Source organism: Pseudomonas arvensis (genome assembly GCF_056688935.1).
In genome coordinates, this window is the sequence record NZ_CP162038.1 from 5,862,498 (window position 1) to 5,918,201 (window position 55,704).

Below are 55,704 nucleotides of genomic sequence, written 5' to 3' on the forward strand. Positions count from 1 at the left end.
GGGCAACTCTTTCTCAATGACCTGTTGCAGAAGTTTTTGAGCTGACGCTCTAAGGAAGTCACATGGATTTGGTACTCGACCTGCTCGCCACCGTATCCCGCTGGAGCCGCAGCAACCTGTCGGAAATCTCCCTGGCCCTTGTGGGCTGTTTGCTGGTGCTGTTCGGCGCCGACATCAAGGGCTGGGTCGAAGCACGCCTGGGCAGCATCGCCGGCGCCTTGCGCGTGCCGCTGATGGCACTGGTGTGCATGATCGGCAGCGGTGCGGCGTTGATCTATGCCACACCGTGGATTGTGCGGGGGTTGAGCCAGTTCAATAACTACAGCCTGGCGCCGGTGCTGGTGGTGGTGCTGGTGTTGATTGGGGTAGTCGCAGACCGCCGCTGACCTCAAACCCAACACAGAACCAAATGTGGGAGGGGGCAAGCCCCCTCCCACATTTTTACTGCATTTCAATTCGAAAGCGGGTCAGGCCAGCTTCTCGAACTTCAAATCCCAAACCCCATGCCCCAACCGCTCACCGCGACGTTCGAACTTGGTGATCGGCCGCTCAGCCGGGCGTGGCACGCATTTGCCGTCTTGCGCCAGGTTGCGGTAGCCAGGGGCAACGTCCATCACTTCCAGCATGTATTCGGCATAGGGCTCCCAGTCGGTGGCCATGTGCAGGATGCCGCCAACTTTAAGCTTGCTGCGCACCAGTTCCGCAAAGGACGCCTGGACGATGCGGCGCTTGTGGTGACGGGATTTGTGCCATGGGTCCGGAAAGAACAGCATCAGGCGGTCGAGGCTGTTGTCGGCAATGCAGCGGTTGAGCACTTCAATCGCGTCGCAGTCGTAGACGCGCAGGTTGGTCAGGCCTTGGGTCAGCACGCCGTTAAGCAGTGCGCCGACACCTGGGCGGTGCACTTCCACGCCGATGAAGTCCTGGTCCGGCGCAGCGGCGGCCATTTCCAGCAGGGAATGGCCCATGCCGAAACCGATCTCCAGGGAACGCGGCGCCGAGCGGCCGAACACTTGGTCGTAGTCCACCGGCGCATCGGCCAGGGGCAATACGAACAGCGGCGTGCCTTGCTCCAGGCCCTTTTGCTGGCCTTCGGTCATGCGACCGGCGCGCATCACAAAGCTCTTGATGCGGCGGTGCTTGGACTCGTCGCCAGCTTCTTCCACGGTGTTCGGCGTTTCGTTTGATTCAGTCATCAATGGCTCTTACTTGATCAGACCATCCAGCGGCGAAGAGGCGCTGGCGTAGAGTTTTTTCGGCATGCGCCCGGCGAGGTAGGCCAGGCGGCCTGCGACGATGGCGTGTTGCATGGCTTCGGCCATCATGATCGGTTGCTGGGCGTGGGCGATGGCCGAGTTCATCAGCACCGCGTCGCAGCCCAGCTCCATGGCGATGGTCGCGTCGGAGGCGGTGCCTACGCCGGCATCCACCAGCACCGGGATCTTGGCTTCTTCAAGGATGATCTGCAGGTTGTACGGATTGCAGATACCCAGGCCGGAGCCGATCAGACCGGCCAGCGGCATCACTGCGATGCAGCCGATTTCCGCCAATTGACGGGCGATGATGGGGTCATCACTGGTGTAGACCATCACGTCGAAGCCTTCCTTGACCAGCGTTTCAGCGGCCTTGAGGGTTTCGATCACGTTGGGGAACAAGGTTTTCTGGTCGGCCAGCACTTCCAGCTTCACCAGGTTGTGGCCGTCGAGCAGCTCACGGGCCAGGCGGCAGGTGCGCACGGCTTCGATGGCGTCATAGCAACCGGCGGTGTTCGGCAAGAAGGTGTAGCGATCCGGCGACAGCACTTCGAGCAGGTTCGGCTCGCCCTCGATCTGGCCGAGGTTGGTGCGGCGCACGGCGAAGGTCACGATCTCGGCACCCGAGGCTTCGATGGCCAGGCGGGTTTCTTCCATGTCGCGGTACTTGCCGGTGCCGACCAGCAGGCGGGACTGGTAGGTACGACCGGCCAGGACGAAAGGCTTGTCGCTACGAACGATGCTCATGGGAAATCCTCGTAATGGGGTGAGGTTCTGCAGAATTCGGGCAGGCGACTAGCCGCCGCCGATGGCGTGGACCACTTCGACCTGGTCACCGTCGCTGAGCGCGGTGCCTTCATGCTGGCTGCGCGGGACGATATCCAGGTTAAGCTCCACTGCAACACGACGCCCGGTCAGTTCCAGGCGGGTCAGCAGGGCCGCAACGGTTGCGCCGTCGGGCAGTTCAAAGGATTCGCCGTTCAACTGAATGCGCATGCCACGGGCCGCCATCGTTTTTAGGGGCCAGCATTCTAGCTTGATTGGTGTTGCTGGCCCAAGTCCCTTGGTCAGACGACCTGCAAGCGCCAGGCAAACAGGCCGAGGAAGAACCAGCCGAGCAGGAATGCCAGGCCACCGAACGGCGTGATGATGCCGAGCTTGCTGATGCCCGTGGTAGTCAACACATACAGGCTGCCGGAGAACAGCAAGATACCGATGACAAACGAGATACCGGCCCACGTCACCAGGCGGCCGGGAAGATGGGCCGCCAGCAATGCCACGCCAAACAGTGCGAGGGTGTGCACCAGTTGGTAGGTCACGCCGGTATGGAAGATCGCCAGGTATTCGGCGCTCAGACGGTTTTTCAGGCCATGTGCGGCAAAGGCGCCGAGGGCGACACCGGTGAAGCCGAAAAACGCGGCCAGCATCAGAAAGCTTCGCAGCATGGGGAACTCCAGTCAGACTCATCGGGCAGGGTCTGTATAATGGCCCGCTCAACGGGTTCGGCCAAGCCATCTCTATGCTGCGTCTCCTCTTCAAACGCTTTCTCAACGTCGTGAAATGGTTTGCCATCGGCAGTGTCTTGCTGGTGCTGCTGTTTCGTGTCGTCCCGCCGCCGTTCACTGCGCTGATGGTGGAGCGCAAGGTCGAATCCTGGTTCGACGGCGAACCCATTGACCTGCAGCGCACCTGGGTGCCGTGGGACGAGATATCCGATGAGCTCAAAGTGGCGGTGATGGCCGGTGAAGACCAGCGCTTCCCGCAGCATTGGGGCTTTGATTTCGGCGCGATCCAGGCGGCGATCCTGCACAACGAGCGCGGCGGCTCGATTCGCGGGGCCAGTACGTTGAGCCAGCAGGTGTCGAAAAATCTGTTCCTGTGGGCTGGTCGCAGTTATTTGCGCAAAGGGCTGGAAGCCTGGTTTACCGGGTTGATCGAGGTGCTGTGGCCCAAGGAGCGGATCCTTGAGGTGTACCTCAACAGCGTGGAATGGGATGAAGGGGTGTTCGGCGCGCAAGCGGCGGCGCGGCATCACTTTGGTGTGAGTGCCAAGGGGCTTTCACGGCAGCAGGCCAGTTACCTGGCGGCGGTGCTGCCAAACCCACGGGTGTGGAGTGCCAGCCATCCGACCGCGTATGTGGCGCGGCGGGCGGCTTGGATTCGGCAGCAGATGAGTCAACTCGGTGGCGATGGCTACCTGCTTGAGCTGAACAACTCCCGCAAAGCGCCCTGGTCTGACTGACACTACACAAAACAAATATGGGAGGGGGCTTGCCCCCGATAGCGGTGGATCAGTCAGCTTATCTGTAGCTGACCCACTGCAATCGGGGGCAAGCCCCCTCCCACATTTTGACCGCGTTACCCTTTAGGCGGCGATCGACAACTTCAGCTTGTTCATCGCGCTTTTCTCAAGCTGACGAATCCGCTCGGCCGACACGTTGTACTTCTGCGCCAGGTCATGCAGCGTGGCTTTTTCTTCCGCCAGCCAGCGCTGGTAGAGGATGTCACGGCTGCGGTCGTCCAACACTTCCAGCGCTTCGTGCAGGTTGTGGTTGGAGTTGTCGCTCCAATCGGCGTCCTCCAGTTGACGCGCCGGGTCGTACCGGTGGTCTTCCAGGTAGTTGGCCGGCGATTGGAAGGCGCTGTCGTCGTCCGCTTCAGCGGCCGGGTCGAAGGCCATGTCATGGCCGGTCAGACGACTTTCCATCTCGCGCACTTCACGGGGCTCCACGCCGAGGCTTTCGGCCACGCGGTGGACTTCCTCGTTGTTCAGCCACGCCAGGCGTTTCTTCTGGCTGCGCAGGTTGAAGAACAGTTTGCGCTGGGCCTTGGTGGTCGCGACTTTCACGATGCGCCAGTTGCGCAGGATGAACTCGTGAATCTCCGCCTTGATCCAGTGCACGGCAAACGACACCAGGCGCACGCCCATCTCAGGGTTGAAACGCTTGACCGCCTTCATCAGGCCAACGTTGCCTTCCTGGATCAGGTCAGCCTGGGCCAGGCCGTAGCCGCTATAACTACGGGCGATATGTACGACAAAACGCAGGTGGGCGAGCACCATCTGCCGAGCCGCCCCCAAATCCTGCTCATAATAGAGACTCTCGGCCAGTTCACGCTCCTGCTCGGGTGTCAGCAATGGAATGCTGTTGACCGTATGCACATAGGCTTCCAGGTTCGCACCGGGGACCAAGGCATAAGCAGGTTGCAAAGAAGTGGTCATACGAAACCTCCGACTTACATAACTCGTGCAGTTCAGCACTGCGAAAATTGACCGGGAACCGTAGGACAAGTTCCCTAAACCACTGATACGGTCAATACAAACGAAACCACATTAATCTGACATTAACTACTTCGGTGCCAGCTCACGTAAATGCCGTGCGACCGCAATCCACGCACCGATATAACCCAACAAGACCGCGCCAAGCAAGAGGCTCAGACCATCGGCTACCGGCACGCCGGCCAGGGCAAAATCGCTGCCGTACAACCCGGCAAGCCCGATTACCGCGTCGTTCAGCCAGTCCAGGCCAAATGCCAACACGCCCCAGGACAAAATCCCCGCACCCAGACCATAAAGCGCACCCATGTACAGAAAAGGCCGACGCACATAGCTGTCCGTGCCGCCGACCAGTTTAATCACTTCTATCTCGGTGCGACGGTTTTCAATATGAAGACGAATGGTATTACCTATCACCAAAAGTAATGCAGACACCAACAGCACCGTCAGGCCGAACACAAAACGGTCGCCCAGCTTGAGGATGGCGGCCAGGCGCTCAACCCAGACTAGATCAAGTTGCGCCTGTTGCACCTTGGGCATCTCTGCGAGTTTTTGACGCAGGGCTTCCAGGGCGGTCTTGTCCACTTCGTTCGGCGTCACCAGCACCACGCCTGGCAGCGGGTTCTGCGGCAGCTCCTTGAGCGCCTCACCCAGGCCGGAATGTTGCTGGAACTCCTCAAGCGCCTGGTCGCGACTGACGTACTCGGCATCCGCCACGCCTGGGATGTTCTTGATGTCGTCACGCAGCGCTTCGCCTTGCTGGGTACTGGCATCCAGGTTCAGGTACAGCGAAATCTGCGCCGCACGCTGCCAGGAACCGCCCAGACGCTCGACATTATTGAGCAGCAGGGACAAACCCATCGGCAGGCTCAAGGCCACAGCCATTACCAGACAGGTGAAAAAACTGCCGATCGGCTGCTTGCCCAGGCGACGCAGGCTGTCCAGCAGGCTGGCACGATGGCTTTCGATCCAGGCGCGCAGCAGCGTGCTGAAGTCCGGACCGTCGTCATCGTCGTGTTTTTTCTTTTTCGGTTGCGGGTCGGCCGGTTTCGGCGCCACGCGCTCGGAAACCTTGGGGCTGCGGGTGGCACTCATACGCCGGCCTCCCCATCACCGATCAGACGACCGCGTTGCAGGGTCAGCATGCGGTGGCGCATGCGGGCGATCAGCGCCAGGTCGTGGCTGGCGATCAATACGCTGGTGCCCAGGCGGTTGATGTCCTCGAACACCCCCATGATCTCGGCCGCCAGACGCGGGTCGAGGTTACCGGTAGGTTCGTCCGCCAGCAGCAAGGCCGGGCGATGGACGATGGCGCGGGCAATGCCGACGCGCTGTTGCTGGCCGGTGGAGAGGTCGCCAGGGTAGAGGTCGGTCTTGTCCGACAGCGCCACGCGCTCCAGGGCCGAGTCCACGCGCTTGACGATCTCGGCCTTGGAAAGCCCGAGAATCTGCAATGGCAGGGCAATGTTGTTGAATACCGTGCGATCGAACAGCAACTGGTGGTTCTGGAACACCACGCCGATCTGCCGGCGCAGGTACGGAATCTGCGCATTGCTGATGGTGGCCAGGTCCTGGCCGGCCAGCAGCAACTTGCCGGTGGTCGGGCGCTCCATGGCCAGCAGCAGGCGCAACAAGGTACTTTTACCGGCGCCGGAATGCCCGGTTACAAACAAGAACTCGCCGCGCCGCACTCGAAAGCTCAGCTCATGCAAGCCCACATGCCCGTTGGCATAGCGTTTACCGACCTGTTCGAATCGAATCATGAACGCTCCCGCTCGGCAAACAGTGCCTCTACAAAGGGTTCGGCTTCAAAGGTGCGCAGGTCATCGATGCCTTCACCGACGCCGATATAACGAATCGGCAACCCGAACTGTTTGGCCAGGGCGAAGATCACGCCACCTTTGGCTGTGCCGTCGAGCTTAGTCAATGCCAGGCCGGTCAGTTGCACCGTCTGGTTGAATTGCTTGGCCTGGCTGATGGCGTTCTGGCCGGTACCGGCGTCCAGCACCAGCAGCACTTCGTGGGGCGCGTCGGCATCAAGCTTGCCGATCACGCGGCGCACTTTCTTCAGCTCTTCCATCAAGTTGTCTTTGGTGTGCAGGCGACCGGCGGTATCAGCGATCAGCACATCAATGTTACGGGCCTTGGCGGCTTGCACGGCGTCGAAGATCACCGAAGCGGAGTCGGCCCCGGTGTGCTGGGCGATCACCGGGATCTTGTTGCGCTCGCCCCAGACCTGCAATTGCTCAACGGCGGCGGCGCGGAAGGTGTCACCGGCGGCGAGCATGACTTTCTTGCCCTCCAGTTGCAGCTTCTTGGCCAGCTTGCCGATGGTGGTGGTCTTGCCGGCGCCATTGACGCCCACCACCAGGATCACGAACGGCTTGTTCGGGGTGATCACCAGCGGGGCTTCCACGGGTTTGAGCATCGCGGCCAGTTCGGCCTGCAAGGATTTGTAGAGTGCGTCGGCATCGGTCAACTGCTTGCGCGCGACCTTCTGGGTCAGGCTCTGGATAATCACGGCGGTGGCTTCGACGCCCACGTCGGCGGTCAGCAGGCGGGTTTCGATGTCTTCCAGCAGTTCGTCATCAATGACCTTCTTGCCCAGGAACAGGCTGGCCATGCCTTCGCCGATGCTGGCGCTGGTCTTGCTCAGACCTTGCTTGAGGCGGGCGAAGAAGCCGGTCTTGGTGGTTTCTGCAGAGGGAGCGAGCGGTTCTGGCTCGACAACCTCGATAGCCTCGACAACCTGGACGGGCGCAGCGACCACAACAGCAACAGGCGCAGGGACTTCGACAACGGGCGGCGCCTGGACCACTACCTCAACCGGCTCAACCACCGCAGGAATCGGCGGGGCCACGTGTTCAGCCTGGACGTCTTCGACCAACGCCACGGGCTCTTCGGCCACCGGCAACTCAGGCCATGGCTTGTGCTCGGGCTCAGGTTCCGGCTCAGCCTCAACCACCGGCTGCAACACCGGCTCAGCCATCGGCAACACCACCGGCGCCGGCGCTTCGGCAACCGGTTCGGCTTCTACTATAGGGTCGGGGATCGGCTCAGCTTGAACCTGTGGCTGTTCAACAGCGGTTTCCTGCGGCTTTTTGCGCAGCCATCCGAACAGGCCTTTCTTCTCGCCAGCCGCAGCTGGGGTCTTCTTGTCGTCGTTGGAACCAAACATGGAGACGGCTATCTCAAGGTAGCGACGCGCCAGAGGGGCGCGCCGGTAAATAAAATTCGATGCGTAACAGACTGTTTTTTAGCCAGCTCGTTCATGCGCAACATTTTGTAAGGCCAAAATAGGGCCTCAACAAGACTGCCGCAGTGGCCGTCCGTATATTCGACCAGTATCCTAGCACCTCCTCGCCCGCCGACGCTAAGACCAAGCGGGCAGCCCAACAGGTTTAAAAACGAATGAATGCTCTAGCCCGCCGCGCCGCAGGCCTGCTGTTCAGCACAGTTTGTCTGCCTCTTTCAGCTTTGGCTGCCGACCCACAACCCACCCACGAATTCACCCTGGACAACGGTCTCAAGGTCGTCGTGCGCGAAGATCATCGCGCCCCGGTGGTGGTTTCCCAGGTTTGGTACAAGGTGGGTTCGAGCTACGAAACCCCGGGCCAGACCGGTTTGTCCCACGCCCTGGAACACATGATGTTCAAGGGCAGCGCCAAAATCGGCCCCGGCGAAGCCTCGCTGATCCTGCGCGACCTGGGCGCCGAAGAAAACGCGTTCACCAGCGATGACTACACCGCGTACTACCAAGTCCTGGCCCGCGACCGCCTGGGCGTGGCCTTCGAACTCGAAGCCGATCGCATGGCCAGCCTGCGCCTGCCGGCCGACGAGTTCAGCCGCGAAATCGAGGTCATCAAAGAAGAACGCCGCCTGCGCACCGACGACAACCCGATGTCCAAGGCCTTCGAGCGCTTCAAGGCCATGGCTTTCCCGGCCAGCGGCTACCACACGCCGACCATCGGCTGGATGGCCGACCTGGACCGCATGAAGGTCGAGGAACTGCGCCACTGGTACCAGTCCTGGTACGTGCCGAACAACGCCACCCTGGTGGTCGTCGGCGACGTGACCCCGGACGAGGTGAAAACCCTGGCCCAGCGCTACTTCGGCCCGATCCCCAAGCGCGACGTACCGCCCGCCAAGATCCCGATGGAGTTGGCCGAACCCGGCGAACGCCTGCTGACGATGCACGTGCAGACCCAACTGCCGAGTGTGATGCTCGGATTCAACGTGCCGGGCCTGGCGACTGCCGAAGACAAACGTTCGGTACAAGCCCTGCGCCTGATCTCGGCCCTGTTGGATGGCGGCTACAGCGCACGCATCTCGGAGCAGTTGGAACGCGGTGAAGAGCTGGTGTCGGCCGCCTCCACCAACTACGACGCCTACACCCGTGGCGATACGCTGTTCATGCTGTCGGCCACACCGAACCAGCAGAAGAAAAAGACCATTGCCCAAGCCGAAGCCGGCCTGTGGCGGTTGCTGGACGAGTTGAAGGCCAAGCCGCCAACCGCCGAAGAGCTGGAGCGAATCCGCGCCCAGGTCATCGCCGGCCTCGTCTACCAGCGTGACTCCATCACCAGCCAGGCCACGGCCATCGGCTCCCTGGAGACCGTTGGCCTGTCCTGGAAACTCATGGACAGCGAACTCGCCGACCTGCAAAGCGTGACCCCGGAAGACATCCAAAAGGCCGCGCGCACCTATTTCACCCGCGAACGTCTGAGCGTCGCCCATGTTCTGCCTGAGGAGACTGCTCATGAGTGATCGCAAAAGCCTGATCCTGCCCGGCCTGATCGCCGTCACCCTGATCGCGGCAAGCGCCGTGTATTTCCTGCGCCCGAGTGAATCGGTAGCCAGCCCCGCGCTGGAAAAAGCTCAATCGGCCAACACGCTGCAATCCCTGGCAGAACTGGACGGCAAGGCGCCGACCAACCGCAAGCTCGACGTGCAAACCTGGACCACCGCCGAAGGCGCCAAGGTGCTGTTTGTTGAAGCCCATGAGCTGCCGATGTTCGACATGCGCATCCTGTTCGCCGCCGGCAGCAGCCAGGACGGCGATGTGCAGGGCCTGGCGCTGATGACCAACGCCATGCTCAACGAAGGTATTCCTGGCAAGGATGTCAGCCAGATCGCCAGTGGTTTTGAAGGCCTGGGTGCCGACTTCGGCAACGGCGCCTACCGCGACATGGCGCTGGTGTCCCTGCGTAGCTTGAGCGCCAGCGATAAACGCGACGCCGCTCTGGCGCTGTTTGACGAAGTGATCGGCAAACCGACCTTCCCGGCCGACTCCCTGGCCCGCATCAAGAATCAGATCCTCGCCGGCTTCGAATACCAGAAGCAGAATCCCGGCAAACTGGCGAGCCTGGAGCTGTTCAAGCGCTTGTACGGCGATCACCCTTACGCACACCCAAGCGAAGGCACACCAGAAGGCGTGCCGAAAATCACCCTGGCGCAGTTGCAGGCGTTCCATGCCAAGGCTTACGCCGCCGGTAATGCGGTGATTGCAGTGGTCGGTGACCTGACCCGCGCCGAAGCCGAAGCCATGACGGCGAAAGTGTCCGCATCGCTGCCTAAAGGCCCGGCCCTGGCGAAGATTGCCCAGCCGACCGAACCCAAGGCCGGCCTGAGCCGTATCGAGTTTCCGTCCAAGCAGACCCACTTGCTGTTCGCCCAACTCGGTATCGACCGCGCCGACCCGGACTACGCGGCCTTGTCCCTGGGTAACCAGATCCTCGGCGGCGGCGGCTTCGGTACCCGCTTGATGAGCGAAGTCCGTGAAAAGCGTGGCCTGACCTACGGTGTCTACTCCGGTTTCTCGCCGATGCAGGTACGCGGTCCGTTCATGATCAACCTGCAGACCCGCGCCGAAATGAGTGGCGGCACCCTGCGCCTGGTTGAAGACGTAGTCGCCGATTACCTCAAGACCGGCCCGACGCAAAAAGAGCTGGATGACGCCAAGCGCGAGCTGGCCGGCAGCTTCCCGCTGTCTACCGCGAGCAACGCCGATATCGTTGGGCAGCTGGGCGCCATGGGTTTCTACAACCTGCCGCTGAGCTATCTGGAAGATTTCATGAAACAATCCCAGGCCCTGACCGTAGAGCAGGTCAAGGCTGCAATGAATAAACACTTGAGCGCCGACAAGATGGTCATCGTGACCGCCGGCCCGACGATTGCGCAAAAGCCACTACCGCCCCCCACTGATAAACCCGCCGAGCAGCCGCTCGGGGTTCCGGAGCATTAATGGCCAGTTCATCTCGCCCGAAAAAACCTGTCCACAACGTACACAACGGTGTGGGCCAACTGCGCATCATTGGCGGTGAATGGGGCAGCCGCAAGCTGAGCTTCCCCGATGTCGTGGGCCTGCGCCCAACCCCGGATCGCGTGCGTGAAACCCTGTTCAACTGGCTCGCGCCGTACATCGCGGGCGCCAAGGTGCTGGACCCGTTCGCCGGTAGTGGCGCACTGTTCCTGGAGGCGTTGTCCCGTGGCGCATCCCAGGCACAGGCGCTGGATGCCAGCAATGTCGCGGTCTCCAGCCTCAAGGAACACCTGGGCACGCTGCGTTGCACCAATGGCCAGGTACAAACGGCCGACGCTCTGCGCTACCTGGAAACCCAGGCGGCCAGCGAGTACGACGTTGTGTTCCTCGACCCGCCGTTCAACCAGAACCTGCTGCCCACCGTGTGCGCACTGCTGGAAGAACGCCAATGGCTGGCGCCGGATGCGTGGATCTACACTGAAAGCGAGACCGCGCCGTCCACCCTGGGTTTACCGGGCGCGTGGCGTCTGCACCGGGAGCAGAAATCCGGGCGGGTGTATTACGCTTTGTGGCACCGGGTGGTAGAACACGCCGAGTAGTCTCAGTGCGGGCTTCTGTGGTGGGCCCGCTCACCCCATGCCACAGAGATCTGCATGACCCCTTCTTCTGAAAGATTCACCCCCGCCTTCGGCCTCGGCAACCCCCACCTGCAAACACTGTGGGGGCCATTGTGGCGTCCCACTACCCATATCGAGCGCCAACGCGAACGCCTGTGGCTGGAAGACGGCGATTTTCTCGACCTCGACTGGCATGGGCCCCATGACGCGCAAGCCCCCTTGGTGCTGGTGCTGCACGGGCTGACCGGCTCATCCAACTCGCCTTACGTGGCCGGACTGCAAAAAGTCCTCGCCGCACAAGGCTGGGCCAGTGTGGCGCTGAACTGGCGAGGCTGCTCAGGGGAACCAAATCTGTTGGCCCGCAGCTATCACTCGGGCGCCAGCGAAGACCTGGCCGCAGCAATTGCGCACTTGCGCGCCAAGCGGCCATTGGCGCCGTTGTATGCCGTGGGTTATTCCCTTGGCGGCAATGTATTGCTCAAGCACCTGGGTGAAACCGGCGAAGCGTCGGGGCTGCAAGGCGCGGCGGCGGTGTCGGTGCCGTTTCGCCTGGACCAGTGCGCAGACCGCATCGGGCTGGGGTTTTCGCGGGTGTATCAGAAGCACTTCATGCGCGAGATGTTGGCGTATATCCGCGTCAAACAGCGTCAGTTTTTGCAGGATGGTCGAGAGGACGGGCTAAAAACCCTTGAAGCACTCGGATCCCTGGAGAAGATGCGTACATTCTGGGACTTCGATGGCCGGGTAACCGCGCCGTTGCACGGTTTTCTCAGTGCAGAGGATTATTACCGAAAGGCATCGAGTCGATATTACCTGGGCGACATTCGCACACCGACCCTGATTATCCATGCCGCCGACGACCCGTTCGTCTTCGCCCACAGCTTGCCCGAGGCCAGCGAGCTGTCGGCGTGCACCGAATTTGAGCTGACGGCCAAAGGTGGGCACGTGGGCTTCGTCGATGGCTCACTGAAACGCCCCAGCTACTACCTGGAGCGCCGCATCCCACAATGGCTTAGGGCACATGTGGGAGGTGGCTTACACGGCAGGGAACTCAGTCGCCCGTAGCAATCGCCCGCGCCGGATCAGTAATCCACTCACTCCACGACCCCGCATACAGCTTGCCCAACGGATAACCCGCCAGGCTCAGGGCGAACAGGTTATGGCAGGCCGTCACCCCGGAACCGCAATACGCCACCAGTTCTTCCGGTGCACGCCCGTCCAGTTGGGCAGCGAAGCGCTGCTTGAGCTGTTCAGCCGGAAGGAAGCGGCCATCGGCGCCCAGGTTTTCGTTGAAGGCCGCACATTGCGCGCCAGGGATGTGCCCGGCGATCGGGTCGATCGGCTCCACTTCGCCGCGAAAACGTGCTTGAGCGCGGGCGTCGATCAGGGTCAGACCCGACTGGGCCAAGCGTTTTTGCAGGTGTTCGGCGTCCACCAGCAGGCGGTTGTCCGGCGTACCGGCGAACGTCCCAGGCTCAACTAGCGGCGCGTCCAGGCTCAGCGGCAAACCGGCGGAGTGCCAGGCCTTGAGGCCACCATCCAGGATAAACACGCCATCGCGCTTGCCCAACCAGGCCAACAGCCACCAGGCGCGGGCGGCATAGGCGCCGGGGCCGTCGTCATACAGCACAATATTGGTATCTGCGCTGATGCCCCAGGCCCGCAATTGCTGAACCAAAGTGTCCGCCGCCGGCAATGGGTGACGACCGGTCACGCCCCTGATTACCGGGCCGCTGAGATGGCGTTCCAGGTCGGCATATTGCGCGCCTTCGATGTGCCCTTCGGCGTAGCTGCACAGACCGTAATCCGGGTCTTCCAAGGCAAAACGGCAATCCAGGATCACCACCCCGCCGGCCTTCTGGCGCTCGGCCAATTGCTGGGGACTGATCAGTTGGGCAAGCGGCATGACGAACTCCTACGAATGCATGTGGGAAAGGTCTACTTCACTTCTTCCAGTGCCTGGTTCAACGGCACGTAAAACTCTTTGAACAGCGCATCCACCGCCTCTTTCGCCTGGGGCGTGACAAAACCCGCCTCCAGCACCAGCACCTGATACACCCCACGCTTGATCGCTTCGGCGCTCAATTGGGCGGAGTTTTCATTGGTGGTGCATAAGAACCGCACCCAGGAAGTGAGGATGATCCAGGCATTGAGGGTAAGGGCTTCGGTTTGCACCGGGTCCATGTTGAGGATGCCCGCGTCGACAAACCCCTGGTAGATCGCATTGCCTTGGATCAGGCAACGCTGGGAAAAACGCCGATAGCCGGTGGCCAGTTCAGGGTCGCTCTCCAGCAGATGCTCAAGGTCGCGATGCAGGAAGCGATAGCGCCACATCCCGGCCAGCAAGGCCTGCAGGTAGAAACGCTTATCCTGGACCGTCGCGGCGCGCCCCTGTGGTGGGCGCAGAAAGCTGTCGACCAGCGCTTCGTATTCACGAAACAGCACGGCGATGATCGCCTGCTTGTTGGGGAAGTGGTAGTACAGGTTCCCCGGCGAAATTTCCATATGGGCGGCGATATGGTTGGTGCTGATACTGCGCTCGCCCTGCTGGTTAAAAAGCTCCAGGCTGGTTTGCACAATGCGCTCGCTGGTCTTTACTCGTGGGGCCATAGGGGGAATCAGCTTCTATACACGTGATGGGGCATCTTACGACCTATCCTTGCCAGGATAAATCTGCATGTTGCCGCAATGTTATTTGACAATTTAGAGCAATGACTCTAAAAATCCAGGCAGACCAATAACAATCGGTGCTGCGCCATGTCTGCCAACGTTGCCTACCTGCAGGACTCCCAGGTGCTGGATCAACTCCAGGACCTGTTCGACACTCAACGCCGCGCCTACGCCGCCAACCCCATGCCGCCAGCCGCGCGACGCCAGCAATGGCTCAAGGCCCTGCGCGACCTGCTCAGCGACGAGCGCCAGGCGCTGATCAACGCGATCAGCCAGGATTTCAGCCACCGCAGCGCCGACGAAACCCTGTTCGCCGAATTGATGCCCAGCCTGCACGGCATTCACTACGCCAGCAAACACCTCAAGGGCTGGATGAAACCTTCGCGCCGTGCTGTAGGCATTGCCTTTCAACCGGCGTCAGCCAAGGTCATTTACCAGCCGCTGGGCGTGGTCGGCGTGATCGTGCCGTGGAACTACCCGCTGTACCTGGCCATAGGGCCGTTGGTGGGCGCGTTGGCGGCGGGCAATCGGGTGATGCTCAAGCTCAGCGAGTCCACTCCCGCCACTGGCGCGCTACTCAAAACCCTGCTGGCGAAGATCTTCCCCGAGGACCTGGTGTGCGTGGTGCTGGGTGAAGCCGACGTGGGCATGGCGTTTTCCAAGCTGCGCTTCGACCATCTGCTGTTCACCGGCGCCACCAGCATTGGCAAACACGTGATGCGCGCGGCGGCGGAACACCTTACGCCGGTCACCCTGGAGCTGGGCGGCAAGTCGCCCGCCATCGTTTCCGCCGATGTGCCGCTCAAGGACGCCGCCGAACGCATCGCTTTCGGCAAAGCCTTGAATGCCGGGCAAACCTGCGTCGCGCCGGATTACGTGCTGGTGCCGGAAGACCGCGTCGAAGGTTTCGTCGAGGCTTACAGCAACGCCGTTCGCGGGTTTTATCCGACCCTGACCGACAACCCGGACTACACCGCCATCATCAACGAGCGGCAATTGGCCCGGCTCAATGCCTACATCAAGGACGCCACCGACAAAGGCGCCACTCTGGTTCCGTTGTATAAGCAAGGCCAGGCGCGCCGCATGGCCCACAGCCTGCTGCTGAATGTCAGCGATGACATGACCGTGATGCAGGACGAGATCTTCGGCCCCGTGCTGCCGATCGTGCCCTATCGCGGTATCGACCAAGCGTTTGCCTACATCAACCAACGCCCTCGCCCACTCGCCCTGTATTACTTCGGCTACAACAAGGGCGAACAGAACCGCGTGCTGCACGAGACCCATTCCGGCGGCGTGTGCCTGAACGACACCCTGTTGCACGTGGCCCAGGACGACATGCCGTTTGGCGGCATCGGCCCGTCGGGCATGGGCCATTACCACGGCCATGAGGGGTTCCTGACCTTCAGCAAAGCCAAGGGGGTGCTGGTGAAACAGCGCCTGAACGCTGCCAAGTTGATCTACCCGCCTTACGGCAAAACCATCCAGAAGTTGATCCAGACGTTGTTCGTTCGCTGATACCGCCACCTACGGGATAACAATAACAATGAACCCTAGCCTGACTGATTCACCCGAACTGTCGCGGCGCGGCGTGTTGAAAATCGGCCTGTGCGCCAGCGCCTTCCTGGCCACCGCCGGGCTTGGCGCCAGCCTCAGCGGCTGCTCCAGCAGCACACCGGCCAGCGGCTTTGCCCTGTTGCGCAGCAGTGATCTGCCGTTTCTGCGCGCGGTCATTCCGGTCTTGCTGGAGGGTGTAGCCAGCGCCCAGGAAGTCGCCAACGGCGTCGAAGACACCCTGAAAAAGCTCGACTTCAGCCTGCAGCATCTGTCGCCGGAGATGTTCAAGCTCACCCAGCAACTGTTCGACGTATTGGGCATGGGCGTTACCCGTGGGCCGTTGACCGGTATCTGGGGCAGTTGGGAGAACGCCAGCGCGGAGCAAATCCGCAACTTCCTGCACCGCTGGGAAAACAGCTACCTGAACCTGCTGCGCATGGGCCAGGGTTCGCTGCTCAAGCTGGTGATCATGGCCTGGTACTTCCAGCCGGCGTCCTGGGCCCATTGCGGCTATCCCGGCCCGCCGAAGATCTGATCTGCATCCCTCCACAATAAAAACAAGAGACGACCCTGATGCCCGTACCCGATCTGTTCCGCGAAGGCCTGGCCCGTGGCTGGAAAACCCACAACGGCGCCGCCCTCGACAATGACCTGACGCTGGAAGCCGACGTCGCCATCATCGGCAGCGGCGCCGGGGGCGGCACCACGGCAGAGATGCTCAGCGCCGCCGGCTACAAGGTGCTGCTGATCGAGGAAGGCCCGCTCAAGACCAGCAGCGATTTCAAGCTGCTGGAGGACGAGGCCTACGCCAGCCTGTACCAGGAAGGCATCGGCCGCATGAGCAAGGACGGCGCGATCACCATCCTGCAGGGGCGGGCAGTCGGCGGCACCACGTTGATCAACTGGACATCGAGCTTTCGCACCCCGGACGCCACCCTCGCCCACTGGGCCAGCGAATACGCGGTCAAGGGCCACAGCAGCGCCGAGATGGCGCCATGGTTCGAGAAAATGGAACAGCGCTTGGGCATCGCGCCTTGGGCTATCCCGCCAAACGCCAACAACGACGTAATCCGCAAAGGCTGTGAAAAGCTCGGTTATAGCTGGCATGTGATCCCGCGCAATGTGCGCGGCTGTTTCAACCTGGGCTATTGCGGCATGGGTTGCCCGGTCAATGCCAAGCAATCGATGCTGGTGACCACCATACCGTCCACCCTGGAGAAAGGTGGCGAGTTGCTCTACCTGGCCCGTGCCGAACGCCTCAACTACAGCGGCGATACCATCAGCAGCCTGGAATGCGTGGCCATGGATGAGCGCTGCGTATCGCCGACCGGCCGCAGGATCACGGTCAAGGCCAGGCATTACGTGCTATCGGGCGGCGGTATCAACAGCCCGGCACTGCTGATGCGCTCGGATGCACCCGACCCTCACTCGCGCCTGGGCAAGCGCACGTTCTTGCATCTGGTGAATTTCTCCGCTGGGCTGTTCGACGAGGTGATCAACCCGTTCTACGGCGCGCCGCAATCAATCTATTCCGACCACTTCCAATGGCAGGACGGCACCACCGGCAAAATGTCCTACAAGCTGGAAGCACCGCCCTTACACCCTGGATTGGCCAGCACCCTGTTTGGCGGTTACGGCACCGGGAACGCGCTGGACATGAGCCAATTACCCAATACTCACGCGATGCTCGCCCTCTTGCGCGACGGATTTCACCCCGACAGCCCCGGCGGCACGGTAGATCTGCGCGGTGACGGCACCCCCGTCCTCGACTATCAGGTTTCGCCCTACGCCTGGGACGGCCTGCGCCGCGCCTTTCACAGCATGGCCGAGATTCAATTCGCAGCGGGCGCCAAGTCGGTCAAGCCGCTGCATCACGATGCACGCTACGTGAATACCTTGGCCCAAGCCCGTGACCTGATTGACGGTTTGAACCTGGAACTGCATCGCACAACCCTGGGCAGCGCCCATGTAATGGGCGGTTGCGCCATGGGGGAAGACCCGAAGAACGCTGTGGCCGACAGCCTGGGTCGCCATCACCAATTGCGCAATCTGTCGATCCACGATGGCTCGTTATTCCCCACCAGTATTGGGGCCAATCCCCAATTATCGGTGTACGGATTGACCGCGCAACTGGCCAGTGCATTGGCCGAACGTCTGAAAACAGCATGAAAAAACGCTCGATCAGCGGCATGTATCTACATAAGTCGACTTGGCCGACCGGGATGGCTGCGATACCATCCGGTTCCCCAACGGACTCCGCCAGGACGACGCGATGAACCGAGTGTTGTACCCAGGAACCTTCGACCCGATTACCAAAGGCCATGGCGATCTGGTCGAACGCGCCTCTCGCTTGTTCGACCATGTGATCATCGCGGTCGCGGCCAGCCCCAAGAAAAACCCGCTGTTTCCCCTGGAACAGCGCGTGGAGCTGGCGCGTGAGGTCACCAGGCACCTGCCTAACGTAGAAGTGGTAGGTTTTTCGACGCTGCTGGCGCACTTCGCCAAAGAGCAGAACGCCAATGTGTTCCTGCGCGGCCTGCGTGCGGTATCGGACTTCGAATACGAATTCCAACTGGCCAACATGAACCGTCAACTGGCGCCGGACGTTGAGAGCCTGTTTCTCACGCCGTCGGAACGTTATTCGTTCATTTCCTCGACGTTGGTTCGTGAAATCGCCGCTTTGGGCGGAGATATCACCAAGTTCGTGCATCCAGCCGTGGCCGACGCGCTGACCCTACGCTTCAAGAAGTAAGACCACTCTATCGGCGCCTGCTCGCACTGCAGGCGCCAATGCGGCACAATTGCGCGCATTAGTTTTCAGATGCCTTGGCCGAGCGCCCTGGCAGGAGTTTCCATGTCCCTGATCATCACCGACGATTGCATCAATTGCGACGTCTGCGAACCCGAGTGCCCGAACGCTGCGATTTCCCAAGGTGAGGAGATCTACGTAATCGACCCGAACCTGTGTACCCAGTGCGTCGGCCACTATGACGAGCCCCAGTGCCAGCAGGTGTGCCCGGTGGATTGCATTCCGCTGGATGAGGCGCGTCCGGAGACGGAAGAGCAATTGATGGAGAAGTACCGGAAGATTACCGGTAAGGCCTGAAGATCTTAAATGCCTGTTAAGGTCTCATCGGGGGCTTGCCCCCGATGGCTATATCAGCCTTCACACATCCATTAGCTCTGACACTTGGGGCAAAACACACTCGCCCGCTGCCCCAGCACCACATTGCGCAGCTCAGTCCCGCATACTTTGCACGCCTCGCCACCCCGGCCGTAGACGAACAACTCCTGCTGGAAATACCCCGGCTGCCCGTCGCCACCGATAAAGTCGCGCAACGTGGTGCCACCCCGTTCGATGGCGGCCGCCAGCACGCGCTTGATCTCAATCGCCAGCTTCAAATACCGCGCCCGCGAAATCCCCCCCGCCTCACGACGCGGATCAATCCCCGCGGCAAACAGCGCTTCTGTCGCGTAGATATTGCCCACGCCCACCACGACCGCGTTGTCCATGATGAACGGCTTGATCGCCATCGACCGCTTGCGGGACAGCTGGAACAGGCGCTCGCCATCAAACAGGTCGGTCAACGGCTCCGGCCCCAGGCGGATCAACAGCTCATGGTTGTGCGGATCCTGGCTCCAGAGCATCGCGCCAAAGCGCCGTGGGTCGGTGTAACGCAGGGCCATGCCCGACTCCAGCTCGATATCCACATGCTCATGCTTGGCCGCCGGCATACCGACTTCCACCAGGCGCAAATTGCCCGACATGCCCAAGTGACTGATCAAAGTGCCCACCTCGGCATTGATCAACAGGTACTTGGCACGCCGCTCCACCAGTACGATGCGCTGCCCGGACAGGCGCACATCCAGATCTTCCGGGATCGGCCAGCGCAGGCGCCGCTCACGTACGACGACGCGGCTGACGCGCTGGCCTTCCAGGTGCGGCGCAATCCCGCGGCGGGTGGTTTCGACTTCGGGTAACTCGGGCATGCGTACCTCTTGAAGGAAGGGTCAGTGTGCGCCCAGTTCGCGGATCGACAACTTCATGCTCTCAAAGTCGTAATCCGACAGGCCCACGTAATCCAGCACCAGAGGGCCGACGGTTTCCCACTCGTGATCGACCGCCTGGTTGCCCAACACTCGATAGGACGAGCAGATGTGCTCGGCCATCTTCAGGATCGCCAACAGGTTTTTCAGCTGGGGATTGCGCGAGGACTCATCGCTGAAAACCGCCAGGGCGTTGTGGTGGTTGGCGATGGCGTCGGTCACATGCTCCGGCAGGCGCCAGGACTTGGCCGTGTAGTAACCGACCACGGCGTGGTTGGTGTTGAAGGCATTGTTTTCAGTGTCGACCACGCGGCAGTCCTGGCCGGCATTGGCGTAAGCCTCTTCCAGCACCGCCATGTAGTCGGGGAAACGCTTGAGCATCAACGGCACACCACAATCGTGGAACAACCCCAGGGCGTAGGCCTCGTCCACTGCCTGGGAGCCCGTGCGCTTGGCCAGCGTAAGGCAGGTCATGGCCACATCCTGGGCCGTGTCCCAGAAGCGGTTGAGGGTGACGATGGTGTCGTCGCTCATCTCGCCCTTGATCGACAAGGCATTGATCAGGTTGATGATCGAACGGCTGCCCAGCAGGTTCACCGCACGCTGGATCGAGGCGATCTTGTTGCTCAGCCCGTAATACGACGAGTTGACGATCTTGAGCAACGCGCCGGACAAGCCGGGATCCTGGGAGATCAACCGCGCGATCACTTCCAGATCCGGGTCGGGCATGTACTGCTCCATCTGCAAATCCACCATGATTTGCGGCTGAGGCGGCACGCTGATGCCCTGCAGGGCCTGTTGGATCTGTTCGGCTGAAAGCTCTTGGGACATAAGTACACACTCTGGGCTAGGCGAGGATTCTACCCCCTAAGCAGACATGGCCGACACCCACAACCCAAACTGAAACCCGACCAAATGTGGGAGGGGTTTGCCCCCCGACAGCATCAGCGCCGTACGTCAGATACACCGCGCCGCCTGCATCGCAGGCAAGCCAGCTCCCACATGAATCGGTGCGCAAGAGGTATACTCCCGCTCTTTTTTCCGGAGCGACGTCATGTCCCTGCCAAGCCTGCGTCTCAAAGCCAACGCCGATCGTCGTTTGCGCAACGGCCACCTGTGGGTCTACAGCAACGAAATCGATGTGGCTGCCACACCTCTTCACGGCTTCCAGGCAGGCGACCAGGCAATCCTGGAAGCGGCCGGCGGCAAGACCCTGGGCATCGTGGCCATGAGCCCGAACAACCTGATCTGCGCCCGCCTGCTGTCGCGCGACATCAAGTTGCCGCTGGACAAGTCGCTGCTGGTGCACCGCATCAACGTTGCCCTGTCCCTGCGTGATCGCCTGTTCGACAAGCCGTTCTACCGCCTGGTCTACGGCGATTCCGACCTGCTGCCGGGCCTGGTGGTCGACCGTTTCGGCGACATCCTGGTGGTACAGATCGCCTCGGCGACCATGGAAGCCCACAAGGAAGACGTGATCGCTGCACTGACCCAAGTGCTCAAGCCGAGCGGCATCCTGTTCAAGAACGACTCCGCCGCACGCGACGCCGAAGGCCTCAACCGCTACGTCGAAACCGTATTCGGCCTGGTGCCGGAGTGGGTTGCGCTGGAAGAGAACGGCGTGAAATTCGAAGCCCCGGTGATCCAGGGCCAGAAAACCGGCTGGTTCTACGACCACCGCATGAACCGCGCGCGCCTGGCACCGTATGCCAAAGGCAAACGCGTACTCGACCTGTACAGCTACATCGGCGGCTGGGGCGTGCAAGCCGCGGCCTTCGGCGCCAGTGAAGTGTTCTGCGTCGATGCCTCCGCCTTCGCCCTCGACGGCGTGGAGCGCAACGCTGCGCTGAACGGCGTTGCCGAGAAGATGACCTGCATCGAAGGCGACGTGTTTGAAGCGTTGAAAGAGCTGAAAGCCAGTGAAGAGCGCTTCGACGTAATCGTCGCCGACCCACCGGCCTTCATCAAACGCAAAAAAGACATGAAAAACGGCGAAGGCGCCTACCGCCGCCTCAACGAGCAAGCCATGCGCCTGCTCAGCAAGGACGGCATCCTGGTCAGCGCGTCGTGCTCCATGCACCTGCCGGAAGACGACCTGCAAAACATCCTGCTGACCAGCGCCCGTCACCTGGATCGCAATATCCAGATGCTCGAACGCGGCGGCCAGGGTCCGGATCATCCGGTGCACCCGGCGATTGTCGAGACGCGCTATATCAAGAGCATTACGTGCCGGTTGTTGCCAAACAGCTAAAGCCATGCACAGATAAAAATGTGGGAGGGGGCTTGCCCCCGATAGCGGTGGATCAGTCAGCAAATCTATTGCCTGACACTCTGCTATCGGGGGCAAGCCCCCTCCCACATTTAGACCGGAGCCTATTTCTTACAGCTGCAAGCCACGTTAAACCAGGAAGCCTCCCACAGTCGTTTTGATTGAATTCCACTTTTCGCAGACTAGTATCGGTTTCTGGTTTTACTCCGGAAAACAACAACAATGTCTGGAACCACCCTCTCCCGCTTTATCCTGATCACCTGCATCTCCCTGATCAGCTTCTTCCCGATCAATATCCTGCTGCCCTCTTTCCCAGCCCTGGCGACAAGGTTCGACACGCCTAGCGCAGACATCGCACTGTCCATCAGCCTGTTCACCCTGGTGTTTTCGATCTCCCAACTGGTCGCGGGTCCGCTGTCGGATAAATGGGGGCGCAAGGAAGTCCTGCTCGGCTGCATCACCTTGTCGATCCTCGGTGCAATAGGTTGCGCACTGGCCCCGGATTACCTGAGCTTCCTGCTGTTTCGCGGCGTGCAGGCCATGGGTTGCGGGTTCTTCGTATTAGCCCACGCGCTGGTGGAAGATCTGTTCGACGAGCAGGACCGTGCCCGCATACGCCTCTATTACATGACCTTGAGCGGCTCATTCGTTGCACTGTCGCCGCTGATCGGCTCCTGGCTGCAAACCACCTTCGACTGGCAGGGCAGCTTCTATGGCTTTGCCCTGATGGCGTTGGGCATGTTGATTCACGCGCTCTGCGTCCTGCCGTCCAAGTCTGCCAGCCCGCATCACGCGTCCGTATCGATCATCAACACGCTGAAAGCCGTGGCCCGCAACCGCGATTTCCTGCGGTATTGGTGGATAGCCGCACTGGTATTCGCCTGTTATTTCGCGCTGATCAGCGTGACGCCGCTGATTTTCATGGATGCGCTGAAACTCTCCGAATACCACTACGCGCTGGTGCTGATGGTGTACGGCGTGGCGTATCTGCTGGGCGGCGTTGCCGCATCGTTTTTGCAGAAACGCATTTCGCTGTCTCGACAAATCAACATCGGCCTCGGACTGCTGCTCGTTGCGGGTGTGCTGCTGACTCTGATCGTCAGCTACCGGGCCATCAACACACTGAGCCTGTTGATCCCGATGCTGATCAGCGCCCTGGCCGTCACCCTGGTCCGCCCCGCCGCCATTTCTGCGGCGATGCTGCTGTTCTCCAGTCGCGCGGGCACAGCGGCGTCGGCGGGCAACAGCATCATGTTCCTCACCGCCGCCGTGAGCAGCGCGGCGCTGGCCCAGACGGGCGATCACCTGCTGTTGACCATCGCCCTCAGCTTCATTGTCCTCAGCCTGTGGGGGTGGGTGACCAACCGCCGAACCGGGCGCGCTTAAGGCTGCCGAATCACCGGACTGAGCAACATGTCGCTGGACTGCAATTGCAGATAGCGCGGCTTGACCAAGGAAACCTTGCCTTCGCGGATGTCGTGGATCAGCGTTTCAGTGTCGACGTAACCGTCCGGCAGTTGCGTCCACAGCAGCGGGCCGCGGTCGTCCCATTCGCCCTGCTCGTCCAGTACGAAAATACGCGGCGGCTTGAAGTCATGACGATAGCTGGTGCGGGGTATCGCCAGCACTTCAGGCTGGCCATCCCTGTCGAGATCGACCGCCCACAGCACACAGCCAGGCGCGCAAGGCGCATCGGTGTCCAGGCTGAGTTCGGCAAACTGTTCGCTGCCTTTGGGTGCCGGGCCGATCCATTCCAGTTCGGGTTTGGGCCGCTCGGCCCGTTCCTTGGCATAACGTTCAGTGAAACTCAGTGCCGTGTCGTCCATTCGTTCACGCAAGGCGCGGCGCGAATCCGGGTCCAGAATGCGCTCCTGATCCAGGTCGACCTGCAACTTCGCATACGCCTCCTCGCCCGCCTTCTCCAAGCCAAACCGCAGGTAGTGCGCATCGAACGCTTCAGCCTTGGTGCGCCCGTCAAGCAAACGCCGGACCTGATCGTTGACGCTCAGGCGCACCGGATCGAGGATCGGCGTGTTGATCAACACCACCAGCCCACAGAACAACAACGCCAGGGCCGGGTTGGTAATACGCAAGTTGCCCAGCCAGACCGGCGAGCGCAAGGCCACCGCCCATACTGCCGCAAGGCCATACAGGCCACACAGCAGCGCCGCCGCCAGGGCGACGAAGCGTTGCGGCGACAGGGCGTACTGCTCGACCCGCAGCCAACTTGAGTAAAACGCCAACGCGGACAGGATCGGCAGGCATAGCAGGCTCAACTCGATAAAGTACGTCAGCCACTTAGGATACGGCCGGGCTTGGACGCCCTCCTGAAACACGCCGTTGAGCAAGAACAACTGCACGCCAGCCAGCACCAACAAGATCGGTGTGGAATAGCCCGTGGCCCAGATCCGCTCCAGACCGGTGAACGGCAAGGTCAGGGTAAACAGCACACTGATCAGTGCGATCAACGGCAACAACAACCCACACGCGCTGAACAGCATGCCGCGCATCTGGCCGATGATTTTCTCGCTGCGCCCGCCCAAGTACATGCCCAAGGCGAATACCAGCGGCAGGCTGATACACAGGAATAACTGGCTCCAGAAGTGGTGCTCGAAGAACTCGATACCCAGCATCAGGAACAGTCGGCCCCATAGCTTGAGCAACAACATGAACACACCCACCAGAATCAGGGCGTACAGCACGATAAACACACTGTTCCAGGCTTGTTGGAACAGATCTTCATAGCGCCAGCGCTGCCCTTTTACAGCGGGCCAGGCAAACAGAAACGTCGCACAGACGTAACTCAACACCACCACGCTGATGAACCAGGAGTTGATCATCCAACGGTTATTGCCGACATGGTCCAGGCCATAGCACACCCAGAACGTCATGCCGCCCATCAACAGGGTGAACGCCAGCGTAGGCAACAAGGAGCGCCACTGTCGGGCTTTTTCCCCCAACAGCTGCAAGGTGGTGCCACCCACCAACACCACGGTGTAGGTGACAAAAAACAGCGTCTCGCTCAAGCGATAGAGCTGGTCGGAGAAATAGAAGACGATTCCCTGGATCAGGCCGATCAGCAGGTAGAACCCAAGAAAACGATGGATACCGGGCATTCCAATTCCTTTGGAGTGGGGGGAGGGCAAAGGGCCGCTAGTCTAAACAAAGACTTCGGCCCTGAATATTGCCCCGTTCCCTCCAGCCGCCAGCGGTGTAGAATCGGCCCTATTCATCGCCAGTCATCCCCCGGCGGGTTTATGAGCTCAAGGCCAAGGCGCACGGCGATCCCGTCACGTTTGCGGCAACTTCCGGACACCAGTGCCATTTTTTCGGGTGTTCCAGACGTCAACAGAAGCTCACTCCCCAGTAGTACCTGATTAGTAGTTACCTGATTAGCCGCCCGGAGTGCTCCATGCCAGATTACCGCTCGAAAACATCCACCCACGGCCGCAACATGGCCGGCGCGCGCGCACTGTGGCGTGCCACGGGGATGAAAGATGACGACTTCAAGAAGCCGATCATCGCGATTGCCAACTCGTTCACCCAGTTCGTACCGGGCCACGTCCACCTCAAGGACCTGGGCCAACTGGTCGCCCGCGAGATCGAACGCGCTGGCGGCGTGGCCAAGGAATTCAACACCATCGCCGTGGACGACGGCATCGCCATGGGCCATGACGGCATGCTGTATTCGCTGCCGAGCCGCGAGATCATCGCCGACTCCGTGGAATACATGGTCAACGCCCACTGCGCCGATGCCATCGTGTGCATCTCCAACTGCGACAAGATCACCCCCGGCATGCTGATGGCCTCCTTGCGCCTGAACATCCCGGTGATCTTCGTCTCCGGCGGCCCGATGGAAGCCGGCAAGACCAAACTCGCCTCCCACGGCCTCGACCTGGTTGACGCCATGGTCATCGCCGCCGATTCCAGCGCTTCTGACGAGAAGGTCGCGGAATACGAGCGCAGCGCTTGCCCGACGTGCGGCTCGTGCTCCGGCATGTTCACCGCCAACTCGATGAACTGCCTGGTGGAAGCCCTGGGCCTGGCCTTGCCGGGCAACGGATCGACACTGGCGACCCACAGCGACCGCGAGCAGCTGTTCCTGCAGGCCGGCCGCACTATCGTCGAGCTGTGCAAGCGTTATTACACCGAGAACGATGACTCGGTACTGCCGCGCAACATCGCCAACTTCAAGGCGTTCGAAAACGCCATGACCCTGGACATCGCCATGGGCGGTTCCACCAACACCATCCTGCACTTGCTGGCCGCCGCCCAGGAAGCCGAGATCGACTTCGACCTGCGCGACATCGACCGTCTGTCCCGTCACGTGCCGCAACTGTGCAAAGTCGCGCCGAACATCCAGAAGTACCACATGGAAGACGTGCACCGCGCCGGCGGGATCTTCTCGATCCTGGGCTCCCTGGCACGTGGCGGCCTGCTGCACACCGACCTGCCGACGGTGCACAGCAAGTCCCTGGCCGAAGGCATCGCCAAATGGGACATCACCCAGACTGACGACGAAGCCGTGCACACCTTCTTCAAGGCCGGCCCGGCGGGCATCCCGACCCAGACTGCGTTCAGCCAGTCGACCCGTTGGGACACCCTCGACGACGACCGTGAAAACGGCTGCATCCGCAGTGTCGAGCACGCCTACTCGCAAGAAGGCGGCCTGGCCGTGCTGTACGGCAACATCGCCCTCGACGGCTGCGTGGTCAAAACCGCCGGTGTGGATGAATCCATCCACGTCTTCGAAGGTCGCGCCAAGATCTACGAAAGCCAGGACAGCTCGGTACGCGGCATCCTCGCCGACGAAGTGAAAGAAGGCGACATCGTGATCATCCGCTACGAAGGCCCGAAAGGCGGCCCGGGCATGCAGGAGATGCTGTATCCGACGTCGTACCTCAAGTCCAAAGGCCTGGGCAAAGCCTGCGCCCTGCTGACCGACGGCCGCTTCTCCGGCGGCACCTCGGGCCTGTCCATCGGCCATGCTTCGCCGGAAGCTGCTGCGGGCGGCGCGATTGGCCTGGTGCAGGATGGCGACAAGGTGCTGATCGACATTCCGAACCGCTCGATCAACCTGTTGATCAGCGACGAAGAACTGGCGGCACGCCGGGTCGAGCAGGACAAGAAAGGTTGGAAGCCGGTTGAGAAGCGTCCACGTAAAGTCACTACCGCATTGAAGGCCTACGCATTGTTGGCCACCAGCGCCGACAAAGGTGCGGTACGCAACAAAGCCATGCTCGACGGCCTGTAAGCTTCGCGCATAAAAAAGCCCCGCCAGGTGCGGGGCTTTTTTTGCCTGGAGAAAATCCCCCAAAACAATGAAGATCAAATGTGGGAGCTGGCTTGCCTGCGATTGCATCACCTCGGAGTACATGAAGTACCGAGGTGCCTGCATCGCAGGCAAGCCAGCTCCCACAGTGACTGCACTTCGACTTAAGGCTCTTTACTGAATCTCCTCCGGCTTGACGATCACCCAGTTCTTGTCCGCCGTCACCGGCAACCCTTCCTTGGCCTGCGCCGCCGCGTGCTTGGCCATCATGCCGTTGAGTTGGGTCATGTATTTGTCCTTGCGGTTGATCCACAGGTGCACGCCGCCCTTGGCCACATCCACATCGTGGAACAGCATGTAGCCGTCGCTGGTCGGTGTGTCGCCGCCGACGATCACCGGTTTTTTCCATTCGTCGATGTAGGTGAGGATCGCCGCGTGTTTGCCGGCCATCCAGGTTGCCGGGGTCCACAGGTACGGCGTGAGTTCCAGGCCAAGGTTGGCCTTCTCGTCATACTTGCCGGCGGTGATCTGTTTGCGCGCCGTGGTCAGCTCGCCGGTCTTGCGGTCCTTGAGCAGCGTGCTCACGCCGATGACGTTTTCGGGTTTGACGTTGTAGCCGTACTTCGGATCCGCCGCGACCATGCGCACCAGTTCCTCGGAAGCGGCGGTCATCACGTACACCTCGATGCCGTTTTCCATCAGCTTGTTGTACAACTCGGTCTGGCCGGTAAAGACTTTCGGCGGCTGCACCTCGGACTTCTTCACCACATCGCCTTCGAAATAGCTGACCGGCACGGGCTTGCCGGACGCCATCAGCTCATCCACCTGGACCTTGAGTTCCTTGAGGGTGAAGCCGGAAAACACCTGGGCAACCCACGGGTAGCAGACCATGTCGTCCACTTCGCACAGGCGATAGTAGTAACTGAACAGACTTTCCTTATGGTCGGCGGTGTCTTTGAACGGCATAAGCTTGAGCGAAGGATCGAGGCTGTCGCGGGTGATCAGGCCCTTGTTTTCCATGTAGGGCAGCAAGGACTCTTCAAGGTCGTAGCGGTAGCTGGTGTTGTCCATGTCGAACACCGCGTAGTTACCCTTGTTGGCGTTGGCGGCGATCATGTCGTTCAGTTGCTTGGCGGCAGGCGCGGGCCAGTGTTTCAACTCGGTGGCGGCAAACGCCTGGCTGGCGAGTCCCAGGCACAGTGCGGCGGATACCAGTAGTTTCGGCGCGAGCTTCATCGGCGTTGTCTCCCTGAGTGAAAGACATCGACGCTAACAAATCCACGTGACAGTTCCCATGTTGAGCACGACTGCGCACGTCCTGATCCCGCCAGCGGCATACACCTGAGCGTCAACGGCTTATTCCAAAAACGACAGTTGCCATTCCATATCGGTATTAAATCAATAAATATCAAGCTGTTAGGCTTTCCGGTTCGCAATCGCAGGCTCTCGCGATTGGCTGCCTTCTCAACGGAGCTTCAATGAATCTGCCCCTGATTCTCAACTTACTGGTGTTCGTGGCCCTGCTGTTGGGCCTGGCACAAACCCGCCGCACGAACTGGAGCCTCGCCAAGAAGGTCCTGTTCGCTCTGGTACTGGGCGTGGCGTTCGGTGTGGCGCTGCACAGCATTTACGGTGCCGGCAACCCGGTGCTCAAGGCCTCCATCGGCTGGTTTGACCTGGTCGGCAACGGCTACGTGCAATTGCTGCAAATGATCGTGATCCCGCTGGTATTTGCCTCGATCCTCAGCGCTGTGGCGCGTCTGCATAACGCGGCGTCCCTGGGCAAGATCAGCTTCCTGACCATCGGCACGCTGCTGTTCACCACCGCGATTGCGGCGCTGATCGGTATCGGCCTGACCAACCTGTTCGGCCTCACCGCCGATGGCCTGGTGGCCGGCACCCAGGAAATGGCGCGCCTGCAAGTGATCCAGAGTGATTACGCGGGCAAGGTCGCCGACCTGAACATCCCGCAACTGCTGCTCTCGTTCGTGCCGTCGAACCCGTTCGCCGATCTGGCCCGGGCCAAGCCGACGTCGATCATCAGCGTGGTGATTTTCGCTGCATTCCTGGGGGTCGCCGCGCTGCAACTGCTCAAGGATGACGTGGAAAAAGGCCAGAAAGTGCTCAACGCCATCGACACCCTGCAAGCCTGGGTGATGCGCCTGGTGCGCCTGGTGATGAAGCTGACGCCGTACGGCGTATTGGCGCTGATGACCAAGGTGGTCGCCGGTTCCAACCTGCAAGACATCATCAAGCTCGGCAGTTTTGTGCTGGTGTCGTACCTGGCCCTGGGCTTGATGTTCGTGGTGCATGGCCTGCTGCTGTCGCTGGCCGGGATCAACCCGCTGCGGTTTTTCCGCAAGGTCTGGCCGGTGCTGACCTTCGCCTTCACCAGCCGCTCCAGCGCAGCAGCCATCCCGCTGAGCATTGAGGCGCAGACCCGCCGCCTGGGCATCCCGCAATCCATCGCCGGGTTCGCCGCCTCGTTTGGCGCGACCATCGGCCAGAACGGTTGTGCCGGTCTTTATCCTGCGATGTTGGCGGTGATGGTAGCGCCGACCGTGGGCATCAACCCGCTGGACCCGTTGTGGATTGCGACCCTGGTGGCGATTGTGACCCTGAGTTCGGCCGGTGTGGCGGGCGTGGGCGGCGGAGCGACCTTTGCCGCGCTGATCGTGCTGCCGGCCATGGGCTTGCCGGTATCACTGGTGGCGCTGCTGATTTCCGTTGAACCGCTGATCGACATGGGCCGTACGGCGCTGAACGTGAACGGCTCGATGACGGCGGGCGCGATTACGAGCCAGATCATGGGGCAGACGGATAAAACGCTGTTGAATGCCGATGAGCATGGGGAATTGGCGCAGGCCTGATAGACCGCTATCGGGGGCCCCCTCCCACATTTGGAATGCATTTCAATGTGGGAGGGGGCTTGCCCCCGATGCTTTCAGGCCCTCTCCCACACCTCAAAGTTGTAAGCCGGCTTATCCCCTTCAGGCGGATTCTCCAGATTTGAAACCAGCTTCCACTGGCTCATATCAAACGCCGGAAACCACGCATCGCCCTCAGGGCTCAGCGCCACCCGCGTCAGATACAGGCGATCCGCCTGCTCCAGCCCCTGCGCATACAACTGCGCACCGCCGATCAGCATCAGCTCATCCACGCCCTGCTCCAGCGCCCAGGCTTCAGCCCGCGCTACGGCGGCATCGAGTGACGGAAAAACTTCCGCACCTTCCAGCGCCAGGTCGGTCTGACGGCTAACCACCAGGTTCAAGCGCCCCGGCAACGGTCGGCCCAGGGAATCCCAGGTCTTGCGCCCCATGATGATCGGCTTGCCCAGGGTGGTGGCCTTGAAATATTTGAAATCCCCCGGCAAATGCCAGGGCATGCTGTTGTCGACGCCGATCACACGGTTTTCACCGAGGGCTGCGATCAGGCTTAAAGGGAGAGTTTTTTTCATGGCGACGAGAATACCAGAGCCCCGAGCCAGGGGTTATGCTCCAGGCTCACAAACACAACAGGACTACGCGTGACTCCACTGCACACACTTTGGCTGACAGAAACCGTGCGTCTGCGCGAAGAACACGCAGGCCCGCTGGAAGACCTGGAAGCCAACCGCCTGGCCCGCACGGCCGGGGGCGACCTGCCGACACGTATCCAGCAGCGCGCCTTGCACCTGGCCGAACGCGATGGGCTAGCGGCGGCCCTCACCCGCTGGCTGCAAGGTGCGCGTCTGGCGCTGGTGCTGCTGGCAATCGTCGCGGTCATCAGCGGCGCAGGGCTGGCGTTTGCTGCACTGGGCAACGGCCTGACCCCGGTGAATGTGTTCTGGGCCCTGGGCAGCCTGCTTGGCTTGAACCTGATCCTGCTGATCAGTTGGGCGTTAGGCCTGCTGTTTGCCGGTGAGCACAGTGCCAGCCTCGGGCGACTATGGTTGTGGCTCAGCGAAAAATTCGCCCGTGATGCCAAAGCCGCCCAACTGGCGCCAGCACTGTTACTGCTACTGCAACGGCAGAAACTCAATCGCTGGGCCGTAGGCGTGCTGGTCAACAGTCTATGGTTGCTGGCGTTGCTCAGCGCCATGGTGATTCTGCTTACCCTACTCGCTACCCGCCGCTACGGCTTCGTGTGGGAAACCACCATTCTCGGTGCCGACACCTTCGTCGCCGTCACCCAGGCAATCGGCACCTTGCCTGCTCTGTTGGGCTTCAATGTGCCGACCGTCGAGATGATCCGCGCCAGCGGCGACTCCGCCCTGAATATCGAAAGCGCCCGCCAAGCCTGGGCCGCCTGGCTGGTCGGCGTGCTGCTGGTGTATGGCCTGCTGCCCCGCCTGATCCTCGCATTGCTGTGCCTGTGGCGCTGGAAACGCGGGCGCACCGCCCTGCGCCTGGACCTCAACCTGCCAGGCTACAGCCAACTGCGCGAACGCCTGATGCCCAGCAGCGAACGCCTCGGCGTCAACGACGCCGCGCCCGAACAATTGCACCACGTCACCGGTGGCGTCAGTGAACTGGAAAGCGACGGCGCCCTGCTGGTGGCCATCGAACTGGACGACCAGCACCCCTGGCCGCCCAAGCTGCCGGCCCAGGTGAAAAACGCCGGCATCCTCGATAGCCGTGAGTCGCGAAACAAGCTGCTGGAACAGCTCACCCGCTTCCCGCCCGCACGCCTGGCCATCGCCTGCGACCCGCGCCGTTCGCCGGATCGCGGCAGCCTGGCGCTGATCGCCGAACTCGCGCGCAGCGCCACCGCCACCCGCGTCTGGTTGCTGCAAGCACCGCCGGGCCAGGCGCTGGATGCCGAACGCCTTGGCGATTGGCACACCGCGTTGCAACAGCTGGAGCTGCCCTTCGCCGACTGCGCGCCGCTGAACTGGCTGGAGACCGGTCATGACTAAACCGCTGAAACTCGCCGTAGTCGGCCACACCAATGTCGGCAAGACCTCGTTGCTGCGCACCCTCACGCGTGATGTTGGCTTCGGTGAAGTCTCCCATCGCCCCAGCACGACACGGCATGTGGAAGGCGCACGCCTGTCGGTGGACGGCGAAGCCTTGCTGGAGCTGTACGACACACCCGGCCTGGAAGACGCCATCGCGCTGCTCGATTACCTGGAACGCCTGGATCGCCCCGGCGAACGCCTCGATGGGCCGGCCCGCCTGACGCGCTTCCTGGAAGGCAGCGAAGCGCGCCAGCGTTTCGAACAGGAAGCCAAGGTGCTGCGCCAACTGCTGGCCTCCGATGCCGGCTTGTATGTGATCGACGCCCGCGAGCCGGTGCTGGCCAAGTACCGCGACGAGCTACAAGTGCTGGCCAGTTGCGGCAAGCCGTTGCTGCCCGTGCTCAATTTCGTCAGCAGCAGCGAGCACCGCGAGCCAGACTGGCGCGAAGCCCTGGCCCGCCTTGGCCTGCATGCGCTGGTGCGTTTTGACAGTGTCGCGCCGCCGGAAGACGGCGAGCGTCGTCTGTATGAAAGCCTGGCCCTGCTGCTGGAAAACGCACGGCCGCAATTGGAACGGCTGATCCTGGATCAGCAAGCCCAACGCCAGGCCCGCCAGCAAAGCGCCGCTCGTTTGATCGCCGAATTATTGATCGATTGCGCCGCGTGCCGGCGCAGCGTGGTCACCGAAGATGAGCAGCAAGCCATCGGCGAATTGCGCAAGGCCGTGCGCCAGCGCGAACAAAAATGCGTGGAAGCCCTGCTCAAACTGTTTGGTTTCCGCCCACAAGATGCAGCCGCCAGCGACTTGCCGTTGCTCGACGGGCGCTGGGGCGATGACCTGTTCAATCCGGAAACCCTCAAGCAACTCGGCGTGCGCGTCGGTGGCGGGATCGCTGCCGGTGCGGCGGCGGGTGCCGGGGTGGATCTGCTGGTCGGCGGGCTGACACTGGGCGCCGCCGCCCTGGCCGGCGCCATCGCCGGCGGCGCGCTGCAAACCGCGCGCAGCTATGGCAGTCGCCTGCTGGGCAAGATCAAGGGCCACCGCGAGTTGACCGTCGACGACAGCGTGCTGCGCCTGCTGGCCCTGCGCCAACGCCAGCTACTCAAGGCGCTGGACCTGCGCGGCCATGCGGCGATGCACAGCATCAAGGTCGACACGCCCCAGGACAAAACCTGGCGCGAAGGCAAGTTGCCGGACGCGCTGCACAAAGCCCGCGCCCACCCGCAATGGTCGTCGCTCAACCCCAACGCCAGGCTGAGCCAGGCCGAGCGCCAGGAGCAGGTCGAAGCCTTGGCTCAGCGGTTGGACGAATCCTGATCAACCAGTAGCTGCAGGGCCTTGGCTTTGAGCACCTCAAGGTCCAGCAGCGCTACATGCATCTCCTTGGCCTGCTCGTCCCAGTGGCGCATGCGCACACTAACTGCGCACAACGGGTCTTGCTCAAAGGCTTGGGCTTCCTCGGCGGTCATCACGCCACCCTGGTAGGCCAAGGTACGACGGCTGGCTTCGCTCAGGCGCGCGTAGTAGTCCGGCTGGCTGAAGGTCAGGTAGCGCTTGGCCTGCACGTGATACTCCACCAACGTGGCCATGCGCTCGCTGAACCCCGCCCGACGCAAATAATCCGCCCCCAGCCGTTCATGGCTGACCACGCCATAACCCCCCATGTTTTCCTCGCCCTGGCCGCAGAGATGCCCGATGTCGTGGAAAAACGCCGCCAGCACCACTTCATCATCAAAGCCTTCGGCCATGGCGAGTTGAGCGGCCTGGGACATGTGCTCTATCTGCGACACCGGCTCGCCGATGTAATCCGCCGCGCCGTACCGCTCATACAAGCCGAAGACCTCGCCGATCACCTGTTCCCGGCTCATCACGCCGGCCCCCATAACGTGCGGATATTGCGCTCGGCCATTGCCGGCCCCACGCTCATGCCCACACCGGTGTGCATCAACGCTGCACTCACGCCTGGTGCCACGCGCAGGAATGAAAACGGCCCCGGCCCCCGCGAGCCGTACACACCCTGCCAACGCTCCACCACTTGGAGCTTGCAACCGAGGGTCTGCTCGGCCAATTCGATCATCCAGTCATCGACCTGTTCGGCGTTGAACGGTGACGCATCGCTGCCGTAGTCGTGGGAATCACCGATGATCAGTTCGCCATGAGGCGTCGGGCTGATCAGCAGGTGAATACCGTGCTCATGCAGGTAAGGGGCTTCGCGCAGGATTTGTGCCTGGACTGGCGCGGCTTCGGGCAAGTCGGCGAAAGCGCCGTAATGCACGCAGCTCAAACCGGTGAGCAAGGCGTGTTGCAGGTTCAGATTCACCGCCGGCCGCGCACGGAGCATTTGCAGGCGGCAGATGCTCGGGTTGAGTTCGGCGATCGATTCGGCCAGCAGGGTTTGGTAATCGTGGCCGGAGCAGACGATGATCTGCTCGCCGCGAAAGCTCCCCGCCGTGCTGTGCAGGTGGCCTGGCTCTACATCGCGCACCAGGGTTGAAAAGTGAAACTCCACTTTCAATTCCTGAGCCAGGTAGTTGATCAGCGCCGGGATCGCCTCGCGGGAATACAGCTGCTGATCGTCCTTGCCGTGCAGCGCGGCGCGGTGATGGCGAAACTGGCCGCCATACAGGTCCTTCATCGCCGCGCCTTGCAGCAGTTCGACGTTGTAGCCGTGCTCTTGGGCGCGACCGGCGCAGAAGGCTTCCAACAAGTGCTCTTCGGCTTCGGTGCGGGCAAACAGGTACGAGCCATTGCGCTTGAGTTGCAGGCCGGCAACTTGTGCCCAGTGACCCCAGATCTCGCGGCTTTCCCGCGCCAGGTCGAGCATCGGGCCCGGTGGTTGGCCGGTGACCAGCGCCTGGCCGAAGTTGCGCACCGAAGCGCCCAACGGCGTGGCGCTGCGCTCGAACACCTTGACCTTGAGGCCGCGCTTGGCGGCCGCATAGGCGTGGGACAGGCCGAGGATGCCGGCGCCGATGATCAGTAGTTGTGTCATGAAGTGATGTCCTGTTTTCAAGGCCGCCATCGGGGGCAAGTCGAATCGTCGCACCGCCCCTCCCACATTTGATCTGGTGGGAGGGGGCTTGCCCCCGATGAGGCCATCAGCCCTAACGAAAACTTACTGAGCAGCCACCTTCTCCGACTTCCCGTCATACCGCTTGCGCCATTCCGTCAGGATGCTGTCGCGGTTCTTCGATGCCCAGCCAAAGTCATTCTTGATCAGACGCTGCTCATAGTCCGCCGGCAATTCGGTCTGCGGCTTGGCGATACCCGGCTGGGCGAGCACGGCGAAGTTGTCCTTGTACAACTCCATCGCCGCAGGGCTGGCGGAGAAATCGGCGAGTTTTTTCGCCGCATCGGCGTGGGCGCTGCCCTTGATCACGGCCGTGGCTTCGATGTCCCAGCCCAGGCCTTCTTTGGGCAGGATGATGTCCAGCGGCGCGCCCTGGCGCTTGAGCTGCACCGCCGGGTATTCAAACGAAATACCAATCGGGAATTCCCCCGAAGCGGCCAGCTTGCACGGCTTGGAACCGGAGTGAACGTACTGGCCGATGTTCTGGTGCAGGTCGTCCATGTACTGCCAGCCCTGCTTCTCGCCGAAGGTCTGCAGCCACGCGCTGACGTCCAGAAAGCCCGTGCCGGAAGACGCCGGGTTGGGCATGACGATCTTGCCCTTGTACTCGGGCTTGGTCAGGTCTTGCCAGCTCACTGGTTTGCTCAGGCCTTGTTTCTCGGCTTCGACGGTGTTGAAGCAAATCGTCGCGGCCCACACGTCCATGCCGACCCAGGCCGGTGGGTTGGCCGCGTCGCGGTAGTTCTTGCCGATCTTGTCCAGGTCCTTCGGCGCGTAGTTGTCCAGCATGCCCTGCTGATCGAGGATCGCCAGGCTGGAGGCCGCCAGGCCCCACACCACGTCGGCTTGCGGGCGGTCTTTCTCGGCCAGCAGCTTGGCGGTGATGATGCCGGTGGAGTCGCGGACCCACTTGATCTCAACGTCAGGGTTGGCTTGCTCGAAGGCCTTTTTGTAGGTTTTCAACTGCTCGGCTTCGAGGGCCGTGTACACGGTCAGCTCGGTCTTGGCGAAGGCATTCAGGCTGAATGCAGTGAGTACGGCAGCGACCAGCGCCAGGGGCTTGAACATGGAACACCTCCTTCAGGGATTATTGGCCGGGCGCGGTCTGGCGCCAGGCTTGGGAGCGGCGCAACGCGCCACGTGAGGCCCACGCCAGCAGCAGCGAGACGCTGGCCGAGGTGAACAGGATCAAGGTCGACATGGCCGCCGCGCCGCCCACGTTGCCGGCGTCGTCCATGTTCAGCACGGCGACGGCGGCGAGAATGGTGTCGGGGCTGTAGAGGAAGATCGCGGCGGACACAGTGGTCATCGCCGAGACAAACAGGTAGCGCACGATGTCCAGCAACGCCGGCAGGCAGATCGGCACCGTGACGCGCAGGTAATGACGGTACAGCGGCGCCTTGAGCGACAGCGCAGCGGCTTCAAACTCAGCGTCCAACTGGCGCAGCGCGGTGGTGGCAGTCATCTGTGCAGTGGTCAGATAGTGCGCAATGGTGCACACCACCAGCAGGGTCATGGAGCCGTAGAACACATGCAGCGGGTTGCCGTTGAGGTTGAAGAAAAACACGTAGCCCAGGCCCAGCACCAAGCCCGGCACGGCCATCGGCACAAAGCTGAGCAGGCGCAGCGCCAGGTTCAAACCCTTCTGGCCTTTGGTTTTTTCCATCAGGTAGGCGCCGGTGAAGATCAGCACACTGCCGATCAGTGCCGTGCACAGGGCCATGGCCAGGCTGTTGCGATAGGCCAGCCAGCCGCCACCCGCCGTGTCTTCAAACTGATAGTGATTGAGCGACAGCGACAGGTTGTACGGCCAGAATTTCACCAGCGAGGAATACACCGCCATGCCGAACACCAGCAGCAACACGGCGCAGATCAATAGGACGATGGCCAGGTAGCAGCCATCCCTTAGCCGTGATGGCGCCGGCTGGAACACCTGGGCGCGGCCGCTCATGGAATCGCCATGACGCCGGCGCAACCAGGCATCCACGCCAAAGCTGAACAGCGCCGGCAGCAACAGCACCATACCGATCAACGCGCCGCGTCCGAACTGTTGCTGGCCGACCACCGCTTTGTAGGCTTCCAGCGCCAGCACCTGATAATCACCGCCAACCACCACGGGCACACCGAAGTCGGTGATGGTCAGGGTGAACACCAGACATAACGCGGCGAACACCGCCTGGCGCGTAGCGGGCCAGGTGATGCTGCGAAATGCCCGGGCGGGGCTGGCGCCCATGCTGGAGGCCGCGTCGAACAGCCGCGCATCGGCCAAGGAGAGCGCCGACAGCAGAATCATCAGCGCATGTGGGAAGGTGTAGATCACCTCCCCCAGAACAATCCCCCAGAACCCGTAGATATTCTCCGAGAGCAGCCCGCGCAACATGCCCTGGTTGCCGAACAGGTAAACCAACGCAATCCCCGGCAGCATCGAAGGCGCCATCAGCGGCAGCAGCGACAGGCCACGCCAGATCGCTTTGCCCGGAATCAACGTGCGTTGCAGGGCGTAGGCAAACAGATAGGCCAGCGGTACGACAATCGCCGCAACGCTGAGAGAGACTTTCAGGCTATTGCCCAGCAGCCAATGGAAGTTGGCGCTGGTGAGCAATTCCCGCGCAGCCACCAGCCCGCCACCTTGCCCGGCCTCGCTGCTAAAGCCACGCCAGAAGATCGCCAGCAATGGCATCAACACCGCTAAGCCGAGTAAAAGCAGCCATAGCAGTTTGCCGCCGAGCACGAAGAAGCGGTCGCCGATTTCGGCACGGGATATCTGACGCGGCAGGGTCATAACAGCGGCCATCTCAGGCAAACACCTGCAGGCTGCGTGGTGGCAAGGCCACCCAGATATCCTGGGCGCCCAGGCGCGGCATGGCTTCGGGGGCCAGTTCGGCCAGCAGCGGATGGCCGGGCAACTGCTCCAGCTCAAAGCTCATGCGGCAGCGGTTGCCGAGAAAAGTGATCTCGCGGACCTTGGCCGGGAACAGGTTTTCCTCGTGCACTGGCGGATTGACGCTGATGGCTTCCGGGCGACAGAACAGGCGACCGGACCTGGCCGCGCCGGCATCGTCGGCCAGGCGCATGTTCATCCCGCCGACCTGGGCATGGCTCACGCTGTTACGGCTGAAGGGCAGCCAATTGCCCTGGCCGACAAACTCCGCCACGAACGGCGTGGCCGGGCGGTCGTAAATCTCCTGGGGCGTGGCGTATTGCTCGACCTTGCCGTTGTTCATCACGGCAATGCGGTCGGCCATCAACATGGCTTCGTCCTGGTTGTGGGTGACCATCAATGTGGTAATGCCCAGGCGTCGTTGCAGTTGGCGCAACTCGGTGCACAGGTGCTCGCGTACGCGGGCGTCGAGGGCGGACATGGGTTCGTCCAGCAGCAGCAACGAAGGCGCCGGCGCCAAGGCACGGGCCAGGGCCACGCGCTGCTGTTGGCCGCCGGAGAGCTGGCCGGGGTATTTCTTCTCGCTGCCCACCAGACCGACCAGTTCGAGCATCTGCCCAACACGCTGGCGCACTTCATCACGGCCGCTGCCGGTGAGGCCGTAGCCGATGTTCGCTTCGATGGTCAGGTTGGGAAACAGCGCGTAGGACTGGAACAAAATGCCGTAGTCCCGTGCCTGGGGCGGCAGCAGGGAAACGTCACGATCACCCAGGTAAAGTTCACCACTGTCCTGACGCTCCAGGCCGGCGATGCAACGCAGCAGGGTGGTCTTGCCGCAGCCGGACGGACCCAGCAGGCACACCAGCTCACCAGCGGCGACGTCCAGGGACACGTGGTCCAACGCGGTAAAGGCGCCGAAGCGTTTCTGGATACCGCGCACCTTCATGGGCGCGCCGGGTTGGGTCAGGGCTGTGTGCATGGTGGCACCTCATCGAACGGATGAAGGCCATGCTAGGAGGGCAATGCGTCGCTCGTGTGGCAGGAAGGCAAAACGTGGCGATAGTGGTATTGGTGGATTTGGGTAGGGGTCATATAGGTGTGGTGTCTGGACTACTGCTATTGGGGGGCAAGCCCCCGATGAGGCCCTGAAAGCCACCAAAAAATCTCAGATCGGCGACATTTCCTGCGCCAACCCCAGAAACGCCGCCGGCAGCCGCGCGCCTTTGCGCTCCTTGAGGCAGTACAAATACTCCGGAATCTGCGGCGCATTTTCGATGGTCAGTACCCGCAGTTGCGGGTCATGGGGCACTTCCTGGCGGGCGATGATGCTGATGCCGATATTGCGCAGCACTGCCTCCCGGATGGACTCGCGGCTGCCGATTTCCAACAGCGGGCCGTAACTTACGCCGGCGCCTTGGAGCATTTCTTCCGTCAGCCTGCGTGTAGTGGAGCCCGCTTCTCGCATCAACAAGGTGTGCCCGGCCAGGGCGGTCAGTGGCACATGATCAAGCTTGGCCAAGGGATGATTGCGATGCACCGCCAGCACCAGGGGGTCGGTGCCGAGCACGCGGCGGATCAAGCGCGGGTCTTCCAGCAACTGGGAGGAAGCGGCCACGTCGACACGGTACTCATCCAATGCTTCAAGCACCTGCTGGGAGTTGCCGATGTCCACTGACACTTCCACATGGGGCAAGCGTTCGCGAAAGGCTTTGACCAGATCGAGGATGTAATACGGCGCCGTCGCAGCTATGCGCAAGGCGCCCTGGAGTTGGCCGCTGTTGCGCAGGAAGAACTCGATGTCCGCTTCCTGTTGCAACAGCGCCTTGACCATCGGCAGCAACCGCGCGCCATCGTCGCTGACCGTGAGGCGGCGGCCACCGCGATAGAACAGCTCCACGCCATACTGGCTTTCCAGGTTGCGGATCTGGGTGGTCACGGTGGGCTGGCTCAGGCCGAGTTTTTTCGCCGCCTGGGTAATGCTGCCCAGGCGGGCGACCATAAAAAACGCCTTCAGCTCAGCACTCAGCACACCGCCCTCTCATCGTTTATTTGCGCAGCAGGCGCAGGCCATTGAACACCACCAGCAGGCTCACGCCCATATCCGCGAACACCGCCATCCACATGGTGGCCATGCCCAGGAAGGTGACTGCGAGGAAGATCGCCTTGATCACCAGCGCCAGGGCGATGTTCTGCTTGAGGATACTCGACGTTTGCCGCGACAAACGAATGAATGCCGGGATCTTGCGCAAATCATCGTCCATCAGCGCCACGTCGGCGGTCTCGATGGCGGTGTCGGTGCCGGCAGCGGCCATGGCGAAACCGATCTCGGCGCGAGCCAGCGCCGGAGCGTCGTTGATGCCGTCACCGACCATGCCCACCCGACGACCTTGACCATAAAGCGCTTCGATGGCCTGCAATTTGTCGGTGGGCAGCAGATCGCCCTGGGCCTGGTCGATGCCCACCTGGGCCGCAATCGCCTGAGCGGTGTGGGTGTTGTCGCCGGTGAGCATCAGGGTCTTGATGCCCAAATCGTGCAGTTGCTGGATGGCTTCGCGGCTGCTGTCCTTGACCGTATCGGCCACGGCGAACAGTGCCAGGGGGCCGGATTTGTCGAGCAGCAACACCACGGACTTGCCCTGCTTCTCCAGGGCGAAGAGTTTCTCTTCCAGCTCGGGCGAACACAGGCCGAGGTCTTCCACCAGGCGGTGGTTGCCCAAGTGGTAGGTCTCACCGTTGATGTCGCCGCGCACACCACGACCGGCCAGGGCTGCGAAGTTATCCACAACATGCGTCGGCAGCTTTTTATCCACAGCCGCATTGGCGATTGCCAGGGACACCGGGTGGTCGGAACGCCCGGCCAAACTGGCAGCCAGGGCCGGTGCGCTGTCCGCAACGTTGGGGAACAACGCCAGGTAATCGGTTTGCACCGGTTTGCCGTGGGTGATCGTGCCGGTCTTGTCCAGCGCCAGGTAGTCGAGTTTGTAACCGCCCTCCAGGTACACGCCGCCCTTGATCAGTATGCCTTTGCGCGCCGCCGCCGCCAGGCCGCTGACGATGGTCACCGGGGTCGAGATCACCAATGCGCAGGGGCAGGCGACCACCAGCAGCACCAGGGCGCGGTAGATCCAGTCGAACCACAGGCCGGCCATGAACAGCGGCGGAATAATCGCCACGCCCAAGGCAAACAGAAAGACGGCCGGGGTGTAGATCTTCGAAAAACTATCAACGAAACGCTGGGTCGGCGCCCGTGAACCTTGCGCCTGCTCGACGGCGTGGATGATCCGCGCCAGCGTGGAGTTATTGGCCGCTGCCGTGACGCTGTATTCCAGGGAGCCCGCCTGGTTGATGGTGCCGGCGAAGACTTTATCGCCCACGGTTTTTTCAATCGGCAGGCTTTCCCCGGTGATCGGTGCCTGGTCGATGGTGGATTGGCCAGCGGTGACTTCACCGTCCAGGCCAATGCGCTCGCCGGGCTTAACCCGCACGATGGCGCCCAATTCGATGCTTTTGACTTCCTGTTCAACCCAGCTTCCATCCGCCTGCTGCACCGTGGCCTGTTCCGGGGCCATTTGCATCAAGCCGCTGATGGCATTGCGCGCACGGTCCAGGGACTTGGCTTCAATCAACTCGGCCACGGTGAACAGGAACATCACCATGGCGGCTTCCGGCCACTGGCCGATCAGAATCGCGCCGGTCACAGCGATGCTCATCAAGGCGTTGATGTTCAGGTTGAGGTTTTTCAGGGCGATCCAGCCCTTTTTATAGGTAGTGAGGCCACCGCTGAAGATCGACACCAGCGCCACGATGGCTATCACCCAGGTCGGGGCCGCATTCGTGAAGTGCAGCACTTCGGCGCCCAACGCGCCGACGCCGGACAAGGCCAGCGGCCACCAGTGTTTCCTGGCAGGCGGCTCGGCGGCGGGGGTGCCCTCCTCGATCGGATCGGCCTGCATGCCCAGGGACTTGATGGCATCAATGATCGGCGCAGTGCTAGGCAGGTCGTGGGTGACGCCAAGGATGCGGTTGATCAGGTTGAATTCCAGTTGCTGCACACCGGCGAGCTTGCCCAGTTTGTTCTGGATCAGCGTTTGCTCGGTGGGACAGTCCATGGCTTCGATGCGGAAGGTGCTCAGGCGCGAGCCCGCAGTGGGCGCTTCACTCAACGTGACCACGGCAGGTGCTGCCTTGCTTGCACAGCAGGAGCCAGCATGGTTGTGCACTGGCGTCAGTTTCTGGGGACCATGGTCATGATCATGGTCGTGTTTATGCGGGGTGTGGATGGAATCGCTCATTCTGTCGCGTCCGTAAAGGTGCCTGTTGCCAAGTAAAGACCCTGTAGCCACTATAGGGTCAAGCACCCATTTGGAGATTGCTGCGATGAAGATCGGCGAATTGGCCAAACTGACCGACTGTCAGGTGGAAACCATCCGTTATTACGAGAAAGAAGGCCTGCTGCCGCCCCCGGCGCGCACCGACGCCAACTACCGGGTGTACACCCAGGCGCATACCGAGCGGCTGATCTTTATCCGCAATTGCCGCAGCCTCGACATGACCCTCGAAGAAATTCGCAGCCTGCTGGGTCTACGGGACAGTCCTCAGGACCAGTGTGAAAGTGTGAATGCGTTGATCGACGAGCATATCCACCATGTGAAAGCGCGGATCGATGGGTTGTTGGCATTGCAGGTGCAGTTGCTGGACTTGCGCCAGCGCTGCGGCGGCGGGCCGGAGTGTGGGATTTTGCAGCGGCTGGAGGTCAGCGGGAGTGTTGCGGCCAGCGAGGCTGAGCACTCACATGTGGGCAGAAGCCACGGCCATTAACTCAAGCAAACACAGTTCAAATGTGGGAGGGGGCTTGCCCCCGATGACAGAGTTTCAGCCAACCAATATTTAGCTGATCCACCGCTATCGGGGGCAAGCCCCCTCCCACACAAAAGCCCACATCTGAAGACGAAGGTGGGCTCTAGATAGCCACGTCGGCCTTGATGCTTGGGTCGGCGTCGTAACCCACAATCTCGAAGTCTTCGAACTTGTAGTCGTAGATCGACGCAGGCTTACGCTTGATCACCAACTCCGGCAGCTTCTTCGGCGTACGCGCCAGCTGAGTGCGGATTTGTTCCATATGGTTGCTATAGGCATGGGTATCGCCAGTGGTGACGATGATCTCATGAGGGATCAAGTCGCACTGTTGGGCCAGCATGTGGGTCAGCAGCGCCAGCGCAGCAGTGTTGTACGGCAGGCCGAGGAATACGTCGGAGCTGCGGATGTACAACTGCATCGACAGATGGCCGTCATGCACGAATGCCTGGTACAGCAGGTGGCACGGTGGCAGGGCTTGTTTGCCGTTGCGCGCGTTTTCCTGGGGGCTCTTGGTTTCGTCGGGCAGGTACTCGACGTTCCAGCCGTGGAACAGGATGCGGCGGCTGTTGGGGTTGGTCTTGAGCGTGTGGACCATGTAGTCGATCTGGTTGATCGTGCCACCGTCCTTGGTTGGCCAGGCGGTCCATTGCTCGCCGTAGACCGGGCCCAGGTCGCCGTCTTCGGTGGCCCATTCGTCCCAGATCTTCACGCCGTTTTCGTTGAGCCACTTGATGTTGGTGTTGCCGCTCAACATCCAGATCAGCTCATTGGCGATGCTTTTGAAGTGAAGCTTCTTGGTGGTCAGCAGCGGGAAGCCGTCGGCCAAGTTATGCCGATACTGACGGGCGAACACAGCCTTGGTGCCGGTGCCGGTGCGATCGCCCTTGGTCAGGCCATTGGTCACGACGTCGTTCAGTAGTTCGAGATATTGCTTCATGTAAGTACCCGTATCGTTGAAGCCGGGGCCCGCGCGCAGGCCCCGGCATTCGAATTTAAAGCGCAGCGTTCTTCAGCGGCTGCGGGCGATTGTACGCCCACCACAGCAGGCCGAGGCCGACCAGGATCATTGGAACACTGAGCACCTGGCCCATGGTCAACCAGCCCCATGCCAGGTAGCCCAACTGCGCATCCGGCACGCGCACGAATTCGACGATGAAACGGAAGATCCCGTAAAACAGCGCGAACATGCCGGAAACGGCCATGGTTGGGCGGGGTTTACGCGAGAAAATGTACAAAATGAGGAACAGTGCCACGCCTTCCAGCGCGAACTGGTACAGCTGCGACGGGTGACGCGGCAGTTGCGCAGGATCGCTGAACGGCGGGAACACCATGGCCCACGGCACGTCGGTCGGCTTGCCCCACAGCTCAGCGTTGATGAAGTTACCGATGCGCCCGGCGCCCAGGCCGATCGGCACCAGCGGCGCGACGAAGTCCATCAGTTGGAAGAATGACTTGCCATTGCGCCGGCCAAACCACCAGGCGGCGATCATCACGCCGATAAACCCACCGTGGAACGCCATGCCGCCCTTCCACACTTCGAAAATCAGTGTCGGGTTGGCGAGGTAGGCGGACAGATCGTAGAACAGCACATACCCAAGACGCCCGCCCACGATGACCCCCATCGACAGCCAGAAGACCATATCGGAGAGTTTTTCCTTGGTCCAGGTCGGGTCGAAACGGTTCAGGCGCCGGGAGGCCAGCAGCCAGGCGCCGCCGATGCCGATCAGGTACATCAACCCGTACCAGTGGATTTTCAGCGGACCGATGGCCAGGGCCACCGGGTCGATCTGCGGGTAAGGCAGCATTGCGACTCCTCGTTAAATCATGCGTTATGGCGACCGGACCATGCCCGGACGCGATTAAGTCTGCGTTACAGTAAAAAATTCAAACCCACGCAAAACAGCAGGCCGGCGAACAACCGCTTGAGCAAGCGCGGCGACAACCGATGCGCCAGGCGTGCGCCGAAGCGGGCAAACACCATGCTGGTCAGGGCAATGCCCAGCAGCGCCGGCAAATACACGAACCCTAGACTATGCGCGGGCAGCAGCGGGTCATGCCAGCCCAGAATCATGAAACTTAATGCACTGGCCAAGGCAATCGGCAGGCCACAGGCCGAAGATGTGGCCACCGCCTGCTGCATCGGCACGCTGCGCCAGGTCAGGAACGGCACGGTCAGCGAGCCGCCACCAATCCCGAATATCGCCGACGCCCAGCCAATCACCGTGCCTGCCAGCGTCAGGCCGACTTTACCGGGCACCGTCCGGCTGGCCTTGGGCTTGACCTCCAGGGCCAGTTGTACGGCGATGATCAGCGCGAACACGCCAATGATCTTCTGCAAATGCGGGCCGGAAATCGCCTCGGCAGTCAGTGCGCCAAAACCAGCTCCGATGAGGATGCCAACGGTCATCCACACAAAAATCGGCCAACGCACCGCGCCACGTCGGTGGTGCTCACGCACGGCATTGACCGAGGTAAAGATGATCGTTGCCAGGGACGTGCCCACGGCCAGGTGCGTCAACACCTGCGGGTCGAAGCCCTGCAAGGTGAAGCTGAACACCAGCACCGGCACGATAATGATCCCGCCGCCCACGCCAAACAGCCCGGCGAGCACGCCCGCGCAGGCGCCCAGCAGCAAATACAGCAGAAATTCCATGGGAGCCCCCGAAGCAAGTCCGGCATGTTAACGGATGGAAGGCATGCGGCCCAACTGGATACGATGGAACACCGCTGCTGGTGTGGGTACAGTGGCAAAAAAACACAAAAGGGAATCGCCTGATGTGCCTGATTGTTTTCGCCTGGCGGCCGGGCCACGCCCAACCGCTGATCGTCGCGGCCAACCGTGACGAGTTCTACGCCCGCCCCAGCCTGCGGCTGGCCCAGTGGTCGGATGTGCCCGAAGTCTATGCCGGTCGCGATCAGGAAGCGGGCGGTACCTGGCTTGGAGTGAACGCCGATGGGCGATTTGCGGCCCTGACCAATATCCGGGATCCCCACCAGCCGCCGGCACGTAAGTCACGCGGGGAGGTGGTGGCGCAGTTTCTCAGTGGTTCGCTGCCCATTGATCAGTATTTGGCCGACGTTAATGGCCGTTCGATTGAATATGCCGGGTTTAACCTGCTGGTGGGCACGCGGGATGAGCTGTGGCATTACAACGCCAACCAGACCAGGCCCACACGATTGGAGGCTGGCGTGTACGGCTTATCCAACGCCGGCCTGGATACGCCGTGGCCAAAGTTGCTCAAAGCCAAGAAGGCGTTGAGCGCGGTATTGGATGATCCACAGCCGGAAGCCTTGTTGGGGATTTTGAGTGATCCTCAAACGGCGCCGTTTGCAGACCTGCCAGATACCGGCGTGGGCCTGGCGACGGAAAGTCTTTTATCCAGCGTGTTTATTGCCAGCCCAAGTTATGGGACGCGGGCGAGTACGGCGCTGATTGTAAATGCCAACGGGACGCGGCGGATGGTGGAGCGTAGTTTTGGGCCGCATGGTGGCCGACTTGGCGAGGTCGAACTGAGGATTTAGCGGTGCTTGAGCGAGCGCTATCGCGGGCAAGCCCGGCTCCCACAGTTGAAATGCATTCCAATGTGGGAGCTGGCTTGCCTGCGAAAAAGGCGACTCGGTCTAGAGGGTTTTAGCGGAGGCCGGGTTGATCATCCGCGTCAGCCCCAGGTTCTTCAGCGCCAACTGCAGCGAGCTGTGGATAACTTGCGGGTTGTCGATAGTCATCAACTCGGCCAGCAGATCCTTGGCCATGCTCAGCTCAACCTGGCGCAACATCCACTTGACCTTCGGCAAGTTGGTGGCGTTCATCGACAGGCTGTCAAAGCCCATCGCCATCAACAGCACGGCCGCCGCCGGGTCACCGGCCATTTCACCGCAGATGCTCACCGGCTTGCCTTCGGCATGGGCGTCGCGCACCACGTGTTGCAGCGCTTGCAGCACCGCCGGGTGCAGGTAGTCGTAGAGGTCGGCCACCCGTGGGTTGTTGCGGTCCACGGCCAGCAGGTATTGGGTCAGGTCGTTGGAACCCACCGACAGGAAGTCCACCTGCCGCGCCAGCTCTTTGGCCTGGTACACCGCTGCCGGGATTTCGATCATCACACCAATCGGCGGCATCGGTACGTCGGCGCCCTCGTCGCGCACTTCGCCCCAGGCACGGTGGATCAGGTGCAACGCCTCTTCCAGCTCATGGGTACCGGAGATCATCGGCAACAGGATGCGCAGGTTGTTCAGGCCTTCGCTGGCCTTGAGCATGGCGCGGGTCTGTACCAGGAAAATTTCCGGATGGTCGAGGGTCACGCGAATGCCGCGCCAGCCGAGGAAGGGGTTGTCTTCCTTGATCGGGAAATACGACAGTGACTTGTCGCCGCCGATGTCCAGGCTGCGCATGGTCACCGGCAACGGGTGAAAGGCTTGCAGTTGCTCGCGGTAGATCGCCAGCTGCTCCTTCTCACTCGGGAAACGCTGGTTGATCATGAACGGCACTTCGGTGCGGTACAGCCCTACGCCTTCGGCGCCTCGCTGTTGCGCACGGGCCACGTCAGCCAGCAGGCCGGTATTGACCAGCAGCGGTACGCGGTGACCATCGGTGGTCACGCACGGCAGCTCGCGCAATGAATCCAGGCCCAGGGCCAGTTGTTTCTCTTCTTCCACCACTTCGGCGTATTGCTTGCGCAGCACGTCGCTGGGGTTGGTGAAGACTTCACCGCGATGGCCATCGACGATCATGTCGATGCCGTCGACCTTGGAATACGGCAGGTCCACCAGGCCCATCACTGTCGGGATGCCCATGGCCCGAGCCAGGATCGCGACGTGGGAGTTACCCGAACCGAGTACCGAGACCAGGCCCACCAGTTTGCCTTCCGGCACTTCGCCGAGCATGGTGGCGGTCAGTTCTTCACTGATCAGGATGGTGTTGTCGGGGTAGACCAGGTTGGTGGTGCGGTCTTCCTGCAGGTAAGCCAGCAGACGGCGACCGAGGTCGCGCACGTCCGAGGCGCGCTCGCGCAGGTAGGCGTCGTCCATCAATTCGAAACGGTTGACGTGATCGGTGACCACCTGACGCAGGGCGCCCTGGGCCCATTGGCCGGTCTTGATCACGGTTTTGACTTCGTTCCCGAGGGACGCGTCGTCGAGCATCATCTGGTACACGTCAAACAACGCACGCTCTTCGGGGCGCAGTTGAGTGGCCAGCTTGGTCGACAGGTTGCGCATGTCGGCGCGCACGCCTTCCAGGGCGGTCTTGAACAGTTTGATTTCGGCGTCGATGTCGTTGACGGTCTTGTCCGGCACTACATCGAGGTCGGCCGGTGGCAGCATGACCACCGCCGTACCGACGGCAGCACCCGGCGAACCCGGCACGCCGACGAACTTGGCTTCCTGGATGCCCTTGCCCTGACGGCCCAGGCCGCGAATCGAGCCCGTGGCCTCGGCGTGGGCAATAACCCCGGCGAGCTGCGCGCTCATGGTCACGAGGAAGGCTTCTTCACCTTCGTCGAACTGGCGGCGTTCTTTCTGCTGGATGACCAACACGCCGACAACGCGGCGGTGGTGAATGATCGGTGCGCCGAGGAATGACGCGTAGCGCTCTTCGCCGGTTTCGGCAAAGTAACGATAACGCGGGTGATCGGCCGCGTTTTCAAGGTTCAGGGGTTCTTCACGCGTCCCCACCAGGCCCACCAGACCTTCATTGGGCGCCATGCTGACCTTGCCGATAGAGCGCTTGTTCAAGCCCTCCGTGGCCATCAGCACAAAACGGTTGGTCTCTGGGTCCAGCAGGTAAACCGAGCAGACCTGGCTGCCCATGGCTTCCTTGACGCGCAACACAATAATCCCCAACGCCGCCTTGAGATCCTTGGCGGAGTTAACTTCCTGGACGATCTTGCGCAGCGTATTGAGCATGGCTCGGGGTCGAACTCCGTCGTCAGTCGCGCGCTAAAAGGCGCGGGGCAAGCTCTTTGAGAGCGCGACGATAAACCTCGCGCTTGAATGTCACCACCTGGCCCAGCGGGTACCAATAGCTGACCCAGCGCCAGCCATCAAACTCCGGCTTACCGGTCAAATCCATCCGCACCCGCTGCTCGTCGGAGATCAGGCGCAGGAGAAACCATTTCTGCTTCTGGCCGATACACAGCGGTTGGCTGTGAGTACGCACCAGGCGCTGCGGCAGACGATAGCGCAACCAGCCGCGGGTACAGGCCAGAATTTGCACATCTTCGCGCTCAAGGCCGACTTCTTCATTCAACTCACGGTACAAGGCGTCTTCAGGGGTTTCGTCGGGGTTGATTCCGCCTTGAGGAAACTGCCAGGCATCTTGGTTGATTCGGCGAGCCCATAGCACCTGTCCGGCATCATTCGTAAGAATAATCCCGACATTAGGACGGAAACCATCGGGGTCGATCACGGCAACAACCTCGCAAACGCATGTCGCCGCATTGTTCCACAAAGGTTGTTCCAGCGGCAACGAGGCTTCTTACCTTATGTGCACTCTTGTGAAAAGACCGTATTCTGGACGCCTTTTTACAGACTTTTCAGCGAGTAACTGCAATGCGCCTGGCTTTATTCGACTTGGACAACACCCTTCTTGGCGGTGACAGCGACCACGCCTGGGGCGATTACCTGTGCGAACGCGGGATTCTCGACGCCGTAGCCTATAAGGCTCGCAACGACGAGTTCTATCAGGATTATCTGGCCGGCAAGCTGGATAACGCCGCCTACCTGAACTTTTGCCTGGAAATCCTCGGCCGCACCGAGATGGCCCAACTGGATGAGTGGCACAACGACTATATGCGCGACTGCATCGAGCCGATCATGCTGCCACTGGCCGTGGAACTGCTGGCCAAGCACCGTGCCGCCGGTGACAAACTGGTGATCATCACCGCCACCAACCGATTCGTCACCGCGCCCATTGCTGCACGCCTGGGCGTCGAGACGCTGATTGCGACCGAGTGCGAGATGGAAAACGGCCGCTACACCGGGCGCAGCACCGATGTGCCGTGCTTTCGTGAAGGCAAGGTGACACGCTTGAATCGTTGGCTGGAAGAGACGGGGTATAGCCTGCAAGACAGCTATTTCTATAGCGACTCGATGAATGACCTGCCGCTGCTGGAGCAGGTTACCCACCCGGTAGCGGTGGATCCGGACCCGAACTTGCGCGCCGAAGCCGAGAAGCGCGGGTGGCCGGTGATTACGCTGCGCAGCTGATGGCCCTATCGGGGGCAAGCCCCCTCCCACACTTGATTTGTGAACACAGTCAAATGTGGGAGGGGGCTTGCCCCCGATAAGGTCGACAAGCTCTCAAGCCTTAAACCGGCTTGGCACCCATCAACCCCGCAATCGCCACAAACCCCACAAGGCTGACCACCGCCAGCACCAGGGTGAAATTCAGACTACCTCCCTCCCCCTTACGCAGGCGATTAAGCCGCGCCACCAGCCAGAACCACGCCAGCGCCGCCACGGTATAGAGAATGCTGGAGCCCAGAATCCAGGTCTGCCCCAACGGCCAGCCAGTCAGGTGCACCAGCCACCAGCCCGTAAACGGCATGCTCACCACGCAAATGCCCATCAGCAACCACACGAACGCCCACGGGCGCTGCACGGTCACCGCCGCGCCGGCGCTGCGTTTACGCCACGCCAGCAACGCCAGGCCGAGGCCGCTGAGCAACAACACCACGGTGGCTGCAATGTGGATAACTTTCAGGGTGATCAGGGTTTCCATGTTTCGTATTCCTTAGAGGCCGCCCCCAATCAGCGTAGTCGCTCAACCGAGGAACAGTTTATAGGCCGGGTTATCGCTTTCATCCCAGTACGGGTAGCCAATGGCTTCGAGGGCCGCCGGCACCAGGTGACGCTCGCTCGCCGGCACTTGCAGGCCGGCGACCACACGGCCGTCCGCCGCGCCGTGGTTGCGATAGTGGAACATCGAGATGTTCCAGCGCCCGCCTAATTTGTTAAGAAAGTTGAACAGCGCCCCCGGACGCTCCGGGAATTCGAAACGGAACACCACTTCATTGCTGACGTGGGCAGCATGCCCTCCGACCATATGGCGGATGTGCAGCTTGGCCAGTTCGTTCTCGGTCAAGTCCAGCACCGGGAAGCCCTGTTCGGTGAGGCTGGCGATCAGCGCACTGCGCGGGTCGGTTTCCGGGTGCGTTTGCACGCCAACGAAGATGTGCGCCTCGCTGCCGGAGTGGTAGCGGTAGTTGAATTCGGTGATCTGGCGCTTGCCCACGGCCTCGCAGAACGCCTTGAAGCTGCCCGGTTGCTCGGGAATGGTCACGGCGATGATGGCTTCGCGGCCTTCACCCAGTTCGGCGCGCTCGGCCACGTGGCGCAGGCGGTCGAAGTTGACGTTGGCCCCGGAGTCGATGGCGACGAAGGTCTGGCCACTGACACCACGGGTCTCGACGTACTTCTTGATGCCCGCCACGCCCAACGCGCCTGCCGGCTCGGTAATGGAACGGGTGTCGTCGTAGATATCCTTGATCGCCGCACAGATTTCATCGGTGCTCACGGTAATCACTTCGTCGACATAGTCTTTGCAGATATCAAAGGTGTGCTGGCCGATCTGTGCCACCGCAACGCCGTCGGCAAAGATCCCGACCGTCGGCAACACCACGCGCTCACCCGCCGCCATGGCGGCTTGCAGGCAGTTGGAGTCATCCGGCTCGACGCCGATGATCTTGATTTCCGGTCGCAGGTATTTCACATACGCCGCGATGCCTGCGATCAGGCCACCACCGCCCACCGGGACGAAAATCGCATCCAGCGGGCCTGGATGCTGGCGCAGAATTTCCATCGCCACGGTGCCCTGCCCGGCAATGGTGTGCGGATCATCGTAGGGGTGAATGTAGACGTAGCCTTTTTCGTCGACCAGTTTCAGCGAGTAGGCCAGCGCTTCCGGGAAGGAGTCGCCGTGCAGCACCACTTTGCCGCCGCGAGAGCGCACGCCTTCGACTTTGATTTCAGGGGTGGTCTTGGGCATCACAATCGTGGCCTTGACCCCCAGCACCTTGGCCGCCAGGGCCAGGCCTTGCGCATGGTTGCCCGCCGACGCCGTCACCACGCCTCGCGCACGCTCTTCGGCGCTCAGTTGCGTCAGCTTGTTATAAGCGCCGCGAATCTTGAACGAGAACACCGGCTGCAAATCCTCGCGCTTGAGCCAGACCTTGTTACCCAGGCGCTCGGAGAGCTGGCGGGCGGTCTGCAGCGGGGTTTCTACGGCAACGTCGTAAACGCGCGAGGTGAGGATCTTTTTGACGTACTGTTCAAGCATCGGCGGGAATCACTGAGCAGGTTGGGCAGGGCCAAGGAGTCTAACCCAGCGTTTGGGCGGGCGACCACACGAATCCCGAGGTTTTGTTGGGTTATACTCGCGCCCCTCTTTACTCCCCGCCCGTTCCGGAGCCCGCATGACCCAGGATCAACTCAAACAGGCAGTGGCCCAGGCCGCCGTCGATTTAATCCTTCCTAAACTCGACGACAAAAGCATCGTCGGTGTCGGCACCGGCTCCACTGCCAACTGCTTTATCGACGCACTGGCCCAGCACAAAGGCGCGTTCGACGGCGCCGTGGCCAGCTCCGAAGCCACCGCCGCACGCCTGAAGGGCCATGGCATTCCAGTGTACGAGCTCAACACCGTGAGCGACCTGGAGTTCTACGTCGACGGCGCCGATGAGAGCGACGAGCACCTGAACCTGATCAAGGGCGGCGGCGCAGCCCTGACCCGCGAGAAGATCGTCGCGGCCGTGGCCAAGACCTTTATCTGCATCGCCGACGCCAGCAAGCTGGTGCCAGTCCTCGGCGCGTTCCCGCTGCCAGTGGAAGTGATCCCGATGGCCCGCAGCCACGTAGCCCGCGAGCTGGTGAAACTGGGCGGCGACCCGGTGTACCGCGAAGGCGTGTTGACCGACAACGGCAACATCATCCTCGACGTGTTCAATATGCAGATCACCAACCCGGTGGAGCTGGAAACCCAGATCAATGCGATTGTCGGCGTGGTCACCAACGGCCTGTTCGCGGCGCGTCCGGCGGATGTGCTGCTGCTCGGCACCCCGGAAGGCGTCAAAACCCTCAAGGCCTGATGCAAAACCAAATGTGGGAGAGGGCTTGCCCTAATGCCAGTCAGTTAAGGGCGAACACCGTACCTGTGGCGAGGGAGCTTGCTCCCGCTGGGCTGCGAAGCGGCCCCAAAAATGGGACTGCTGCGCAGTCCAACGGGAGCAAGCTCCCTCGCCACAGGTTACTTTTTGCCCTTTTATCTCTTAACTGACCGGCATTAGGGCTTGCCCCCTCCCACATTGGTTTGGCGGTGTTTTCAGGGACTGGGTTTCTTGAACACGTAGAACAGGTTCGGCTCGCTGACCAGATACAACGTACCTTCGTCATCCATGGCGATCCCTTCGGCCTGAGGCACACGCTTTTTCAGGCCGTGACGGCCGTTGAGCAGAGAAAGACTGCTCAACGGGCGACCGTCGATATCCAGCTCCAATACCAAAAACGACTCATCCGACAGTGCCAGCAGGTGGCCGCTGCGCTCGTCGTATTGCAGGCTCGACAGGTCACGCACAAACAGCCCGGCGTCGCGCTTGGGGTTGTTGATCACGTGCACCGAGTAGGTTTTTTCCGGCTTGAAATGGGGAAAACCGTGGACCTCGTAGATCAGCATCGGGTCGCGCTCCTTGGCCACGAACAGGCGCTTGCCCACCGAGTCATAGGCCAAGCCCTCAAACCCCTTGTTGCCACCCACGTGCAGGCCAAGAGTCATCTGCTCCGCATCGGCGGCATCGAGGAACTGGGTCTCGTCGTCCACATGCACCTTGATCAAGCGCTGCTGGCGTTCGTCGGTGATGACATAGATGTTGCCGCTGATAAATTCCACGGCTTCGGCATCGCCGAACCCCACCAAAGGGATGCGCCGCAGGATCTTGCCGTCCAAAGACAACTCGATCAGTTCGGCATTTTGATTGGTGACGGTAAACAGGCTTTTGCGCACCGGATCATAGGTGAGGGCCGAGACATCGTCGTCCAGCCCCTCAATGACCCGGGCCTCCAGCGTTACCCGGTATTCGGCCAGGCCAATGGAGCGCTCATCGGCGGGTTGGCGCCACACCTGCCAGTTGAACCAGGCGCGCTCGAACAGGCGAAAGTGCTGCCCAGCGACTCCGGCGCAGATCAGGGCGATCAGCGCCAGGAGAAACAGAACGGGTTTGGGGCGGGCAAGTCGGCGCATTGGGCGGGCTCAAAATCAAAAGTGGCGAATGAATATCACGCCTGTCTGAATTTAAACTTAAACGCGCCCGGATGTCTGGCGAATGCCGCAGATAGAGAAATATCCGACGTAACTGGCCGTCTATCTCTGCCTTTCGAAACGATAGAACAGGTTCGGCTCACTGACCATGTACAGCGTGCCATCCTCATCCATGGTCACCCCTTCCGCCCGGGGAATGGTTTTGCCCAGGCCATTGAAGCCGCCCAGCAAGGTCATGAAGCTGACCTGTTCGCCCTTCTCGTCCAACTCCAGCAACAGGTGGGAATCGGCCGAAAGCACCAGGAGGTGGCCGGTGCGCGGGTCGACAGCCAACGCCGAAAGGTTGCGCATATCCAGTTCTTTGCTGGCGAGTTTTTGCTTGTCGCCAACCAGAGTCTGGCTGCCGTCGCTTTTCCAGGTGAACAACGCCGGCGGGCGCTCCTCGCCCAGTACAAGCTGCTGGCCTAGCTTGTCCCAGGTGATCGCCTCAAAGGCTTTGTTCTGGTCTTTGGAGGGGCCAAGGTCATAACTCTGGAAATCAGCTTTGTTCAGTTGCTGGGTGGAGGCATCGACCTTGACGATGGTCAGGCTGTGGTCGCGCTCATCGACCACCGCCAGCAGGCCATTTTCCATGACCGTAACACCTTCCGGATTGCTCCAGCCGTTAAGCGGCATCTTGCGCAGTACATCGCCTTGCAGGCTCAACTCAACGAGGAAAGGGTTTTTTCCCATGACGGAAAACAGGGTTTTGGTCTGCGGGCTGTAGGAGACGTCCGAGGCCTCGTCCTTCTCCATGCCTGGCAAGACTTTCGCGTCGATGACGGCGTGGTAGTCCGGCAACCACACACTTTCATTGCGCTCAGCCGATGTTTCAAAGCGCTCCGACACCCACAGCATGCCGCGATCGTCCCAATGCATGGCCCAGGCAACGCCATAAACGATGACGCCTGCCAAAAACAGCCAGGAATACCAGCGCAGGGCAAAACGAGAACGCGGCTTGGGTGTGGCGGAAGGCAGGGACACGGCCATGGGGCGCTTTTTCCGGAAAGTCAGCGTTAGGGGATAGCACAAGGCCAAGGATTATCCGGATAGTGTGTGAAAAAAATGCAAAAACCCAGATTAAGTGGACCCACACAAATCAATATGGGAGGGGCTTGCCCCCTCCCACAGGTTTGACCAGGTGTTTATCGAACGCTGCTTTCGAAGCGGTTCACGCCGGTCAGTTCCAACACAAGTTCATCACCCACATTCAACGGGCCTACACCCGCCGGAGTGCCAGTGAGGATCACATCACCGGCCTGCAGCGAGAAGCAGCCGGCCATGTGCTGGATCATCGGGATGATCGGGTTGAGCATCTGCGCGCTATTGCCGTCCTGGCGCACTTCGCCGTTGATGGCCAGGCGAATGCCGATATCGGTCACATCCGCAAAGGTACTGCTCACCACAAAGGGGGCAATCACTGCCGCGCCGTCGAAGGATTTGGCGATTTC

Annotated in this window: 54 protein-coding genes (2 of these 54 running past the window's edge); 22 read left to right on the forward strand and 32 right to left on the reverse strand. The window is 61.4% G+C overall.

Annotated features, from left to right (window positions below):
* Both hemW and AB3G88_RS26730 read left to right on the forward strand, forming a co-directional pair.
* On the forward strand, positions 1-45 hold the 3' end of the coding sequence (hemW, locus tag AB3G88_RS26725; protein WP_099585849.1) for a radical SAM family heme chaperone HemW. 1,158 nt of this gene lie to the left of the window's left edge; the window shows 45 of its 1,203 coding nt (coding positions 1,159-1,203); the start codon falls outside the window, past its left edge; its stop codon occupies positions 43-45.
* Positions 46-62: 17 nt separating this feature from the next.
* Complete coding sequence (locus tag AB3G88_RS26730; RefSeq protein WP_016972961.1) at positions 63-386, forward strand: DUF3392 domain-containing protein; 324 nt, start codon at positions 63-65, stop codon at positions 384-386.
* Between the two features lie 81 nt (positions 387-467).
* On the opposite strand, the gene trmB is transcribed toward AB3G88_RS26730, so the two are convergent.
* From trmB to AB3G88_RS26750, 4 genes are all read right to left on the reverse strand, one after another.
* Positions 468-1,196, reverse strand: a complete 729-nt coding sequence (trmB, locus tag AB3G88_RS26735; protein ID WP_480452406.1) for a tRNA (guanosine(46)-N7)-methyltransferase TrmB — start codon at positions 1,194-1,196, stop codon at positions 468-470.
* Positions 1,197-1,205: 9 nt separating this feature from the next.
* Complete coding sequence (locus tag AB3G88_RS26740) at positions 1,206-2,000, reverse strand: thiazole synthase (RefSeq protein WP_003234615.1); 795 nt, start codon at positions 1,998-2,000, stop codon at positions 1,206-1,208.
* Positions 2,001-2,048: 48 nt separating this feature from the next.
* Entirely contained in the window at positions 2,049-2,249 is a 201-nt protein-coding gene (gene thiS / locus AB3G88_RS26745; RefSeq protein WP_160385078.1) for a sulfur carrier protein ThiS, read from the reverse strand.
* Positions 2,250-2,320: 71 nt separating this feature from the next.
* Positions 2,321-2,698, reverse strand: a complete 378-nt coding sequence (locus tag AB3G88_RS26750) for a DUF423 domain-containing protein (RefSeq protein ID WP_099585852.1) — start codon at positions 2,696-2,698, stop codon at positions 2,321-2,323.
* Positions 2,699-2,772: 74 nt separating this feature from the next.
* Here AB3G88_RS26750 and mtgA point away from each other — a divergent pair, with 74 nt between their 5' ends.
* Positions 2,773-3,495 carry a monofunctional biosynthetic peptidoglycan transglycosylase gene (mtgA, locus tag AB3G88_RS26755; protein WP_112192675.1) on the forward strand — a complete coding sequence of 241 codons (723 nt, stop codon included), beginning with the start codon at positions 2,773-2,775 and terminating at the stop codon, positions 3,493-3,495.
* A 123-nt stretch (positions 3,496-3,618) separates the two neighbouring features.
* Here mtgA and rpoH read toward each other — a convergent pair whose 3' ends face one another.
* The 4 genes from rpoH to ftsY form a co-directional block, all read right to left on the reverse strand.
* Complete coding sequence (gene rpoH / locus AB3G88_RS26760) at positions 3,619-4,473, reverse strand: RNA polymerase sigma factor RpoH (protein WP_003176698.1); 855 nt, start codon at positions 4,471-4,473, stop codon at positions 3,619-3,621.
* A 126-nt stretch (positions 4,474-4,599) separates the two neighbouring features.
* The gene (gene ftsX / locus AB3G88_RS26765; protein ID WP_480452410.1) at positions 4,600-5,622 is read right to left on the reverse strand and encodes a permease-like cell division protein FtsX; all 1,023 of its coding nucleotides are present in this window, start codon (positions 5,620-5,622) and stop codon (positions 4,600-4,602) included.
* A complete protein-coding gene (gene ftsE / locus AB3G88_RS26770; protein WP_017737950.1) occupies positions 5,619-6,290 on the reverse strand; it encodes a cell division ATP-binding protein FtsE in 672 nt (223 codons plus the stop codon). The genes ftsX and ftsE overlap by 4 nt, the downstream gene beginning before the upstream one ends.
* A complete protein-coding gene (gene ftsY / locus AB3G88_RS26775) occupies positions 6,287-7,705 on the reverse strand; it encodes a signal recognition particle-docking protein FtsY (RefSeq protein WP_400527542.1) in 1,419 nt (472 codons plus the stop codon). The genes ftsE and ftsY overlap by 4 nt, the downstream gene beginning before the upstream one ends.
* A gap of 233 nt (positions 7,706-7,938) precedes the next feature.
* Here ftsY and AB3G88_RS26780 point away from each other — a divergent pair, with 233 nt between their 5' ends.
* Genes AB3G88_RS26780 through AB3G88_RS26795 form a run of 4 tightly spaced genes read left to right on the forward strand, consistent with a single transcriptional unit; the run spans position 7,939 to position 12,471 of the window.
* On the forward strand, positions 7,939-9,294 hold the full coding sequence (locus tag AB3G88_RS26780; RefSeq protein WP_480452413.1) for a M16 family metallopeptidase: 1,356 nt from the start codon (positions 7,939-7,941) through the stop codon (positions 9,292-9,294).
* Positions 9,287-10,771 carry a M16 family metallopeptidase gene (locus AB3G88_RS26785; RefSeq protein ID WP_480452415.1) on the forward strand — a complete coding sequence of 495 codons (1,485 nt, stop codon included), beginning with the start codon at positions 9,287-9,289 and terminating at the stop codon, positions 10,769-10,771. The genes AB3G88_RS26780 and AB3G88_RS26785 overlap by 8 nt, the downstream gene beginning before the upstream one ends.
* Positions 10,771-11,388: a 16S rRNA (guanine(966)-N(2))-methyltransferase RsmD gene (gene rsmD, locus AB3G88_RS26790; protein ID WP_099585858.1), complete on the forward strand. Its 618-nt coding sequence runs from the start codon at positions 10,771-10,773 to the stop codon at positions 11,386-11,388. The genes AB3G88_RS26785 and rsmD overlap by 1 nt, the downstream gene beginning before the upstream one ends.
* 54 nt (positions 11,389-11,442) lie before the next feature.
* Positions 11,443-12,471: a hydrolase gene (locus AB3G88_RS26795; protein ID WP_158879155.1), complete on the forward strand. Its 1,029-nt coding sequence runs from the start codon at positions 11,443-11,445 to the stop codon at positions 12,469-12,471.
* Here the strand turns inward: AB3G88_RS26795 and AB3G88_RS26800 are convergent.
* On the reverse strand, positions 12,458-13,312 hold the full coding sequence (locus tag AB3G88_RS26800; protein ID WP_480452418.1) for a sulfurtransferase: 855 nt from the start codon (positions 13,310-13,312) through the stop codon (positions 12,458-12,460). The two genes, AB3G88_RS26795 and AB3G88_RS26800, sit on opposite strands and share 14 nt — an antisense overlap.
* Positions 13,313-13,344: 32 nt before the next feature.
* Positions 13,345-14,016, reverse strand: a complete 672-nt coding sequence (locus AB3G88_RS26805) for a TetR/AcrR family transcriptional regulator (RefSeq protein ID WP_191946763.1) — start codon at positions 14,014-14,016, stop codon at positions 13,345-13,347.
* A gap of 147 nt (positions 14,017-14,163) precedes the next feature.
* Between AB3G88_RS26805 and AB3G88_RS26810 the strand changes: the two genes are divergently transcribed.
* The 5 genes from AB3G88_RS26810 (at position 14,164) to AB3G88_RS26830 (ending at position 18,736) form a co-directional block, all read left to right on the forward strand.
* Positions 14,164-15,591, forward strand: coding sequence for a coniferyl aldehyde dehydrogenase (locus tag AB3G88_RS26810; protein ID WP_480452421.1), 1,428 nt, complete (start codon positions 14,164-14,166; stop codon positions 15,589-15,591).
* Positions 15,592-15,619: 28 nt separating this feature from the next.
* The gene (locus AB3G88_RS26815; protein WP_480452423.1) at positions 15,620-16,165 is read left to right on the forward strand and encodes a twin-arginine translocation pathway signal protein; all 546 of its coding nucleotides are present in this window, start codon (positions 15,620-15,622) and stop codon (positions 16,163-16,165) included.
* 38 nt (positions 16,166-16,203) lie between these two features.
* Positions 16,204-17,799: a GMC family oxidoreductase gene (locus tag AB3G88_RS26820; RefSeq protein ID WP_480452425.1), complete on the forward strand. Its 1,596-nt coding sequence runs from the start codon at positions 16,204-16,206 to the stop codon at positions 17,797-17,799.
* Between the two features lie 103 nt (positions 17,800-17,902).
* Positions 17,903-18,382, forward strand: a complete 480-nt coding sequence (gene coaD / locus AB3G88_RS26825; RefSeq protein WP_003234650.1) for a pantetheine-phosphate adenylyltransferase — start codon at positions 17,903-17,905, stop codon at positions 18,380-18,382.
* Positions 18,383-18,484: 102 nt separating this feature from the next.
* On the forward strand, positions 18,485-18,736 hold the full coding sequence (locus AB3G88_RS26830; RefSeq protein ID WP_057723493.1) for a YfhL family 4Fe-4S dicluster ferredoxin: 252 nt from the start codon (positions 18,485-18,487) through the stop codon (positions 18,734-18,736).
* A gap of 71 nt (positions 18,737-18,807) precedes the next feature.
* Here AB3G88_RS26830 and mutM read toward each other — a convergent pair whose 3' ends face one another.
* Both mutM and AB3G88_RS26840 read right to left on the reverse strand, forming a co-directional pair.
* Complete coding sequence (gene mutM / locus AB3G88_RS26835) at positions 18,808-19,620, reverse strand: bifunctional DNA-formamidopyrimidine glycosylase/DNA-(apurinic or apyrimidinic site) lyase (RefSeq protein ID WP_099585865.1); 813 nt, start codon at positions 19,618-19,620, stop codon at positions 18,808-18,810.
* Between the two features lie 21 nt (positions 19,621-19,641).
* On the reverse strand, positions 19,642-20,454 hold the full coding sequence (locus tag AB3G88_RS26840; RefSeq protein WP_480454477.1) for an HDOD domain-containing protein: 813 nt from the start codon (positions 20,452-20,454) through the stop codon (positions 19,642-19,644).
* 277 nt (positions 20,455-20,731) lie between these two features.
* Between AB3G88_RS26840 and AB3G88_RS26845 the strand changes: the two genes are divergently transcribed.
* Entirely contained in the window at positions 20,732-21,928 is a 1,197-nt protein-coding gene (locus AB3G88_RS26845) for a class I SAM-dependent rRNA methyltransferase (RefSeq protein WP_053127951.1), read from the forward strand.
* Between the two features lie 240 nt (positions 21,929-22,168).
* Positions 22,169-23,332, forward strand: coding sequence for an MFS transporter (locus AB3G88_RS26850; RefSeq protein ID WP_480452429.1), 1,164 nt, complete (start codon positions 22,169-22,171; stop codon positions 23,330-23,332).
* On the opposite strand, the gene AB3G88_RS26855 is transcribed toward AB3G88_RS26850, so the two are convergent.
* On the reverse strand, positions 23,329-25,062 hold the full coding sequence (locus AB3G88_RS26855) for a DUF4153 domain-containing protein (protein WP_191959308.1): 1,734 nt from the start codon (positions 25,060-25,062) through the stop codon (positions 23,329-23,331). The two genes, AB3G88_RS26850 and AB3G88_RS26855, sit on opposite strands and share 4 nt — an antisense overlap.
* A gap of 296 nt (positions 25,063-25,358) precedes the next feature.
* On the opposite strand from AB3G88_RS26855, the gene ilvD reads away from it, so the two are divergent.
* Positions 25,359-27,200 carry a dihydroxy-acid dehydratase gene (gene ilvD, locus AB3G88_RS26860; protein WP_032884175.1) on the forward strand — a complete coding sequence of 614 codons (1,842 nt, stop codon included), beginning with the start codon at positions 25,359-25,361 and terminating at the stop codon, positions 27,198-27,200.
* Positions 27,201-27,392: 192 nt separating this feature from the next.
* Here the strand turns inward: ilvD and AB3G88_RS26865 are convergent, their stop codons facing one another.
* Positions 27,393-28,454 carry an HAD family hydrolase gene (locus AB3G88_RS26865; RefSeq protein ID WP_099585873.1) on the reverse strand — a complete coding sequence of 354 codons (1,062 nt, stop codon included), beginning with the start codon at positions 28,452-28,454 and terminating at the stop codon, positions 27,393-27,395.
* Positions 28,455-28,696: 242 nt separating this feature from the next.
* On the opposite strand from AB3G88_RS26865, the gene AB3G88_RS26870 reads away from it, so the two are divergent.
* On the forward strand, positions 28,697-30,088 hold the full coding sequence (locus AB3G88_RS26870) for an L-cystine transporter (protein WP_480452431.1): 1,392 nt from the start codon (positions 28,697-28,699) through the stop codon (positions 30,086-30,088).
* A gap of 74 nt (positions 30,089-30,162) precedes the next feature.
* On the opposite strand, the gene AB3G88_RS26875 is transcribed toward AB3G88_RS26870, so the two are convergent.
* A complete protein-coding gene (locus tag AB3G88_RS26875; RefSeq protein ID WP_112192686.1) occupies positions 30,163-30,675 on the reverse strand; it encodes a dihydrofolate reductase in 513 nt (170 codons plus the stop codon).
* A 69-nt stretch (positions 30,676-30,744) separates the two neighbouring features.
* Between AB3G88_RS26875 and AB3G88_RS26880 the strand changes: the two genes are divergently transcribed.
* Both AB3G88_RS26880 and AB3G88_RS26885 read left to right on the forward strand, forming a co-directional pair.
* Positions 30,745-32,115 (forward strand): DUF2868 domain-containing protein, encoded by a 1,371-nt coding sequence (locus AB3G88_RS26880; RefSeq protein WP_480452434.1) that lies wholly within the window; start codon positions 30,745-30,747, stop codon positions 32,113-32,115.
* Entirely contained in the window at positions 32,108-33,475 is a 1,368-nt protein-coding gene (locus AB3G88_RS26885; RefSeq protein WP_112192688.1) for a DUF3482 domain-containing protein, read from the forward strand. Before AB3G88_RS26880 ends, AB3G88_RS26885 begins: the two co-directional genes overlap by 8 nt.
* On the opposite strand, the gene AB3G88_RS26890 is transcribed toward AB3G88_RS26885, so the two are convergent.
* From AB3G88_RS26890 to AB3G88_RS26920, 7 genes are all read right to left on the reverse strand, one after another.
* Positions 33,454-34,026 carry a phosphonate degradation HD-domain oxygenase gene (locus AB3G88_RS26890; RefSeq protein WP_480452437.1) on the reverse strand — a complete coding sequence of 191 codons (573 nt, stop codon included), beginning with the start codon at positions 34,024-34,026 and terminating at the stop codon, positions 33,454-33,456. The genes AB3G88_RS26885 and AB3G88_RS26890 overlap by 22 nt on opposite strands.
* Positions 34,026-35,150 carry a TIGR03364 family FAD-dependent oxidoreductase gene (locus AB3G88_RS26895; protein ID WP_480452439.1) on the reverse strand — a complete coding sequence of 375 codons (1,125 nt, stop codon included), beginning with the start codon at positions 35,148-35,150 and terminating at the stop codon, positions 34,026-34,028. The genes AB3G88_RS26890 and AB3G88_RS26895 overlap by 1 nt, the downstream gene beginning before the upstream one ends.
* Positions 35,151-35,273: 123 nt before the next feature.
* Positions 35,274-36,296: a putative 2-aminoethylphosphonate ABC transporter substrate-binding protein gene (locus AB3G88_RS26900; protein ID WP_099585879.1), complete on the reverse strand. Its 1,023-nt coding sequence runs from the start codon at positions 36,294-36,296 to the stop codon at positions 35,274-35,276.
* A 19-nt stretch (positions 36,297-36,315) separates the two neighbouring features.
* The gene (locus AB3G88_RS26905; RefSeq protein WP_480452441.1) at positions 36,316-38,022 is read right to left on the reverse strand and encodes a putative 2-aminoethylphosphonate ABC transporter permease subunit; all 1,707 of its coding nucleotides are present in this window, start codon (positions 38,020-38,022) and stop codon (positions 36,316-36,318) included.
* 1 nt (position 38,023) lies between these two features.
* A complete protein-coding gene (locus AB3G88_RS26910; RefSeq protein WP_099585881.1) occupies positions 38,024-39,088 on the reverse strand; it encodes a putative 2-aminoethylphosphonate ABC transporter ATP-binding protein in 1,065 nt (354 codons plus the stop codon).
* Positions 39,089-39,274: 186 nt separating this feature from the next.
* Positions 39,275-40,138, reverse strand: a complete 864-nt coding sequence (locus AB3G88_RS26915; RefSeq protein ID WP_032884193.1) for a LysR family transcriptional regulator — start codon at positions 40,136-40,138, stop codon at positions 39,275-39,277.
* Positions 40,139-40,154: 16 nt separating this feature from the next.
* Positions 40,155-42,401, reverse strand: coding sequence for a heavy metal translocating P-type ATPase (locus tag AB3G88_RS26920; RefSeq protein WP_480452443.1), 2,247 nt, complete (start codon positions 42,399-42,401; stop codon positions 40,155-40,157).
* Positions 42,402-42,486: 85 nt separating this feature from the next.
* Here AB3G88_RS26920 and cadR point away from each other — a divergent pair, with 85 nt between their 5' ends.
* The gene (gene cadR / locus AB3G88_RS26925; RefSeq protein ID WP_099585884.1) at positions 42,487-42,927 is read left to right on the forward strand and encodes a Cd(II)/Pb(II)-responsive transcriptional regulator; all 441 of its coding nucleotides are present in this window, start codon (positions 42,487-42,489) and stop codon (positions 42,925-42,927) included.
* Between the two features lie 142 nt (positions 42,928-43,069).
* Here the strand turns inward: cadR and AB3G88_RS26930 are convergent, their stop codons facing one another.
* The 3 genes from AB3G88_RS26930 to AB3G88_RS26940 form a co-directional block, all read right to left on the reverse strand.
* Positions 43,070-43,903: a thymidylate synthase gene (locus tag AB3G88_RS26930; protein ID WP_015886389.1), complete on the reverse strand. Its 834-nt coding sequence runs from the start codon at positions 43,901-43,903 to the stop codon at positions 43,070-43,072.
* A 55-nt stretch (positions 43,904-43,958) separates the two neighbouring features.
* Positions 43,959-44,771, reverse strand: a complete 813-nt coding sequence (gene lgt, locus AB3G88_RS26935) for a prolipoprotein diacylglyceryl transferase (protein WP_099585886.1) — start codon at positions 44,769-44,771, stop codon at positions 43,959-43,961.
* A gap of 65 nt (positions 44,772-44,836) precedes the next feature.
* On the reverse strand, positions 44,837-45,619 hold the full coding sequence (locus tag AB3G88_RS26940) for a sulfite exporter TauE/SafE family protein (RefSeq protein ID WP_032884198.1): 783 nt from the start codon (positions 45,617-45,619) through the stop codon (positions 44,837-44,839).
* A 122-nt stretch (positions 45,620-45,741) separates the two neighbouring features.
* Here AB3G88_RS26940 and AB3G88_RS26945 point away from each other — a divergent pair, with 122 nt between their 5' ends.
* Positions 45,742-46,488, forward strand: coding sequence for an NRDE family protein (locus AB3G88_RS26945; RefSeq protein ID WP_400527508.1), 747 nt, complete (start codon positions 45,742-45,744; stop codon positions 46,486-46,488).
* 99 nt (positions 46,489-46,587) lie between these two features.
* Here AB3G88_RS26945 and ptsP read toward each other — a convergent pair whose 3' ends face one another.
* Complete coding sequence (gene ptsP, locus AB3G88_RS26950) at positions 46,588-48,867, reverse strand: phosphoenolpyruvate--protein phosphotransferase (protein ID WP_032884201.1); 2,280 nt, start codon at positions 48,865-48,867, stop codon at positions 46,588-46,590.
* Between the two features lie 22 nt (positions 48,868-48,889).
* Positions 48,890-49,369, reverse strand: a complete 480-nt coding sequence (locus AB3G88_RS26955; RefSeq protein ID WP_049713461.1) for an RNA pyrophosphohydrolase — start codon at positions 49,367-49,369, stop codon at positions 48,890-48,892.
* A 143-nt stretch (positions 49,370-49,512) separates the two neighbouring features.
* Here AB3G88_RS26955 and AB3G88_RS26960 point away from each other — a divergent pair, with 143 nt between their 5' ends.
* Positions 49,513-50,169: a histidinol-phosphatase gene (locus AB3G88_RS26960; protein ID WP_112192693.1), complete on the forward strand. Its 657-nt coding sequence runs from the start codon at positions 49,513-49,515 to the stop codon at positions 50,167-50,169.
* A gap of 100 nt (positions 50,170-50,269) precedes the next feature.
* On the opposite strand, the gene AB3G88_RS26965 is transcribed toward AB3G88_RS26960, so the two are convergent.
* Both AB3G88_RS26965 and ilvA read right to left on the reverse strand, forming a co-directional pair.
* Complete coding sequence (locus AB3G88_RS26965) at positions 50,270-50,683, reverse strand: DUF2269 family protein (protein WP_099585889.1); 414 nt, start codon at positions 50,681-50,683, stop codon at positions 50,270-50,272.
* A 42-nt stretch (positions 50,684-50,725) separates the two neighbouring features.
* Positions 50,726-52,240, reverse strand: a complete 1,515-nt coding sequence (gene ilvA, locus AB3G88_RS26970) for a threonine ammonia-lyase, biosynthetic (RefSeq protein ID WP_099585890.1) — start codon at positions 52,238-52,240, stop codon at positions 50,726-50,728.
* A gap of 136 nt (positions 52,241-52,376) precedes the next feature.
* On the opposite strand from ilvA, the gene rpiA reads away from it, so the two are divergent.
* Positions 52,377-53,048, forward strand: a complete 672-nt coding sequence (rpiA, locus tag AB3G88_RS26975) for a ribose-5-phosphate isomerase RpiA (RefSeq protein ID WP_099585891.1) — start codon at positions 52,377-52,379, stop codon at positions 53,046-53,048.
* A gap of 233 nt (positions 53,049-53,281) precedes the next feature.
* Here the strand turns inward: rpiA and AB3G88_RS26980 are convergent, their stop codons facing one another.
* The 3 genes from AB3G88_RS26980 to AB3G88_RS26990 form a co-directional block, all read right to left on the reverse strand.
* Positions 53,282-54,196, reverse strand: coding sequence for an SdiA-regulated domain-containing protein (locus AB3G88_RS26980; RefSeq protein WP_480452448.1), 915 nt, complete (start codon positions 54,194-54,196; stop codon positions 53,282-53,284).
* A gap of 120 nt (positions 54,197-54,316) precedes the next feature.
* Entirely contained in the window at positions 54,317-55,243 is a 927-nt protein-coding gene (locus AB3G88_RS26985) for an SdiA-regulated domain-containing protein (protein WP_480452450.1), read from the reverse strand.
* A 155-nt stretch (positions 55,244-55,398) separates the two neighbouring features.
* Positions 55,399-55,704, reverse strand: the final stretch of a protein-coding gene (locus AB3G88_RS26990; protein WP_158879177.1) for a fumarylacetoacetate hydrolase family protein. 360 nt of this gene lie beyond the right edge of the window; 306 of the gene's 666 nt are visible here — the last part of the coding sequence; the start codon falls outside the window, past its right edge; the stop codon is at positions 55,399-55,401.

Bases quoted from the DNA above. Each gene is read 5' to 3' on its own strand.
- AB3G88_RS26730 (WP_016972961.1), top strand. From the start codon at position 63: ATGGATTTGGTACTCGACCTGCTCGCCACCGTATCCCGCTGGAGCCGC.
- AB3G88_RS26795 (WP_158879155.1), top strand. From the start codon at position 11,443: ATGACCCCTTCTTCTGAAAGATTCACCCCCGCCTTCGGCCTCGGCAAC.
- AB3G88_RS26885 (WP_112192688.1), top strand. From the start codon at position 32,108: ATGACTAAACCGCTGAAACTCGCCGTAGTCGGCCACACCAATGTCGGC.
- AB3G88_RS26890 (WP_480452437.1), bottom strand. From the start codon at position 34,026: ATGAGCCGGGAACAGGTGATCGGCGAGGTCTTCGGCTTGTATGAGCGG.
- AB3G88_RS26945 (WP_400527508.1), top strand. From the start codon at position 45,742: ATGTGCCTGATTGTTTTCGCCTGGCGGCCGGGCCACGCCCAACCGCTG.
- AB3G88_RS26985 (WP_480452450.1), bottom strand. From the start codon at position 55,243: ATGGCCGTGTCCCTGCCTTCCGCCACACCCAAGCCGCGTTCTCGTTTT.
- AB3G88_RS26830 (WP_057723493.1), top strand. From the start codon at position 18,485: ATGTCCCTGATCATCACCGACGATTGCATCAATTGCGACGTCTGCGAA.
- ilvD (WP_032884175.1), top strand. From the start codon at position 25,359: ATGCCAGATTACCGCTCGAAAACATCCACCCACGGCCGCAACATGGCC.
- ftsY (WP_400527542.1), bottom strand. From the start codon at position 7,705: ATGTTTGGTTCCAACGACGACAAGAAGACCCCAGCTGCGGCTGGCGAG.
- lgt (WP_099585886.1), bottom strand. From the start codon at position 44,771: ATGCTGCCTTACCCGCAGATCGACCCGGTGGCCCTGGCCATCGGTCCG.
- AB3G88_RS26920 (WP_480452443.1), bottom strand. From the start codon at position 42,401: ATGAGCGATTCCATCCACACCCCGCATAAACACGACCATGATCATGAC.
- thiS (WP_160385078.1), bottom strand. From the start codon at position 2,249: ATGCGCATTCAGTTGAACGGCGAATCCTTTGAACTGCCCGACGGCGCA.
- rsmD (WP_099585858.1), top strand. From the start codon at position 10,771: ATGGCCAGTTCATCTCGCCCGAAAAAACCTGTCCACAACGTACACAAC.
- AB3G88_RS26905 (WP_480452441.1), bottom strand. From the start codon at position 38,022: ATGGCCGCTGTTATGACCCTGCCGCGTCAGATATCCCGTGCCGAAATC.
- AB3G88_RS26740 (WP_003234615.1), bottom strand. From the start codon at position 2,000: ATGAGCATCGTTCGTAGCGACAAGCCTTTCGTCCTGGCCGGTCGTACC.
- AB3G88_RS26815 (WP_480452423.1), top strand. From the start codon at position 15,620: ATGAACCCTAGCCTGACTGATTCACCCGAACTGTCGCGGCGCGGCGTG.
- AB3G88_RS26910 (WP_099585881.1), bottom strand. From the start codon at position 39,088: ATGCACACAGCCCTGACCCAACCCGGCGCGCCCATGAAGGTGCGCGGT.
- AB3G88_RS26805 (WP_191946763.1), bottom strand. From the start codon at position 14,016: ATGGCCCCACGAGTAAAGACCAGCGAGCGCATTGTGCAAACCAGCCTG.
- AB3G88_RS26960 (WP_112192693.1), top strand. From the start codon at position 49,513: ATGCGCCTGGCTTTATTCGACTTGGACAACACCCTTCTTGGCGGTGAC.
- AB3G88_RS26865 (WP_099585873.1), bottom strand. From the start codon at position 28,454: ATGAAGCTCGCGCCGAAACTACTGGTATCCGCCGCACTGTGCCTGGGA.
- ptsP (WP_032884201.1), bottom strand. From the start codon at position 48,867: ATGCTCAATACGCTGCGCAAGATCGTCCAGGAAGTTAACTCCGCCAAG.
- AB3G88_RS26965 (WP_099585889.1), bottom strand. From the start codon at position 50,683: ATGGAAACCCTGATCACCCTGAAAGTTATCCACATTGCAGCCACCGTG.
- AB3G88_RS26855 (WP_191959308.1), bottom strand. From the start codon at position 25,062: ATGCCCGGTATCCATCGTTTTCTTGGGTTCTACCTGCTGATCGGCCTG.
- AB3G88_RS26980 (WP_480452448.1), bottom strand. From the start codon at position 54,196: ATGCGCCGACTTGCCCGCCCCAAACCCGTTCTGTTTCTCCTGGCGCTG.
- AB3G88_RS26875 (WP_112192686.1), bottom strand. From the start codon at position 30,675: ATGAAAAAAACTCTCCCTTTAAGCCTGATCGCAGCCCTCGGTGAAAAC.
- AB3G88_RS26895 (WP_480452439.1), bottom strand. From the start codon at position 35,150: ATGACACAACTACTGATCATCGGCGCCGGCATCCTCGGCCTGTCCCAC.
- rpoH (WP_003176698.1), bottom strand. From the start codon at position 4,473: ATGACCACTTCTTTGCAACCTGCTTATGCCTTGGTCCCCGGTGCGAAC.
- AB3G88_RS26750 (WP_099585852.1), bottom strand. From the start codon at position 2,698: ATGCTGCGAAGCTTTCTGATGCTGGCCGCGTTTTTCGGCTTCACCGGT.
- AB3G88_RS26940 (WP_032884198.1), bottom strand. From the start codon at position 45,619: ATGGAATTTCTGCTGTATTTGCTGCTGGGCGCCTGCGCGGGCGTGCTC.
- ftsE (WP_017737950.1), bottom strand. From the start codon at position 6,290: ATGATTCGATTCGAACAGGTCGGTAAACGCTATGCCAACGGGCATGTG.
- mtgA (WP_112192675.1), top strand. From the start codon at position 2,773: ATGCTGCGTCTCCTCTTCAAACGCTTTCTCAACGTCGTGAAATGGTTT.
- AB3G88_RS26800 (WP_480452418.1), bottom strand. From the start codon at position 13,312: ATGCCGCTTGCCCAACTGATCAGTCCCCAGCAATTGGCCGAGCGCCAG.
- ilvA (WP_099585890.1), bottom strand. From the start codon at position 52,240: ATGCTTGAACAGTACGTCAAAAAGATCCTCACCTCGCGCGTTTACGAC.
- AB3G88_RS26845 (WP_053127951.1), top strand. From the start codon at position 20,732: ATGTCCCTGCCAAGCCTGCGTCTCAAAGCCAACGCCGATCGTCGTTTG.
- cadR (WP_099585884.1), top strand. From the start codon at position 42,487: ATGAAGATCGGCGAATTGGCCAAACTGACCGACTGTCAGGTGGAAACC.
- AB3G88_RS26780 (WP_480452413.1), top strand. From the start codon at position 7,939: ATGAATGCTCTAGCCCGCCGCGCCGCAGGCCTGCTGTTCAGCACAGTT.
- AB3G88_RS26870 (WP_480452431.1), top strand. From the start codon at position 28,697: ATGAATCTGCCCCTGATTCTCAACTTACTGGTGTTCGTGGCCCTGCTG.
- ftsX (WP_480452410.1), bottom strand. From the start codon at position 5,622: ATGAGTGCCACCCGCAGCCCCAAGGTTTCCGAGCGCGTGGCGCCGAAA.
- AB3G88_RS26900 (WP_099585879.1), bottom strand. From the start codon at position 36,296: ATGTTCAAGCCCCTGGCGCTGGTCGCTGCCGTACTCACTGCATTCAGC.
- coaD (WP_003234650.1), top strand. From the start codon at position 17,903: ATGAACCGAGTGTTGTACCCAGGAACCTTCGACCCGATTACCAAAGGC.
- AB3G88_RS26850 (WP_480452429.1), top strand. From the start codon at position 22,169: ATGTCTGGAACCACCCTCTCCCGCTTTATCCTGATCACCTGCATCTCC.
- AB3G88_RS26785 (WP_480452415.1), top strand. From the start codon at position 9,287: ATGAGTGATCGCAAAAGCCTGATCCTGCCCGGCCTGATCGCCGTCACC.
- rpiA (WP_099585891.1), top strand. From the start codon at position 52,377: ATGACCCAGGATCAACTCAAACAGGCAGTGGCCCAGGCCGCCGTCGAT.
- AB3G88_RS26820 (WP_480452425.1), top strand. From the start codon at position 16,204: ATGCCCGTACCCGATCTGTTCCGCGAAGGCCTGGCCCGTGGCTGGAAA.
- AB3G88_RS26810 (WP_480452421.1), top strand. From the start codon at position 14,164: ATGTCTGCCAACGTTGCCTACCTGCAGGACTCCCAGGTGCTGGATCAA.
- trmB (WP_480452406.1), bottom strand. From the start codon at position 1,196: ATGACTGAATCAAACGAAACGCCGAACACCGTGGAAGAAGCTGGCGAC.
- mutM (WP_099585865.1), bottom strand. From the start codon at position 19,620: ATGCCCGAGTTACCCGAAGTCGAAACCACCCGCCGCGGGATTGCGCCG.
- AB3G88_RS26930 (WP_015886389.1), bottom strand. From the start codon at position 43,903: ATGAAGCAATATCTCGAACTACTGAACGACGTCGTGACCAATGGCCTG.